Annotated in this window: 50 protein-coding genes, 1 tRNA gene and 1 pseudogene (1 of these 52 running past the window's edge); 26 read left to right on the top strand and 26 right to left on the bottom strand. The window is 62.0% G+C overall.

Annotated elements, in window-relative coordinates:
- Positions 1–404, bottom strand: the start of a protein-coding gene (locus Q0T48_RS15860; protein WP_295958189.1) for a putative 2-aminoethylphosphonate ABC transporter ATP-binding protein. Its footprint begins 748 nt before the window's first position; the window shows 404 of its 1,152 coding nt (coding positions 1–404); it begins with the start codon at positions 402–404; its stop codon lies off the left edge, out of view.
- Positions 405–406: 2 nt separating this feature from the next.
- Positions 407–1,441, bottom strand: coding sequence for a putative 2-aminoethylphosphonate ABC transporter substrate-binding protein (locus Q0T48_RS15855; protein WP_295957943.1), 1,035 nt, complete (start codon positions 1,439–1,441; stop codon positions 407–409).
- A gap of 156 nt (positions 1,442–1,597) precedes the next feature.
- On the opposite strand from Q0T48_RS15855, the gene Q0T48_RS15850 reads away from it, so the two are divergent.
- Together Q0T48_RS15850 and Q0T48_RS15845 are read left to right on the top strand one after the other, a co-directional pair.
- Complete coding sequence (locus tag Q0T48_RS15850; RefSeq protein ID WP_295957940.1) at positions 1,598–2,341, top strand: phosphonate utilization associated transcriptional regulator; 744 nt, start codon at positions 1,598–1,600, stop codon at positions 2,339–2,341.
- Between the two features lie 39 nt (positions 2,342–2,380).
- Positions 2,381–2,929 carry a phosphonate degradation HD-domain oxygenase gene (locus tag Q0T48_RS15845; RefSeq protein WP_295957937.1) on the top strand — a complete coding sequence of 183 codons (549 nt, stop codon included), beginning with the start codon at positions 2,381–2,383 and terminating at the stop codon, positions 2,927–2,929.
- A 148-nt stretch (positions 2,930–3,077) separates the two neighbouring features.
- Here Q0T48_RS15845 and ggt read toward each other — a convergent pair whose 3' ends face one another.
- On the bottom strand, positions 3,078–4,799 hold the full coding sequence (ggt, locus tag Q0T48_RS15840) for a gamma-glutamyltransferase (protein ID WP_295957935.1): 1,722 nt from the start codon (positions 4,797–4,799) through the stop codon (positions 3,078–3,080).
- Positions 4,800–4,944: 145 nt separating this feature from the next.
- Here ggt and Q0T48_RS15835 point away from each other — a divergent pair, with 145 nt between their 5' ends.
- On the top strand, positions 4,945–5,805 hold the full coding sequence (locus tag Q0T48_RS15835) for a DNA ligase (RefSeq protein ID WP_295957931.1): 861 nt from the start codon (positions 4,945–4,947) through the stop codon (positions 5,803–5,805).
- A gap of 16 nt (positions 5,806–5,821) precedes the next feature.
- Here Q0T48_RS15835 and Q0T48_RS15830 read toward each other — a convergent pair whose 3' ends face one another.
- Together Q0T48_RS15830 and Q0T48_RS15825 are read right to left on the bottom strand one after the other, a co-directional pair.
- Positions 5,822–6,388: a fasciclin domain-containing protein gene (locus tag Q0T48_RS15830; RefSeq protein ID WP_295957928.1), complete on the bottom strand. Its 567-nt coding sequence runs from the start codon at positions 6,386–6,388 to the stop codon at positions 5,822–5,824.
- Between the two features lie 182 nt (positions 6,389–6,570).
- Complete coding sequence (locus Q0T48_RS15825) at positions 6,571–8,844, bottom strand: arginine/lysine/ornithine decarboxylase (protein WP_295957925.1); 2,274 nt, start codon at positions 8,842–8,844, stop codon at positions 6,571–6,573.
- A gap of 160 nt (positions 8,845–9,004) precedes the next feature.
- Between Q0T48_RS15825 and Q0T48_RS15820 the strand changes: the two genes are divergently transcribed.
- The 5 genes from Q0T48_RS15820 to Q0T48_RS15800 all read left to right on the top strand — a co-directional run bounded on the left by Q0T48_RS15820 (position 9,005) and on the right by Q0T48_RS15800 (position 12,205).
- Positions 9,005–9,430: an NfeD family protein gene (locus Q0T48_RS15820; RefSeq protein ID WP_295957922.1), complete on the top strand. Its 426-nt coding sequence runs from the start codon at positions 9,005–9,007 to the stop codon at positions 9,428–9,430.
- 28 nt (positions 9,431–9,458) lie between these two features.
- Complete coding sequence (locus Q0T48_RS15815) at positions 9,459–10,373, top strand: stomatin-like protein (protein WP_295957919.1); 915 nt, start codon at positions 9,459–9,461, stop codon at positions 10,371–10,373.
- Between the two features lie 7 nt (positions 10,374–10,380).
- A complete protein-coding gene (locus tag Q0T48_RS15810) occupies positions 10,381–10,773 on the top strand; it encodes a DUF2237 domain-containing protein (protein WP_295957917.1) in 393 nt (130 codons plus the stop codon).
- Positions 10,774–10,811: 38 nt separating this feature from the next.
- A tRNA-Ser gene (locus Q0T48_RS15805) sits at positions 10,812–10,902 on the top strand.
- 211 nt (positions 10,903–11,113) lie between these two features.
- Positions 11,114–12,205 carry an NDP-sugar synthase gene (locus Q0T48_RS15800; protein ID WP_295958186.1) on the top strand — a complete coding sequence of 364 codons (1,092 nt, stop codon included), beginning with the start codon at positions 11,114–11,116 and terminating at the stop codon, positions 12,203–12,205.
- Positions 12,206–12,446: 241 nt separating this feature from the next.
- Here the strand turns inward: Q0T48_RS15800 and Q0T48_RS15795 are convergent, their stop codons facing one another.
- The 4 genes from Q0T48_RS15795 to Q0T48_RS15780 form a co-directional block, all read right to left on the bottom strand.
- Positions 12,447–13,580, bottom strand: a complete 1,134-nt coding sequence (locus Q0T48_RS15795; RefSeq protein ID WP_295957914.1) for a branched-chain amino acid ABC transporter substrate-binding protein — start codon at positions 13,578–13,580, stop codon at positions 12,447–12,449.
- 161 nt (positions 13,581–13,741) lie between these two features.
- Complete coding sequence (locus Q0T48_RS15790) at positions 13,742–14,056, bottom strand: hypothetical protein (protein ID WP_295957912.1); 315 nt, start codon at positions 14,054–14,056, stop codon at positions 13,742–13,744.
- Positions 14,056–14,490 carry a DNA polymerase III subunit chi gene (locus Q0T48_RS15785; RefSeq protein ID WP_295957909.1) on the bottom strand — a complete coding sequence of 145 codons (435 nt, stop codon included), beginning with the start codon at positions 14,488–14,490 and terminating at the stop codon, positions 14,056–14,058. The genes Q0T48_RS15790 and Q0T48_RS15785 overlap by 1 nt, the downstream gene beginning before the upstream one ends.
- A 16-nt stretch (positions 14,491–14,506) precedes the next feature.
- Positions 14,507–16,081 carry a leucyl aminopeptidase gene (locus tag Q0T48_RS15780; protein ID WP_295957906.1) on the bottom strand — a complete coding sequence of 525 codons (1,575 nt, stop codon included), beginning with the start codon at positions 16,079–16,081 and terminating at the stop codon, positions 14,507–14,509.
- 72 nt (positions 16,082–16,153) lie between these two features.
- Here Q0T48_RS15780 and lptF point away from each other — a divergent pair, with 72 nt between their 5' ends.
- Genes lptF through Q0T48_RS15755 form a run of 5 tightly spaced genes read left to right on the top strand, consistent with a single transcriptional unit; the run spans position 16,154 to position 20,912 of the window.
- Positions 16,154–17,269, top strand: coding sequence for an LPS export ABC transporter permease LptF (lptF, locus tag Q0T48_RS15775; RefSeq protein ID WP_295957904.1), 1,116 nt, complete (start codon positions 16,154–16,156; stop codon positions 17,267–17,269).
- Entirely contained in the window at positions 17,266–18,381 is a 1,116-nt protein-coding gene (gene lptG, locus Q0T48_RS15770; RefSeq protein WP_295957901.1) for an LPS export ABC transporter permease LptG, read from the top strand. The genes lptF and lptG overlap by 4 nt, the downstream gene beginning before the upstream one ends.
- A gap of 1 nt (position 18,382) precedes the next feature.
- A complete protein-coding gene (locus Q0T48_RS15765) occupies positions 18,383–18,751 on the top strand; it encodes a CbiX/SirB N-terminal domain-containing protein (RefSeq protein WP_295957897.1) in 369 nt (122 codons plus the stop codon).
- A 43-nt stretch (positions 18,752–18,794) separates the two neighbouring features.
- On the top strand, positions 18,795–19,736 hold the full coding sequence (locus tag Q0T48_RS15760) for a CysB family HTH-type transcriptional regulator (protein WP_295957894.1): 942 nt from the start codon (positions 18,795–18,797) through the stop codon (positions 19,734–19,736).
- Positions 19,737–19,754: 18 nt separating this feature from the next.
- The gene (locus Q0T48_RS15755; RefSeq protein WP_295957891.1) at positions 19,755–20,912 is read left to right on the top strand and encodes a pyridoxal phosphate-dependent aminotransferase; all 1,158 of its coding nucleotides are present in this window, start codon (positions 19,755–19,757) and stop codon (positions 20,910–20,912) included.
- Between the two features lie 106 nt (positions 20,913–21,018).
- On the opposite strand, the gene Q0T48_RS15750 is transcribed toward Q0T48_RS15755, so the two are convergent.
- The 8 genes from Q0T48_RS15750 to Q0T48_RS15715 all read right to left on the bottom strand — a co-directional run bounded on the left by Q0T48_RS15750 (position 21,019) and on the right by Q0T48_RS15715 (position 32,517).
- Entirely contained in the window at positions 21,019–21,756 is a 738-nt protein-coding gene (locus Q0T48_RS15750; RefSeq protein WP_295957888.1) for an acetoacetate decarboxylase, read from the bottom strand.
- Positions 21,757–21,770: 14 nt separating this feature from the next.
- The gene (locus Q0T48_RS15745) at positions 21,771–22,541 is read right to left on the bottom strand and encodes a 3-hydroxybutyrate dehydrogenase (protein WP_295957885.1); all 771 of its coding nucleotides are present in this window, start codon (positions 22,539–22,541) and stop codon (positions 21,771–21,773) included.
- Positions 22,542–22,795: 254 nt separating this feature from the next.
- Complete coding sequence (locus tag Q0T48_RS15740) at positions 22,796–23,584, bottom strand: ABC transporter substrate-binding protein (protein WP_295957881.1); 789 nt, start codon at positions 23,582–23,584, stop codon at positions 22,796–22,798.
- Between the two features lie 91 nt (positions 23,585–23,675).
- The gene (locus Q0T48_RS15735; protein ID WP_295957878.1) at positions 23,676–25,049 is read right to left on the bottom strand and encodes an MATE family efflux transporter; all 1,374 of its coding nucleotides are present in this window, start codon (positions 25,047–25,049) and stop codon (positions 23,676–23,678) included.
- Positions 25,046–25,681: a DUF2239 family protein gene (locus Q0T48_RS15730; RefSeq protein WP_295957875.1), complete on the bottom strand. Its 636-nt coding sequence runs from the start codon at positions 25,679–25,681 to the stop codon at positions 25,046–25,048. Before Q0T48_RS15730 ends, Q0T48_RS15735 begins: the two co-directional genes overlap by 4 nt.
- A 171-nt stretch (positions 25,682–25,852) precedes the next feature.
- On the bottom strand, positions 25,853–29,734 hold the full coding sequence (gene hrpA / locus Q0T48_RS15725) for an ATP-dependent RNA helicase HrpA (protein WP_295957872.1): 3,882 nt from the start codon (positions 29,732–29,734) through the stop codon (positions 25,853–25,855).
- A gap of 165 nt (positions 29,735–29,899) precedes the next feature.
- Positions 29,900–31,216 carry a sigma-54 dependent transcriptional regulator gene (locus Q0T48_RS15720; RefSeq protein WP_295957869.1) on the bottom strand — a complete coding sequence of 439 codons (1,317 nt, stop codon included), beginning with the start codon at positions 31,214–31,216 and terminating at the stop codon, positions 29,900–29,902.
- Between the two features lie 35 nt (positions 31,217–31,251).
- Complete coding sequence (locus Q0T48_RS15715) at positions 31,252–32,517, bottom strand: acetate kinase (protein ID WP_295957868.1); 1,266 nt, start codon at positions 32,515–32,517, stop codon at positions 31,252–31,254.
- Positions 32,518–33,112: 595 nt separating this feature from the next.
- Here Q0T48_RS15715 and Q0T48_RS15710 point away from each other — a divergent pair.
- From Q0T48_RS15710 to Q0T48_RS15690, 5 genes are all read left to right on the top strand, one after another.
- Positions 33,113–34,402 carry a hypothetical protein gene (locus Q0T48_RS15710; protein WP_295957867.1) on the top strand — a complete coding sequence of 430 codons (1,290 nt, stop codon included), beginning with the start codon at positions 33,113–33,115 and terminating at the stop codon, positions 34,400–34,402.
- Between the two features lie 18 nt (positions 34,403–34,420).
- A complete protein-coding gene (locus Q0T48_RS15705) occupies positions 34,421–34,873 on the top strand; it encodes a hypothetical protein (RefSeq protein ID WP_295957864.1) in 453 nt (150 codons plus the stop codon).
- Positions 34,874–34,883: 10 nt separating this feature from the next.
- Positions 34,884–35,564 (top strand): C39 family peptidase, encoded by a 681-nt coding sequence (locus tag Q0T48_RS15700; protein ID WP_295957861.1) that lies wholly within the window; start codon positions 34,884–34,886, stop codon positions 35,562–35,564.
- The gene (locus Q0T48_RS15695; RefSeq protein WP_295957858.1) at positions 35,564–36,109 is read left to right on the top strand and encodes a hypothetical protein; all 546 of its coding nucleotides are present in this window, start codon (positions 35,564–35,566) and stop codon (positions 36,107–36,109) included. Before Q0T48_RS15700 ends, Q0T48_RS15695 begins: the two co-directional genes overlap by 1 nt.
- Before the next feature lie 104 nt (positions 36,110–36,213).
- Positions 36,214–36,426 (top strand): hypothetical protein, encoded by a 213-nt coding sequence (locus Q0T48_RS15690; protein ID WP_295957855.1) that lies wholly within the window; start codon positions 36,214–36,216, stop codon positions 36,424–36,426.
- 38 nt (positions 36,427–36,464) lie between these two features.
- Here the strand turns inward: Q0T48_RS15690 and Q0T48_RS15685 are convergent, their stop codons facing one another.
- On the bottom strand, positions 36,465–37,706 hold the full coding sequence (locus tag Q0T48_RS15685; protein ID WP_295957851.1) for a crosslink repair DNA glycosylase YcaQ family protein: 1,242 nt from the start codon (positions 37,704–37,706) through the stop codon (positions 36,465–36,467).
- 198 nt (positions 37,707–37,904) lie between these two features.
- Between Q0T48_RS15685 and Q0T48_RS15680 the strand changes: the two genes are divergently transcribed.
- From Q0T48_RS15680 to argA, 6 genes are all read left to right on the top strand, one after another.
- The gene (locus Q0T48_RS15680; protein WP_295957847.1) at positions 37,905–39,368 is read left to right on the top strand and encodes an ATP-binding protein; all 1,464 of its coding nucleotides are present in this window, start codon (positions 37,905–37,907) and stop codon (positions 39,366–39,368) included.
- Positions 39,361–39,954, top strand: coding sequence for a hypothetical protein (locus Q0T48_RS15675; protein ID WP_295957844.1), 594 nt, complete (start codon positions 39,361–39,363; stop codon positions 39,952–39,954). Before Q0T48_RS15680 ends, Q0T48_RS15675 begins: the two co-directional genes overlap by 8 nt.
- Entirely contained in the window at positions 39,951–41,357 is a 1,407-nt protein-coding gene (locus Q0T48_RS15670; protein ID WP_295957841.1) for a sigma 54-interacting transcriptional regulator, read from the top strand. The genes Q0T48_RS15675 and Q0T48_RS15670 overlap by 4 nt, the downstream gene beginning before the upstream one ends.
- Positions 41,358–41,543: 186 nt before the next feature.
- The gene (locus Q0T48_RS15665) at positions 41,544–43,061 is read left to right on the top strand and encodes a glucan biosynthesis protein G (protein ID WP_295957840.1); all 1,518 of its coding nucleotides are present in this window, start codon (positions 41,544–41,546) and stop codon (positions 43,059–43,061) included.
- Complete coding sequence (mdoH, locus tag Q0T48_RS15660; protein ID WP_295957837.1) at positions 43,058–45,184, top strand: glucans biosynthesis glucosyltransferase MdoH; 2,127 nt, start codon at positions 43,058–43,060, stop codon at positions 45,182–45,184. The genes Q0T48_RS15665 and mdoH overlap by 4 nt, the downstream gene beginning before the upstream one ends.
- Positions 45,185–45,336: 152 nt before the next feature.
- On the top strand, positions 45,337–46,683 hold the full coding sequence (argA, locus tag Q0T48_RS15655; protein ID WP_295958183.1) for an amino-acid N-acetyltransferase: 1,347 nt from the start codon (positions 45,337–45,339) through the stop codon (positions 46,681–46,683).
- Positions 46,684–46,739: 56 nt separating this feature from the next.
- Here argA and Q0T48_RS15650 read toward each other — a convergent pair whose 3' ends face one another.
- Entirely contained in the window at positions 46,740–48,380 is a 1,641-nt protein-coding gene (locus Q0T48_RS15650; protein ID WP_366888024.1) for an HD domain-containing phosphohydrolase, read from the bottom strand.
- Between the two features lie 240 nt (positions 48,381–48,620).
- Between Q0T48_RS15650 and Q0T48_RS22055 the strand changes: the two are divergent.
- Both Q0T48_RS22055 and Q0T48_RS15640 read left to right on the top strand, forming a co-directional pair.
- A pseudogene (locus Q0T48_RS22055) lies at positions 48,621–50,546 on the top strand (diguanylate cyclase).
- Positions 50,543–51,439: an aldose 1-epimerase gene (locus Q0T48_RS15640; protein ID WP_295957830.1), complete on the top strand. Its 897-nt coding sequence runs from the start codon at positions 50,543–50,545 to the stop codon at positions 51,437–51,439. Before Q0T48_RS22055 ends, Q0T48_RS15640 begins: the two are co-directional and overlap by 4 nt.
- A gap of 76 nt (positions 51,440–51,515) precedes the next feature.
- On the opposite strand, the gene Q0T48_RS15635 is transcribed toward Q0T48_RS15640, so the two are convergent.
- From Q0T48_RS15635 to cysT, 7 genes are all read right to left on the bottom strand, one after another.
- Positions 51,516–52,178, bottom strand: a complete 663-nt coding sequence (locus tag Q0T48_RS15635; protein WP_295957828.1) for an epimerase — start codon at positions 52,176–52,178, stop codon at positions 51,516–51,518.
- Positions 52,166–53,110, bottom strand: coding sequence for an SDR family oxidoreductase (locus tag Q0T48_RS15630; protein WP_295957825.1), 945 nt, complete (start codon positions 53,108–53,110; stop codon positions 52,166–52,168). Before Q0T48_RS15630 ends, Q0T48_RS15635 begins: the two co-directional genes overlap by 13 nt.
- A gap of 57 nt (positions 53,111–53,167) precedes the next feature.
- The gene (locus Q0T48_RS15625; protein WP_295957823.1) at positions 53,168–53,746 is read right to left on the bottom strand and encodes a TetR/AcrR family transcriptional regulator; all 579 of its coding nucleotides are present in this window, start codon (positions 53,744–53,746) and stop codon (positions 53,168–53,170) included.
- A gap of 44 nt (positions 53,747–53,790) precedes the next feature.
- A complete protein-coding gene (locus tag Q0T48_RS15620) occupies positions 53,791–54,297 on the bottom strand; it encodes a disulfide bond formation protein B (protein ID WP_295957822.1) in 507 nt (168 codons plus the stop codon).
- A 42-nt stretch (positions 54,298–54,339) separates the two neighbouring features.
- Complete coding sequence (locus Q0T48_RS15615; protein ID WP_295957819.1) at positions 54,340–55,461, bottom strand: sulfate ABC transporter ATP-binding protein; 1,122 nt, start codon at positions 55,459–55,461, stop codon at positions 54,340–54,342.
- 9 nt (positions 55,462–55,470) lie between these two features.
- On the bottom strand, positions 55,471–56,418 hold the full coding sequence (cysW, locus tag Q0T48_RS15610) for a sulfate ABC transporter permease subunit CysW (protein WP_295957815.1): 948 nt from the start codon (positions 56,416–56,418) through the stop codon (positions 55,471–55,473).
- Positions 56,415–57,050: sulfate ABC transporter permease subunit CysT (cysT, locus tag Q0T48_RS15605; RefSeq protein ID WP_295957811.1), on the bottom strand; the 636-nt coding region annotated here is incomplete at its 5' end. The genes cysT and cysW, both read right to left, overlap by 4 nt.

Here is a 57,050-nt window from a genome sequence, read left to right as displayed (position 1 = left end):
GCGTCGATCTGCAGCCGTGGCACGCGGCGACTCACCAGGCCGTAGGCGACGTTGTCGCGTATCGTCAGGTTCGGAAACAGCGCGTACGACTGGAACACGATGCCGTAGTCGCGCTGGGCCGGCGGCAACAGCGAGATGTCGCGCCCGGCCTGGACGATGCGGCCGGAGCTCTGGGTCTCCAGCCCTGCAATCGTCCGCAGCAGCGTGGTTTTGCCGCAGCCCGAGGGACCGAGAAAGCAGACGAATTCGCCACGGCGTATCGACAGATCGATCTTCTGCAGCGCCTGGAAGCTGCCGAAGCTCTTGTGGATGTTCTCCAGCCGCAAATAGCTGGCGTCTTGCAGCCTGCTCTCCTCGTGCACCGCGAGGGAGTCGCCGCCGAGAGGATCACGGGGCGCCAGCATGTTTACTTCTTTTCGCTCTTGGCGTCGTAGCGCTTGGACCATTCCGCCAGGATGCGGTCACGGTTGACGGCGGAGTTGTTGAAGTCCATCTTGATCAAACGCGACTCGTAGTCGGCCGGAATATCAGCCAGCTTCGGTGCCACGCCGGGCTGGGCGGTAATGGCGAAATTCTTTCCGTACAGCACCATCGCGTCCTTACCGGAAGCCCAGTCCGCCAGTTGCTTCGCGGCTTCCAGCTTCTTTGTGCCCTTGTAGATGGCAAATCCTTCCAGATCCCAGCCCAGGCCTTCCTTGGGGAACACCAGCTCGATCGGCGCACCCTTGGCCTTGTTGGCGTGGGCACGGTACTCGAACGAAATGCCAGCGACGTATTCACCAGCAGCCGCCATATTGCAAGGCTTGGAGCCGGAGTGGGTGTACTGGCCGATGTTCTCGTGCAGCGCATCCATGTACTTCCAGCCGCCGCCCTTGCCATTGTCGTCGCCCCACAGCTGCAGCCAGGCCGCCACGTCGAAGAAGCCGGTGCCGGACGAAGCCGGGTTTGGCATCACCACCTGGCCCTTGAACTCCGGCTTGGTCAGATCCTTCCAGGTGGTTGGCATGGCAATGCCCTTCTTCTTCGCTTCGACCGTGTTGAAACAGACGGTAGCGCCGAACACGTCCATGCCCCACCAGGCCGGAACCTTTCTCGCGTCACGGTACTTGGACATGATGGCGTCGAGGTTGATCGGCGCATACGGCTCCAACATGTCGTTCTTGTCGAACAAGGCCAGGCTGGATGCGGCCACGCCCCAGATCACGTCGGCCTGGGGATTCGCTTTCTCGGCCAGCAGCTTGGCGGTGATGACGCCGGTGGAGTCCCGCACCCATTTGATTTCAACGTCGGGATTGACCTTGTTGAAGGCCACCTGGTAGGCCTTGATCTGATCGACTTCCAGCGCGGTGTAGACCGTCAGCTGGATCTTTTCCGCATACGCGGCGCCAGCGGCGAAGACCAAGCCGAGTACGGCAGCCAGGGTAGATTTCCAGAAATGCATGGGGGAGACTCCTCGTGAAAAGAACGGATTTTGACCAAGCCTTATGTCATCCTGATGACACACGGTCGATGCAAAATCAATGCCATCATTTCATTTATCGTAGTTTACAGATTGAGAATCGTAGACAATCTTCAATAAGAACACTACGATAAAGCCATGCCAACACAAGCTTCACCCCACCCTCACATTGCACTGGTACAGCGCAATTCGCTCGCGAGTTTGGTGCAGACCGAGATCGAGCGCATGATTCTGGATGGCCAATTCAGTTCCGGCGCTAAGCTCACCGAATCCACTCTGGCCACGCAGCTGGGCGTGTCGCGCGGCCCGGTGCGCGAAGCCCTGCGCATGCTGGAAGAGTCTGGCCTGGTGCGGACCGAAAAGAACCGCGGCGTGTTCGTGCGCGATGTGCCGATTGAAGAGGTGCTGGATATCTTCGAGCTGCGCGCAGTGATGGACCAGTACGTCGGCCGCAAGCTGGCGCAAACGGTGAACGCAGCAAAAATCAAGGAGCTGCGCCAGTTTGTCGACGAAATGGAGCAAGCCACCAAGGCTGGCAACGCGCAGGACTACCACCGCCTCAACCTCGGCTTCCACGACCGGCTGCTGGAGCTCACCGGCAACTCAAAATTCAGCGCCACCTACCGCAAGCTGGTGAACGAGTTGTCGCTGTTCCGCCGGCAGAACCTAACCGGCGAATCGATGGCCATCTACTCACGTGAGCACCACCAGATCGTCAAGGCGATTGCTGCGCGCGATGCCGACGCCGCCGGCCTGGCAATGTTCCAGCACGTGATGAACAGCCGCGACCGCACCCTGCAGAACTACAAGAACCGCCCTGCTGCAGCCACGCAAAGCGACCTGGTTTTTACAGGTATGGCGGCGGAAAAAAGCTACGCCTGAATCCCCTGCCCGGCTTTTACCTGCCTGTGACCGACCACCATGCCACTGAACCTGACCGACATCGAAACCCTGTTCAACCGCCACGGCCACAGCCAGTACAGCGGCGAGCCGGTGACCCAGCTGGAACACGCGTTGCAGACTGCGCTGCTAGCCGAGCAGGCTGGCGCCGACGACGAACTGGTCACCGCCGCATTGCTGCACGATCTGGGACATCTGCTGACCGGACTGGGCGACTCGCCGACGCTGCGTGGTGTCGACGACTTGCACCAGTTTCGCGCGCAGCCGTTTCTGCGCGGCGTGTTTGGCCAAAGGGTGTTGGACGCGGTGCAATTCCACGTCGATGCCAAGCGCTACCTATGTGCGGTCCGCACCGGCTATCTGCAGGCGCTATCGCCGGATTCGCAGCGCAGCCTGGCGCTGCAGGGCGGCGTGTTCTCCAGCACCGAGGCCAGCCATTTCATCGCCCGGCCGCATGCCGAGGAAGCCGTGGCGCTGCGCTTGTGGGACGACCAGGCGAAGCAGGCCGGCCTGCAGACGCCGCCATTGCAGCACTACCTCAACCGGGCCCAGCGCTGCCAATTGAGCTGACGACAAGCATCGCCGCCGTGCCTTGCGGCAGCGCCGATCGGCGCCATCCTGCGCTTTAGCAAGCGTTTTTGAAAATTTATAAAAATAAAGGCGCTGGCGCATATTGCACTCGCGCCTCCAGCTATATTAAATATAGCAATCTACTACATCAATAGCCTTCGGCCAGGCCGGTATTCCGGCGCGGATCGTTAGCACCGTAGAAGCGGAAGTTACCGCGCGGCTTGCCGCCCAGGGTGGGCGCGCCAACCAGAATGGCGGCCAGGTGGTTGGCGGGCTGCGGTTCAGCCAGGTTATGGCCCATGCCTTCCAGAATCTTCCGGGTGTCCGGGCTGATGCCGAAGGTGTCGACGTTGGTCAAATCAGGCAGCCATTGCTGGTGAAAGCGTGGCGCGTCCACGGCTTCCTGCACGTTCATGCCGTAGTCGATCACGTTCATGATGGTATGCGTGACAGCGGTGATGATGCGGCTGCCACCGGGGGTGCCGACCACCATCACGGGTTTGCCGTCTTTGCTGACGATGGTGGGGCTCATGGAGCTCAGGGGACGTTTGCCGGGTTCGATCCTGTTGGCTTCGCCCTGAACCAGACCGTACATATTCGGCACGCCGACCTTGGAGGTAAAGTCGTCCATCTCGTTGTTCAGCAGCACACCGGTTTTGGCGGCAGTGACCTTGGCACCGAACCAGTCGTTCAGCGTGTAAGTGACCGACACGGCGTTGCCCATGCTGTCAACGATGGAGTAGTGGGTGGTGTTGCTGCCTTCGTGCGGGGCCACGCCGGGCTTCATGTCCTTGGAGACACCGGCCTTGTTGGGGTCGATGGCGGCGCGGATCTTGGCGGCGTAGGCTTTGTCGAGCAGGCGGTCCAGCGGGTTTTTCACGAAGTCGGGATCGCCCAGGTAGCTGTTGCGGTCCAGGTAGGCGTGGCGCATGGCCTCGATCTGGTAGTGCACGGCCTGGGCCGAGCGAAAGCCCAACTCTTTGAGCGGATAGCCTTCGACGATGTTCAAAATCTCGCAGATCACCACACCGCCCGAGCTGGGAGGCGGCGCCGACACGATGTGGTAACCACGGTAGTCGCACTCCACCGGGGCCAGTTCGCGCACCTTGTACTGGTCCAGGTCTTCCTGGGTGATGATGCCTTTGCCAGACTGGCTGGCGGCCACGATGTGGGCACCCACCGTGCCTTTGTAGAAGCCGTCAGTGCCCTTCTGGCTGACCAGCTTCAGGGTTTTGGCCAGGTCTTTTTGGACCAACTTCTGCCCGATCTGGAAGGGCTCGCCCTTGTTGAGGAAAATAGCGGCAGACGGCGCGTCCTTCTTGAAGTCGGCAGTCGAGGTTTTCAGCATCTCGACATCGCCCTCTTGCAGTACAAAGCCGCGCTCGGCCAACTGGATGGCCGGGGCTAGCAGCTTGGCGCGCGGCATGGTGCCGTACTTGGTGCGGGCTTCTTCAAAACCGGCTACCGAACCGGGAATGCCCACGGCTAGGTAGCCATTGGTGCTGGCACCGGGGACCACATTGCCCGCAGCGTCCAGGTACATATTGGCGGTGGCGGCCAACGGGGCTTTTTCGCGGAAATCCAGGAAGGTCTTGCGGCCATCGGCCAGCTGCACGGTCATGAAGCCGCCGCCGCCCAGGTTGCCCGCGGCGGGGTAGACCACGGCCAGCGCATAGCCCACGGCCACAGCGGCATCGATGGCGTTGCCGCCGCGTTTCAACACATCCACACCGACCTGGGTGGCCAGATGCTGGGCCGTGACGACCATGCCGTGCTCGGCAGCGACAGGTGCAACAGAGGCGGCTTGGGCGACGCAACACAGAGCGGCAGCGGCGGCGACCGAGGCAAGGCGGAAGGAAAAAATAGGCATGCGGTGGAGTCTCCAATGGGGCGGGGAAAGAGGTGCGAGTAAACAATGCGCGGACAACTGTAACTAGGTGCAGCGCTGCCTGAGCAGGTATTTTGTTTGCAAATGTAGCTGCCCTAAAACGCCTTGTTTGGCGTAAATTGTTGGTATGACTACACCCTTTATCCACCGCCGAACCCTGTTGCAAAGCCTGCTGCTCTCCGCCATGGCGGGTATGCCCCAATGGAGCCACGCCAACAGCCCACCCGCATTGCAGCGGCCCACGGCCTACCACAGCGGCATCGCGCTGGAGGGCTACTGGGTCAGCGAAAAGCTGGACGGCGTGCGCGGCTACTGGGACGGCACACAGCTATGGACCCGCGGAGGCCAACGCATTAGTGCGCCCGCATGGTTTACCGCAGGCTGGCCTCGCGAAGCACTGGACGGCGAGCTGTGGGCGGGGCACGCGGCCTTTGCCACTGCGGTATCGACCGTGCGGCAAGGCGATGCGGGCGATGCCGCCTGGCGGCAGATGCGCTACCAGGTGTTTGACCTGCCCGCGCACGCGGGACCTTTTGACGCGCGCTTGGTCGCCCTGCAGCAACTGGGGCTGCCTGCCTGGGTGCAGCCAGTGGCGCAATCCCGCGTGGTCAGCCACCCTGCCCTGCAGGCCCTGCTGCGCCAAACGGTGCAGGCTGGTGGCGAAGGGCTGGTGTTGCACCGCGGCGATGCCCTGCTGGCCAGCCCTGGCAAGGGCGATTTACTAAAACTGAAGCCCTTTGACGATGCCGAAGCCCGGGTGGTGGGGCATGTGGCGGGTAAGGGTAAATATGAGGGCATGTTGGGCGCGCTACAGGTGGAAACACCCGAGGGCCTGAAATTCAAGCTGGGCACCGGTTTCAGCGATGCCCAGCGGCGCGATCCGCCTGCGCTGGGGACCTGGGTGAGCTACCGGTTTCGGGATGTCAACCCCAGCGGCATTCCGCGCTTTGCGAGCTTTTTACGGCTGCGCGCCGATGCGGATTTGTAGTGGCGTGGATGTGTGATTACTTAGGCAACAGAACCTTGTCAACGACGTGGATCACGCCGTTCGACTGGTAAACGTCGGCAATCGTCACATTGGCGGTGCCGCCTTTTTCATCGGTGACCATCACCTTGCCGCCGCCGGCCTTGGCCGTCAGCGTGCCGCCGCTTACCGTCTTCAGCGTGGCCATGCCATGGCCGTCCATGATCATCTTGCTGATGGCCGCTGCGTCAAACTTGCCCGCCACCACGTGGTAGGTCAGGATGGTGGTCAGCGTGCCCTTGTTTTCTGGCTTGAGCAGGGTGTCTACCGTGCCAGCAGGCAGGGCGGCAAAGGCGGCGTTGGTGGGGGCGAACACGGTGAACGGGCCAGGGCCTTTCAGCGTGTCCACCAGGCCTGCGGCCTTGACGGCGGCGACCAGGGTGGTGTGGTCTTTGGAGTTGACGGCGTTGTCGATGATGTCCTTGGAGGCCATCATCGGCGCGCCGCCAACCATCACGTCAGCGGCCATGGAGGCACAAGACACAGCGGCCATCACGGCGGCCAGGCTGAAAGAGGCAATTTTGCGGGTGGTTTGGATCGAGACCATGGAAAGCTCCTAGTAGGTGGATAACAAGCCGAATGTTGCGGCTGAGATCAATACGGAGCGCGGCGGGGCTTTGGATTCAAAAGCTACTTAAATCCTTTGAAAATTTATAAAAAAAGAGCTGCTAGTGCAGGTAGTACCTACGCTAGCAGCTCTTTATTTAATAGCAAACCGAATGTGAGGGATTAGGCCTTCACGCAATCGGCAAAGTAGTGGTGCTTGCCGTCGACATCTACCTCTTCGACCAGTCCGTGGATGTCGGTCTCAAAGCCGGGGCATTGGGTGTTGAACTCGCGCGAGAACTTCAGGTAGTCCACGATCTTCTTGTTAAACACTTCGCCCGGAATCAGCAGCGGGATGCCCGGTGGATACGGCGTCACCAGGCCCACGGTGATGCGGCCCTCTAGGTTGTCGATGGCCACCCGCTCGGTCTTGCGCAGGGCGATGTGGGCGTAGGCGTCGCTGGGCTTCATCGCCGGGGTCAAGTCGCTCAGGTACATGTCGGTGGTCAGACGCGCAATATCGTACTTGGCATACAGGTTGTGCAGGTGTTGGCACAGGTCGGCCAAGCCCATCTTTTCGTAGCGCCGGTGCTTCTGGCAGAACTCGGGCAGGATCTTCCACATCGGCTGGTTCTTGTCGTAGTCGTCCTTGAACTGCTGCAGCGCAGTCAACATGCTGTTCCAGCGGCCCTTGGTGATGCCGATGGTGAACATGATGAAGAAGCTGTACAGGCCCGTCTTCTCGACCACCACGCCGTGCTCGGCCAGGAACTTGGTGACGATGCTGGCCGGGATGCCGGTCTTGGCGAACTTGCCGTTCAGGTCCATGCCGGGTGTGACGATAGTGGACTTGATAGGGTCCAGCATGTTGAAGCCGGTGGCCATCTTGCCAAAGCCGTGCCAGTTGGCCTTGGCGTTGGACTTGGATTCGCCCTTGATGATCCAGTCGGTGGCGCGGCCAATGCCCTCCTCCACCAGTTTGTCCGGTCCCCAGACCTTGAACCACCAGTCGGTGCCGTACTCCTCATCCACCTTGCGCATGGCGCGGCGGAAGTCCAGCGCTTCGGCAATGCTTTCTTCGACCAGCGCCGTGCCGCCGGGCGGCTCCATCATGGCCGCGGCCACGTCGCAGCTGGCGATGATGCTGTACTGCGGGCTGGTGCTGGTGTGCATCAGGTAGGCCTCGTTGAAGAGGTGGCGGTCCAGCTTGACGTTTTGCGAGTCCTGGATCAGCACATGGCTGGCCTGGCTGATACCGGCCAGCAGCTTGTGGATGCTTTGCGTGGCATACACCACGGCGTGCTTGGGGCGAATGCGCTTTTTGCCCATCGAATGGTAGCTGCCGTAGAACGGATGAAAGGCAGCGTGCGGCAGCCAGGCTTCGTCGAAATGCAGGTTTTCCACATAGCCATCGAGCATGTTCTTGATGGTTTCGGTGTTGTAGAGCACGCCGTCGTAGGTGCTTTGCGTGAGCGTGAGGATGCGGGGCTTGATGGTGTCGGCATCAATGTGCTGCAGCAGTGGATTGGCGCGGATCTTGGCCTTGATGGCGGCGGGCTCGAACTCGCTCTTGGGGATGGGGCCGATGATGCCGAAGTGGTTGCGCGTGGGCTTCAAAAACACCGGGATCGCGCCGGTCATGATGATAGCGTGCAGATTCGACTTGTGGCAGTTGCGGTCTACCACCACCACGTCGCCCGGGGCCACGGTGTGGTGCCAGACCATCTTGTTGCTGGTGCTGGTGCCGTTGGTCACAAAGAAGCAGTGGTCGGCGTTGAAGATGCGCGCAGCGTTGCGCTCGCTCTCGCCAATCGCGCCATTGTGGTCAAGCAACTGACCCAACTCTTCCACCGCATTGCACACGTCAGCACGCAGCATGTTCTCACCATAAAACTGATGGTACATCTGGCCCACCGGGCTCTTCAGGAAAGCCACGCCACCGGAATGGCCGGGGCAATGCCAGCTGTACGAGCCGTCTTCGGCGTAGTCCAGCAAGGCCTTGAAGAACGGCGGCTGCACGCCTTCCAAATAGCTTTTGGCCTCGCGGATGATGTGGCGGGCCACAAACTCAGGGGTGTCCTCGAACATGTGGATGAAGCCGTGCAGCTCCCGCAGAATGTCGTTGGGAATATGCTGCGAAGTCTTGGTTTCGCCGTAAATGTAGATCGGTACATCCAGGTTTTTGCGCCGCACTTCTGCGATGAAGTGGCGCAGGTTGAGCACCACCGGGTCGTGGTCCGGGCCGGGCGAGAACTCTTCGTCGTCGATCGACAAGATAAAAGCACTGGCGCGGCTTTGCTGTTGGGCAAACTTCGACAGATCGCCGTAACTGGTCACGCCCAGCACCTCAAACCCCTCCGTCTCAATCGCCTGGGCCAGGGCGCGGATGCCCAGGCCAGAGGTGTTTTCAGAGCGGAAATCTTCATCGATGATGACGATAGGGAAACGAAACTTCATGCCGGCCTCCAGCCAAATTAACGCAGGGAAATATGGACTCGCGTAAGTCCTGTAAATATCAAAACAGGCGCGAAGTGTAAGGACTTCGTATGAAGCTTCTGGGGCGATGCCCTGATTTGGTCCCAAAATGTGGCGATACCCATACAACAAAAGGCATGCAATGGCGGAATCGACTTTATGGTGGCTGCTAGCCGGGGGTGCCATCGTGGCAGAACTGGTCACCGGCACCTTCTATTTGCTGATGTTGGCGCTGGGCTTTGCTGCTGCCGCTCTGGCCTCCTATGCCGGCGGCAGCACCGTGCTGCAGACCCTGGTGGCCAGTGTGGTGGGCGGTGGTGCCGTCGCCGTGTGGCACCGTGTGCGCAGCAAGCACCCCAAGAACCTGCCCGCTAGCGCCAACCCCGATGTAAACCTGGACATTGGCGAAACCGTGCAGGTCGATGCCTGGAATGCCGACGGTACGGCCCAGGTGCACTACCGGGGGGCCAACTGGACGGTGCTGCACCGCCCCGGCAACGTACCCACCGCAGGCCCGCACCGGGTGGCCGAAGTCATCGGTAACCGCCTGCTGGTCGACAAACTGTGAAACACTCAGATAACTAACCGGAGCCTCCATGGAAATTGCCATCGTCGTACTTGTCATCGCCATCATCTTCATCAGCCGTACCCTGAAGGTGGTGCCCCAGCAGCACGCCTGGGTCATTGAGCGCCTGGGCAAATACCACGGCACGCTGACCCCAGGACTGAACTTTCTGGTGCCGTTTGTGGACCGTGTGGCTTACAAGCACGTGTTGAAAGAAATTCCGCTCGACATTCCCAGCCAGGTTTGCATTACCCGCGACAACACGCAGTTGCAAGTCGATGGCATCCTGTACTTCCAGGTGACCGACGCAATGCGCGCCAGCTACGGCTCCAGCAACTACATCATGGCCATCAGCCAACTGGCGCAAACCTCGTTGCGCAGCGTGATCGGCAAGCTGGAACTGGACAAAACCTTTGAAGAGCGCGACATCATCAACGCCCAGGTGGTAGCAGCCATCGATGAAGCGGCCCTGAACTGGGGCGTGAAGGTGCTGCGCTACGAGATCAAGGACCTGACCCCGCCCAAAGAAATCTTGCACGCCATGCAGGCGCAAATCACCGCTGAGCGGGAAAAACGCGCGCTGATTGCCGCATCCGAAGGCCGTCGCCAGGAACAGATCAACATTGCCACCGGCGAGCGCGAGGCCTTCATCGCCCGCTCCGAAGGCGCCAAGCAGGCCGCCATCAACAATGCGCAGGGCGAAGCAGCCGCCATCACAGCAGTAGCGCAGGCCAATGCCCATGCGATTGAACTGGTCGCCGCCGCCATACGCCAGCCGGGCGGTGAGCAAGCGGTACAGCTCAAAGTCGCAGAAAAGGCCGTAGAGGCCTACGCCAGAGTGGCGGCCAATGCCCACACCACCCTGATCGTGCCCAGCAATATGACCGAGGTGTCGGCCCTGATCGGGTCCGCAATGAAAATGGTCAACACGGTGAAAACACAGTAGGACGGCCATGGACACACCCGCCATCGAACACAACGTGCTGGGCAACGAACTGGTGCCCTGCTCTTACGACCCATTGACGGGCTACTTCCGCGACGGCTGCTGCAGCACCGACGAGAGCGATAGCGGATCGCACGTCATCTGCACCAAGGTGACGGCAGAGTTCCTGGCCTTCTCGCTGGCCCGTGGCAACGACCTGACCACACCGCGGCCGCAATGGCGTTTTGCGGGTTTGCGCCCCGGCGACCGCTGGTGCCTGTGCGCCAACCGCTGGAAAGAAGCCTTCGAGGCTGGCGTTGCCCCGCCCGTGGTGCTGGAATCCACCCACATCCGCGCGCTGGAGTTTGTTTTACTGGAAGACCTGGAAAAACACGCCGTCCCTGGCAGAAACGCGGCACATTGAAAATACCGCGCCAATTGCGTGCTAGAATTTGAGGCTTAGGAACGGTGGATGAGCGGTTTAAGTCGCACGCCTGGAAAGCGTGTGAGGGTTAATAGCCCTCCGCGGGTTCGAATCCCGCCTGTTCCGCCAATATCAGGCCTGTCGTTATTGCAACGACAGGCCTTTTTTTGCGTCCATATGTTACCTACCGCACAGTCAGCTCTGTGGAAATCCCCCAGTATCCGCTGACAAGGCTGCCCACTACGGCTTGGCGGCCTTAGAACCTTCAAATTAAACATTCATAATCGGCACGTCACAACCCGCTCACACTAAATAGGGAAATACCAGCATGGCAAAGGGAATGATTTTGGCGGCAGGGCAAGGAACACGGGTGCGCCCGTTGACCAAAGACTTGCCCAAGCCGATGGTGCCAATTTTGGGCAAGCCGGTCATGGAATACCTGATCGAGCACCTGGCCAACTACGGCATCAAAGAGATCATGGTGAATGTGGCCTACCACCACCACAAAATCGAGCAGTATTTTGGTGACGGCCACCGCTGGGGCGTGCAGATCGGCTACGCCTACGAAGGCGTACGCGAGCACGGTGACATCATTCCCAAGCCCTTTGGCTCGGCGGGTGGGATGCGGCGCATCCAAGATTTCAGCGGCTTTTTTGACGAGCCTACCTTGGTACTGTGCGGCGATGCGCTGATCGACCTAGATATCGGTGCGGCCCTGCACGAGCACAAGACCAAGGGCGCGATTGCCAGCGTGGTGACGCTGGATGTGCCGCTGAACGAAGTGTCCAACTACGGCATTGTGGTGGCCAACGAACAGGGGCAGATCCAGTCCTTCCAGGAAAAGCCCAAGCCCGAAGAAGCCCAGTCCACCTTGGCCAGTACCGGCATTTACATCTTTGAGCCCGAGGTCATTGACATGATCCCGCCCAACAAGGTGTACGACATCGGTGCCGAGCTGTTTCCACAACTGGTGGCCGAAAAGCTGCCGTTCTATGCCCAAAAGCGCTTTTTCAACTGGATCGACATTGGCCGTGTGAGCGATTACTGGTCGGTGCTGCAGCGCGTGCTGCGCGGCGAAGTAGCGCAGATGAACATACCCGGGCGCGAGGTCAAGCCTGGCATCTGGGTGGGCCTGAACACTTCTGTTGCCTGGGACCAGTGCAACATCCAGGGTCCGGTGTATCTGGGCTCCAGCGTGAAGGTAGAGCCGGGTGCCACCATCATCGGCCCCTGCTGGATCGGCCACGGCAGCGTGATCCGCTCCGGTGCCAAGGTGACCCGTAGCATTCTGTTCGAGTACACCCGCATTGCCGCCGACATGCATTTCAACGAAATGATTGTCTCGCCCAACTACTGCGTGGACCGCGCCGGCGAAACCCTGTACCGCGGCGACGACATGGCTCAACTCCGCTGGGGCGACGCACGCGCGTAACTAGGCTCACCCCCAGGCTACAGCGCAAGCGCTTTTCGCCAACCCCCTTGCAGAGGGCGATACCAGTGGCCTGGCGGAGCCAGTTCCACGGTATCCCTGGAAGGACTGTCATCGCGGTATGTATATGCATTTTAGGCTACCAGCGCTTATTGGATGGGCGGCAGCAGCTATTTAATATATAGCAAACACCCAGACGTAAAAAAGCCACCTCGCGGTGGCTTTTTTGTGGGTGCTTAAACGATTAGTTCAGCGCGGTCTTCTTGCCGTCTTTGTAGACGGACAGGGTGATCGATGGATTCTTCAGTTCGCCATTAGGTTCGAAGCTGATGGTGGTAGTCACGCCCTTGTAGTTGGTCTTCAACAGTTCGGGGGTGTAGACCTTGGGGTCGGTGGAGTTGGCACGCTTCATAGCATCGACCAGCACCATCGTGGCATCATAGGTGTACGGGCTGTAGATCTGGAACTGACCAGGGAACTTGGCGTCGTAACGCTTCTTCCATTCCACCCCACCTGGCATCTTCACCAGGGAAGCGCCGCCTTCAGCACACACCACGTTTTCCAGCGTCTTGGCACCGGCAGCCAGCTTGGCCACTTCGTTGGTGCACAGGCCGTCGCCGCCAAAGTACTTGACGTTGGTCATGCCAAGTTGTTCCATTTGGCGCAGCATTGGGCCAGCTTGGGGGTCCATACCGCCGAAGAAAATGGCATCGGGTGCTTTGGACTTGATGGAGGTCAGGATCGCCATGAAGTCGGTGGCTTTGTCGGTGGTGAACTGTTCGTCCACTACCGTCATGCCCTTGGCCATAGCGGTCTTCTTGAACACTTCGGCAACACCTTGGCCGTAAGCGGTACGGTCGTCAATGATGGCGACTTTCTTCAGCTTCAGCGCATCGGTTGCGTAGAAAGCCAGTCCTGCACCCAGCGAGTTGTCATTGGCGATGATACGGAAGGTGGTTTTGTAACCAGGCTTGGTCAGGTTGGGGTTGGTTGCCGCACCGGTGATGTGGGGAATACCGCAATCGTTGTAGACCTTAGACGCAGGAATGGTGGTACCCGAATTCAAATGGCCGACCACGCCGTTGACCTTGGCATCGCACAGTTTTTGTGCAGCCGCGGTACCTTGCTTTGGATCGGCAGCGTCATCTTCGGCTACCAGCTCAAACTTGATTTTCTTGCCACCAATCACTACGTTTTGGGTGTTCAAGTCATCCACGGCCATGCGGGCACCGTTTTCGTTGTCTTTGCCGTAATGGGCCTGCGCACCAGACATCGGGGCTACATGGCCGATTTTCACGACCTGTACGTCCTGGGCGGAAGCCATACCTGCCACAGCAGTAATGGCAGCAGCTACAGTCAATTTCAACTTCATTTGCATAAAAACTCCAATGTACAAAATGGCTGGATAGCGATAAACACAGTGAATGGGTAAATCCACGGGCCAAACCATACCGCAATTTTTAGGCCCGAAACATAGGGAACACACGGACAACCATTTTTGCGCTCATTTGGGGCATACAAAAATGGTTTTTTAGACCTCTAAGGAACCCGCGTAGCCAGTTCATCGGCCACCGCATCGGACACCGATTGGCGCACTACAAACTCGATTTCTTCGCGCAAACGTGGAACCAATGACTGGGTTTGCTGCAGCACCATGGCAGCTACCGCCTCGCGCAAACGGCGCTCCAGCGACAGGTCGATACGCTGCATGACCCGGTGGATGATCTGGTCTTCCAAGGCCTCGGAGGTGATAAATCCAGGGGGTGTCGCGGGAGCGACAGGCACCGAAATGGGCTGCACCACTTCGGTGAGTGTGGGCACAAAACGCGGGGGTTGGCGAGGGGTCTCATGCATCATGCGGGCTCTTTCAGCTCTAAATCCTTGCGTTGGACCGCATAACCGCGGCCCGCGTAATGCTTCCAGCGCTGGCGGGCCAGGACGCGGTCGTCCTCGTCCAGCGTGACCACCTCGATCAGCCGCTCAAAGCGCTCGAACCCGGCGGGTACCGTATCTCCCAGCTGCAGCAAGACCTGCTGGTGCGGGGCCTCCAGCGCCGACTCGAGCAGCAGCACGGGCGATGCTGCCAGCACGCTGGCATCGTGGGTGGCCAGGGTGTGGGCCACAAAGTCGGTGGCGCTGAAACTCCACAGGGCCGCGTCCAGAGCCTGCAGCAGCTCGGCGTTTGCGACCACCACCACCCGACCGCCCTGGCGACTGGCCTTGCGCAGCAGACGGCAGGCGTAGGCGATTTTGTCGGGCGCGTTGAAGTGGAACTCTACGTGGGTCATGTGCGAACAGCCCGGCTTACTTGGTAGCCATCTTGCGAGGAGTTTTACGCGGTGTTTTGGCGGTGGCCGCCACTTTGAGCGCGACAACCGCAGGCGCTGTCGTTTTACGCTTTGCTACTGATTTAGTAGCTTCTTGCGCAGGTGCAATATGCGCTGGAGACTGATTTAATACATAGTCCAGCAACAGTCCTACGGGCCTACCCGTAGCGCCTTTGGAAGCCCCACTCTTCCAGGCCGTGCCGGCAATGTCCAGATGTGCCCAGGGCATTTTGGCGGTGAAGCGCTGCAGGAACTTGGCCGCCGTAATGGCCCCGCCCGCACGCCCGGCCACGTTGGCCATGTCGGCAAAGTTGGACTTCAGGCCTTCGCCGTACTCGTCGTCCAGCGGCAGGCGCCAGCACGGGTCCAGCGACGATTCACCCGCAGCCTGCAGGGCAGCAGCCAGCGAGTCATCTGCAGAAAACATGCCGCTGCGCACGCCGCCCAGGGCCACCACACAGGCACCGGTGAGGGTGGCGATGTCGATCACGGCGCGCGGCTTGAAACGTGCGGCGTAGGTCAGCGCATCGCACAGCACCAAGCGGCCTTCGGCATCGGTGTTGAGGTTTTCGATGGTCTGGCCGCTCATGCTGGTGACCACGTCGCCGGGCTTGACCGCGCCTCCGTCGGGCATGTTTTCGCAGGCCGGAATCAGGCCGACCACGTTGATGGCAGGCTTCAGGTCGGCCAACGCGCGGAACACGCCCAGCACGCTGGCGGCGCCGCACATGTCGAACTTCATCTCGTCCATTTCGGCCGCAGGCTTGATGGAGATGCCGCCGGTGTCAAAGGTGATGCCCTTGCCGACCAGCACCGTGGGGGCCACGGTTTTGGCCGCGCCGTTGTAGTGCAGCACGATAAACCGCAGAGGCTCTCTGGAGCCCTGGGCCACCGACATAAATGAACCCATGCCGAGTGCGGCCACTTCCTTGGGGCCCAGCACTTCGCACTGGATTTTGGGGAAGCGCGCCAGCGCCTTGGCGGCCGTGCCCAGCAGCGTGGGCGTGGCGTGGTTGCCGGGGCGGTTGGCCCATTCTTTGGCCAGCTCGACACCGGCTACCGTGGCCGTGCCCAGGGCCAACTCGGCTTGGGCCACAGCGGCATCGGGGGCGCACAGCCAGACATTGGCCAGCACGCGGCCTTCGGGCTTGGATTTAGTGGTGGTGTAAACATAGGTGGCTTCGGCCACCGCCTGCACCACGGCGCGCACGGACTTCTGGGCGGCAGCACCGGCAAAGCTGATGAGTATCTTGTGAACGGCCGTGCCTTTGGCGGCGGCTACAGCCGTACCGACCGCCTGGCGCACATGGCGCACGGAGCCGTCGCCCACGCCCACCAGCAGCACCCGCGTGGCGGTGGCTGCGGCCGGGCGGTACATTTGCAGCAACTTGCCGGGCTTGGTGTCCAAATCCCCGGAGCTGCGGGCCTGTGCAATCAACTGAGACAATGCATCCTTGCCCGGCGCAAAGGCTTCGGACACCAGCACAATCAGGGCATCGCATTTCTCGGCGGCGCAGGCAGCCAGGTCCAAAGATTTCAGTTCAAAGTTCATAAATTTAGTCGTGTTGTCGTGTCGGTTGGGCCAGATGTGGCCAGTCACTCGATAGCTTGCAATCCGTTAACGATGTTATTCCATTCTTCTATTCGCAAAGAGCTGGCGCGCGGTTTCGGCGCTACGCTGGTCGCCCTGATCACCATCGTGATGACCATGATGCTGATCCGCACCCTGGGCCAGGCCGCCAAAGGTGCCGTCAACCCTTCCGAGGTGATGATGGTGCTGGGCTATACCGTCCTGGGGTATTTGCCCACCATCCTCACACTGAGCCTGTTTGTGGCCATCGTCAGCACCCTCTCGCGCATGTACAGTGACAGCGAAATGGTGATCTGGTTCGCCAGCGGCCAGGGCCTGGTCGGGCTGTTGCGGCCATTGTTTCGCTTTGCCTGGCCTATCTTGCTGGCGGTGGCCGCGTTTGCGCTGGTGGTATGGCCCTGGTCCAACCAGCAGATCCAGGATATGAAAGACCGCTTTGAGCAACGCAGCGATCTGGAGCGCATCGCGCCGGGGCAATTTCAGGAATCGGCCAATGGCAACCGGGTGTTTTTTATCGACAAGCAAACGGGTGAGGATGGGCCCGACAAACGCAGCGGCAATAACATCTTTATCTCGTCCATCGACCATGGCAAAGAAACCGTCACCTCGGCCCGCAGCGCCAAGATCGACCGCATCAACGACCAGCAGTTTCTGATCCTCAACAACGGTCAGCGGCTGGAGTCCAACCTGGGCGAGCCCGACCTCAAGGTCAGTGAATTCAAAGAATACGGCACCCGCATCGGTGGCAACGCCATAAGCGCACTGGATGCCCCGCCTTCCCGCGCCCGCTCCAGCATGGACCTAGTCCGCGATCCCAACGCACTGAACCTGGGCGAACTGGCTTGGCGACTCAGCCTGTCGTTGGCCGCGCTGAACTTTGTAGTGATTGCGCTGGCCCTATCGGGCGGCAACCCGCGCTCTGGCCGGGGAGGCAGCGTTCTGTTTGCGCTGTTTGCCTTTGTGGCGTACTACAACCTGCTGAACCTGGGCCAGAACTGGATTGCCAACGGTGCCGTGCCTTTTGCCAGCTTCATGCTGGGCCTGCATGGAGGCGTGTTTGTACTGGCGCTGGTATGGCTGCTGGCGCGGCACAACCATCTATCCTGGCGCAACCTGCTGCCGCGCAGCCGCACCGGAGCCGCAGCATGAGAACCATCCGCCAACTTCTGTACAAGGAAATCCTGGTCGCCGTGGGTTTCGTCACCCTGGGGTTTTTGGCGCTGTTTTTCTTTTTTGACTTTGTGGACGAGCTGCGCTGGGTCGGCCGAAGCGGTGAAAACGGCTACCAGCTCACCCACGCACTGCTGGTGGTGGCGCTGATGGTGCCCAGCCATTTGTACGAACTGCTGCCCATCACCGTGCTGATCGGCACCATCTTTGTGATGGCCCGGCTGGCGCAAAGCTCTGAATACACGATTCTGCGCACCAGCGGCTTGGGCCCCTGGCGGGCCTTGCACACCCTGCTGCTGCTGGGCCTGGCGTTTGTGGTGCTGACCTTTGCCATTGGCGACTACCTGGCCCCCGTGTCCGACCGTGCCGCCCAGCTCATCAAAGCCCGCTACCAGGGCGGTATCACCGTAGGGCAGACGGGCGCCTGGCTCAAAGAAAAGCAAGACGACCATTCGTTTGCCGCCAACGTCAGCGCACTGGGAGCCCAGGGCCGCATGCAGGGCGTGCGGATTTTTGAGTTTGACCACAACGGCCTATTGGTGTCGCTGATGCACGCCGAGTCTGCCGATGTGGCCAGCGGCGGAGCCTGGACGCTCACCAACGTGGAGCGCAGCAGCTTCCATACCCAAGACACGCAGGCCACCGACACAGCCAGCGTCGAGCGTACCCAGCTACCCACCTACCGCTGGCCCACCGAGATCAGCACCGAGATGGTGTCCACCGCCCTGCTCAAGCCCGACCGCATGGCCACGCTGGACCTGTTCCAGTACATCCGCCATTTGAATGACAACGGCCAGTCGGCCCAGCGCTACGAGATCGAATTCTGGCGCAAGGTCTTCTACCCCCTGAGCTGCCTGGTGATGGTGGTGCTGGCCCTGCCGTTTGCTTATCTGCACTTTCGCGCCGGGGGCATCACCACCTACGTGTTTGGTGGTGTGATGGCCGGTATCAGCTTCTTTTTGCTGAACAACGTGTTTGGCTATATCGGCAACCTGCAAAATTGGCAGCCCTGGCTGACCGCCGCCGCGCCCGGCTTGATCTATTCCATCCTGTCGCTGGCCGCGTTTGGCTGGCTAGTTTTAAGGCGTTGATATGCAACGAGCGGTTATTTTGTTTGCCCACGGCTCCCGTGACCCCCTTTGGCACCTCCCCATGCAGGCAGTAGCCGCCCAGGTGGCTGCTGCCGACCCGCAGGTGCAGGTGGCCTGCGCCTTTTTAGAGCTGACAACGCCCGACCTGCCCACCGCAGCAGCCCAACTGGTGGCCCAGGGCGCGCAGCAATTGACCGTAGTGCCCATGTTCCTGGGTGTCGGTCGGCATGTACGCGAAGACCTGCCGGTGCTGATGGACGGCCTGCGCCAGCAGCACCCGGGCGTAAACATCGTCTTGCAAGCGGCAGTGGGCGAGAATACCCAACTCGTCGCGCTACTCGCCAAGATCGCGCTAGAGCCACCCTTATAGACACATAAGGCATAATGAATTTCATAATTTGCTGAAATTCGATATGAACCTACACCAATTCCGCTTTGTCCAGGAAGCCGCCCGGCGCGGCCTCAACCTGACCGAGGCCGCCAAAGCCCTGCACACCTCCCAGCCCGGCGTCTCCAAAGCCATCATCGAGCTAGAGGAAGAGCTGGGTGTGGAAATTTTTGCCCGCCACGGCAAGCGCCTCAAACGCATCACCGAACCCGGCCAGCACGTGCTCAGCAGCATCGAGGTCATCATGCGCGAAGTCGGCAATCTGAAGCGCATCGGCGAACAATTCAGCGCGCAAGACAGCGGCACCCTGTCGATCGCCACCACCCACACCCAAGCGCGCTATGTGCTGCCGGTGCCGGTGGCCAAGCTGCGTGAGGCCTACCCCAAGGTGAATGTGAGCCTGCACCAAGGCGCACCCGACCAGGTGGCCCGCATGCTGATCGACGAAGTGGCCGAAATCGGCATTGCCACCGAATCGCTGGCCAACTACACCGAACTGGTCACCCTGCCCTGCTACGAATGGCAGCACGTGATCGTCTTTCCGGCCAACCATCCGCTCGCAAAAAAAGAGCGCCTCACGCTGGAGGATATTGCCCAGGAACCCATAATTACCTACCACCCGTCGTTCACGGGCCGCACCAAGATCGACCAGGCTTTTGCCTCCCGCAAGCTGGTACCCCGCATCGCGCTGGAAGCCATCGACTCGGACGTGATCAAGACCTATGTGCGCCTGGGCCTGGGCATCGGCATCGTGGCCGAAATGGCGGTGCGCGACGATGTCAATTCCGACCTGATCTCCCGCCCCGCCGGGATCTTGTTCGGCACCAATATCGCCCGCGTGGCCTTCAAACGCAGCGCCTATTTGCGTAATTTTGTCTTCAAGTTTGCCGAGTTGCTGAGCGACCGGCTGGACCGCAACCTGGTGGCGCAGGCGATGAGCGGCCACGTAAACGACTACGAGCTATAACGGACTGTGAGCTTTGACATGAACCCACGTACCCCCCACATCGAGACCAAACTCCCCGCCGTCGGCACCACCATCTTCACCGTGATGTCGGCCCTGGCCACCGAGCACAACGCGGTGAACCTGGGCCAAGGCTTCCCGGATTTCAACTGCGCCCCCGCTTTGGTCCAGGCAGTGACCGAGGCCATGCAGCAGGGTCTGAACCAGTACCCGCCCATGCCCGGCATCCCGGCACTGCGCGAGGCCGTTGCTGCAAAAATTGAAGCACTCCACGCCCGCAAATATAGAGCAACGACCGAAATCACCATCACCGCGGGTGCCACCCAGGGCATCATCACCGCCATCCTGGCCGTCGTACGCCCGGGTGACGAAGTCATCGTGCTGGAGCCCTGCTACGACAGCTACGTGCCTAACATCGAACTGGCCGGTGGCACGGCGGTGCGGGTGCCGCTGACACCCCGCACGTTCCGCCCCGACTTCGACAAGATCGCCGCGGCCATCACGCCCAAGACCCGCGCCATCCTTATCAACTCGCCGCACAACCCCAGCGCCACTATCTGGTCGCGGGCGGACATGCTGGCGCTGCAAGACCTGCTGGAGCCCACCGAGGTGCTGCTGATCAGCGACGAGGTCTACGAGCACATGGTCTTCGACGGCCGCCAGCACGAAAGCGCCGCCCGTTACCCCGGCCTGGCCGCGCGCACCTTCATCGTCAGCAGCTTTGGCAAGACATTCCACGTAACCGGCTGGAAAATCGGCACCGTGGTGGCCCCCGCCCCGCTGATGGCCGAATTCCGCAAGGTACACCAGTTCAACGTGTTCACCGTCAACACCCCTGTACAGCACGGCTTGGCCCGCTACTTGGCCGACCCCACACCGTATCTGGAGCTGCCCGCCTTCTACCAGCGCAAACGCGACCTGTTCCGCGCCGGCCTGGCCACCACCAAATTCAAGTTGCTGCCCAGCGAAGGCAGCTACTTCCAGTGCGTAGACATTTCCGAGGTGAGCGACCTGGGCGAGGCCGACTTCTGCCAGTGGCTGACGAAGGAAATCGGCGTGGCCGCCATTCCGCTATCGGCCTTTTACGGCAACGGCTTCGACCAGCGCGTGGTGCGGTTTTGCTTTGCCAAAAAGGATGAAACCCTGCAGGCGGCGCTGGGGCGGCTGGCCAGGCTGTAAATAAAAATGCTCCTGTTTTTTCATCAAAAACAAGAGCACACAGCGCAGGTAATATCTACGCTAGAGGTCGATTAGAGGGTCTAAAAATGACCCTCAAAACCCCAAATCAGGCCAAATAGTCGTGCACGACTTCGCCCATGCCAAGCGTCAGGTCTGCCACGTAATGGATGGCCGAAATCACCTCCAGGACCGGTAGCTTGGCCACGTCCACCGTCACGTGCTGGAACAGCTCCAGCGCGGCGGGGCCGGTCCAGGCACCTTTGACCTGGATGTCTTCCAGGTAGTAGCGCACCAGCTCCAGAATGCGCGGGCCGCCGTCGACGTGCGGAATGATCTTCAGCATGTAGTTGGGGGCCAGCATGGACTTGAGCACCGCGTCCTTGTCGGCAATTTGGTGCTTGTAGCCCATGGTGGCGGTGGCGCAGCGGATGCTGCGGCAGTCCAGCGTGCCCACCAGCACCTCACCCTCGTGGGTTATCTTGGGGCTAGCCAGCTTTTTGGGGAAACCCCAGAGCTCGCGGCCCCCAGCGATGGGCGCATCGTCGTCCAAGTACATGGAGTGCACATAGCCGCCGTGGTCACCGTTGAAGCTGACCGGTATCACCTGTCCCGACTCGGTGTAGTCGCCAAAGCCGGTGGAGTCCGGCATGCGGATGAACTCGTATTTGACGATGTTGTCGGTCACCACCAGCGGCTCGGGCACCACCGCCGCCAGCGCAGCGGGGTCGGTGCGGTAGGTGATGACGATGTATTCGCGGTTGTAAAACCGGTACGGTGGCCGGGGGAACGAGGGGTTGGTCAGCGGCATGGCGAATGCCTTGGCGCGCACGTCTTCGATTTTCATGGTGCTGTTGCGCCTTACTGGGCGGTCCAGCCGCCATCTGCCGCCCAGGCCACGCCCCGGATGTTGTCGGCCGCGGGGGAACACATGAACACGGCCAGGCCACCCAGTTGTTCGACGGTAGTGAATTGCAACGAAGGTTCTTTTTCTTGCAGCAGTTCTTTGGTGGCTTGCTCAACTGTCATTTTTTCAGCCGCCGCGCGGTCCTCGATCTGCTTTTGCACCAGCGGGGTGTGTACCCAGCCGGGGCAAATAGCGTTGACGGTGATGCCGGTCTGGGCGGTTTCCAGGGCCACCACCTTGGTCATGCCCACGATGCCGTGCTTGGCGGCCACATAAGCCACTTTTTGGGCCGAACCGACCAGGCCATGGGCGGACGCAATGCTGATCACGCGGCCCCAGTTTTTGGCACGCATGCCCGGAATCACCAGGCGTGTCGCGTGGAAAGCCGCGCTCAGGTTGATGGCGATGATGGAATCCCACTTTTCAATCGGAAACTCTTCAATCGGTGCCACGTACTGGATGCCGGCGTTATTGACCAGAATATCCACGCCGCCGAACTCGGCATCGGCGTAGGCAATCATGGCAGCAATCTCGGCAGGCTTGCTCATGTCGGCACCGCTGTAACCTACCTTGACACCCAGTGCCTCGACCTCAGCCTTGGGGCCGGTGTGGTCGCCAAAGCCATTCAAGATAATGTTCGCGCCTTGCTTGGCGAGTTCGAGTGCGATGCCCAGACCGATACCGCTTGTGGAGCCGGTGACGAGTGCAGTTTTTCCGTTCAGCATGAGAATAATCCTGTGGTTGAGAAAAATGAATCTAGGGAAACTATAGTGCCATGCGCCTTACCAGGCTGCATACAAAAATATTCTTTGCATTACTTCGCGCACGGCAGAAGGTTTGTAACATTTTGGGCGACCGGTGTCTTTGGCACATAAGAAGACGCAATTTTCATACCGAACCACCCTAACCCTTCCTGCTCATCAATACCTATTTTGATAGCTACTCGTGTAGGTAATACATGCGCTACATGCCAATTTGACTAGTATTTCAGCATCGTGTGCGCCGCCGCGGAGCCTAGGTGCTTTTGGAAAATAGCCTGCAAGCTGCCGTCGGCGCGCATGGTGTTGAGCAATTCCTGCCAACGCTGCGCCTGCGACTGGGTAAACGCCTTGCGCGACAAGGCCAGGTAGTTGCGGGTGGTGGGCAGCGTCGTCAATTCCACCGCCCGGACCTTGTCGCCGATCTGGTTCTGGTCCAGGTACTGGACGTATACATAGGGGTAGCCAAAGATGGCGTCAAAGCGCCGCACCGCCAGCATGCGGTACAACGTCTCTTGATCCTCCACCTCCTCCAGTCGCCCCTGGCTGCGCAATTCCGCTACCAATACATCCAGCCCCGCGCCGTGCACAAAGCCGCGCACCACACCCAAGCGGACGCGATTGTCGGCCACCAGATCCGCCAACGACAACACGGTTGCGGGTAGCTCGGTACGCAGTAACAGGCTGTTGCGGTCTACAAAGTAGTCGGCAAACCAGGTGAACTTCTCGCGGGCGGGCGTGCTCAGGGCGGATGCGGTCATGTCCAGATTACCCCGCTCCAGCTCCAGCCAGGTGCGGGCCCGGGGCTGGACCGCCGCCGAAAACGTGCAGCCCGAGCGCTTTTGCAGCGCCTCGACCAGGTCTTTGTCGATACCCACGCCCCGGCTGTAGAGCGCCCCCATCTCAAAGAAGGCAAAGCGGATCGGGTGGTCGGGGCAGAGCGGTCCATCTGCTGCCGCAACAGCCATGCTGGATGCCAATGCCATGGCGGCGCAGAAGCGTTGCAACATTTATCGCCCCCTATAAGGTCAGAAGAGTCCAATGTAAAGCGGCTGCCCCCCGATCTACGGCAATTTCATGCCCCGTGCGGGTACGCCGACTTCACAGCGCGTGGATGGGCTTTTTGCGCCACACCAACCGGTAGTACGCGGTTTGCATGGCCAGCATGGCCAAAAATGCCACCGGGTAGGCCGCCCAAATGCCGTTCAGGCCGTAGATGCCGCTCAGCACCCAAGCCACAGGAATCTCCACCCCGGCAATCGCCAGCATGGTCAGCAGCGTAGGCACCAGCACGGTGCCGCTGGCGCGCATCAGGCCCGACAGCACCATTGACATCCCCATCACCACACTGCTCCACAGCATGATGTGCAGCAGCGTTTGCGCCATATCCACCACCTGCCCGTCGGTGATGAACAACCCCAGAATGCTGCGCGAAAACACATAGCCCAGCAGCACCAGCGCACCGGTCAGCAGCAGGTTGAGCCAGATGCCGGTGCGGGCAATCTGCCCCAAGGTATGGCCACGCCCGGCACCAATCGCCTGGGCTCCCAGGATGGACGCGGTGATGGCGATCGAGATGGCCGGAAACTGCACGTACGACACGATCTGGTTCACCGCGCCATACGCCGCCGTAGCCTGCGAACCAAAGCGGTTCACCAGAAACAGCACGGCGATTTCTGCGATGGAGATAGTGATCATCGACAACCCCGTCGGCAGACCAATGCGCAACACCTTGGCCAGAATGGCCCGGTCGATGCGCAAGTGCGGCCAGAAGCTAGCGTTGGGCGCCAACACATGCCCGGCGCGGCGCAGCGACCAGGCCGTCCAGGCCATAGCCACCACAAATCCAAGGCCCGCGGCGTAGGCACCGCTGGCCACACCCATTTGCGGCAAGCCGCCCCAGCCACGGATCAGCGCGGGCGTGACCAGCAGACCGATGGCCGTGGAGATCAACAGCGTTTTCAACGGTGTGGTGGTGTCGCCCACGCCGCGCAGCATGGAGGTGACCAGCAAGAAGGTAAACACTGCCGGTGCCGCCACCAACATCACCCGAGCGTAGGCCACCGCACCGGGCAGGATGTCTGCCGGGGTGGCTAAAGCGCGCAGCAGGCCGGGGGTGAAGCCGCCGCCAAACACCGCCACCACCAGCCCGGCGCAGACACCCACCATCAGCGTGGTGCCCGCCACCGCCTTGACGCGCTCCAGGTCCTTGGCACCCCAGGCCTGGCCGATCAGCACGGCGGCGCCGGCCCCAAGGCCGATCATGAAAGCGATCAGGAAAAACAGCACCGGAAAGAACGCCGACACCGAGGCCATCGCCCCCACGCCCAGCATCTGGCCCAGGTAGATGTTGTTGACGGTGCCCGACAGCGCCTGCAGAAAGTTGCTGGCAATCATGGGCACCAGAAACGCCAGGTACACCTTCCACAGCGGCTTGGGCACAGGGGCGGCAGCGGTAGACAGTACGCGGTTCATGCCTGCCACGCCTCGGCCAGGATGTTGTGCAGATGGGCCTGCACGTCGACCGGCCAGTCGGCGATCCGTGCGATGAACCCGGCCAGGTCATGGGCAAACAGCGCCCGGCTGGCCTCTTCAAAGCCCGGCAGGTGGCCCGCCATGGTGGACATGAATTTGTACGCCACCTCGGTAGTGCGCCGTACCTGGTCTTGGGCCTGCGACTGGCGCTGCGCCAGCTCCACCAGTTTGCGCAATGCCACCGATGCCCCGCCCGGCTGCGTGGCCAACCACTCCCAATGGCGCGGCAGCAGCGTGACCTCGCGGGCTACCACGCCCAGCTTGGGGCGGCCAGGGCCGCGCGGTGCGTCGGTATCGGGTGCAGGTACGTCCATGGGTTCGGGCGGGGCCAAGGCATCCAGCGCTTGCGCCTGCCGCTCCAGCCGCGCCGTAAACACGTCCAGCGTGCTGCGCCAGTCCAGCTCGATGGTCTCGCTGCTGGCATCCGCGAAGACCAGCAAGGGCAGCGGTGCCGAGCTGTCTGCCGCCAGGTCGGCCGCCGCCTTGGCGCGCGGGGCCACGTCGCGCAGGGGGCCTCTGGCGATGCAGTACTCGCCTTCAAAGGCGGTACAGAGTGTGTCCAACCAAGCCATAGTTTTATCCGGGTTAAAAATAATAAACTAATTCTACCCGGATATAACAAGGCACAAGTTAAACCCGGGTAAAAATATTTAGACTTTTTACACCGGGCTGGTGAAATTTATAAAAAATAAGCCGCTAGCGCTCATCCCACCAGCACAAGCAGCTCTTAAAACAGTAGCACCCTAGCCCAACTGCGCCCAGGCTTTGTCCAGCCGTTTGACGCTGATGGGTTGCGGGGTTTTCAACTCCTGCGCGAAGAAGCTCACACGCAGCTCTTCCAGCAGCCAGCGGAATTCCTGCATGCGGGCATCCGCCACGCCCTTGCGCTCGGCCACCAGCCGCCAGTAGCGCTGCTCTTGCGGGCGCAGCTCCAGCATGCGGGCGGCATCGCGCGCCGGGTCGGCGCGGTACTTGTCCAACCGAGCGGTGATGGCCTTGAGGTAGCGGGCGGTGTGCTGCAGCGCGGGCCACGGGGTGCTGGCCAAAAAGCGCTTGGGAATCAGGCGGGCCAGCTGCTGGGCGGCATCCGCCGTGGCCTCGGGGGCGTTCTTGGTGTCCTTGATCTTGCGGGCGGCGGTGCCGTACTCGGTCAATACCGTCAGTGCCAGGCGCGCCACCTCGTTGGCGATCAGGGTCAGGCGGCCCCGGCCTTCGTCGATGCGGCGCTTGAAGGCGAACTCGTCGGTGGGCAGCGGGTCGAGCAAAAAGGCGCGGTCCAGCGCCACGTCGATGATTTGCGCGCGCAGCTCCTCGATGGTGCCGCCGCCCGAGCCGTCGGCGTTTTTGCCCACCTGCATGTAGACCACGGCCATTTTTTGCAGGTCGGGGATGTTCTTTTCCAGGTACTTCAGCGCATCCTTGATTTGCAGCGAGAACAGGCGGCGCAGGCCTGCGCGGTGCTTGGCTGCCGCTACTTCGGGCTCGTCGAAGACCTCGATGGTGACGGCATCCCCCGCGTCGATCAGGCCGGGGTAGCCAATCAGCGTCTGGCCGCCCTTCTGGATTTCCAGCAGCTCGGGCAGCTCACCGAAGGTCCAGGCGGTGTAGCGCTGGTTGTCGGGGGCAGCAGGCTTAGCTACTATTTTAATAGCTACTTGTGTATATTCTGTATGGGCTAGAGGCTGATTTTTCTTAAGAATGGGCGCGGCGGCATTTTGGGCCATCTTCAAACCTGCCAGCGCCTGGAAGGCCCCGCGCGCCTGCGCGCCCAGCTCGGCCTTCAGCGCGCCCAGGTTGCGGCCCGTGCCCAGCTGGCGGCCATGCTCGTCCACCACGCGGAAGTGCATGAACATGTGCGGGCTGAGCATGTCGGCCTTGATGTCGGCGCGGGCGATGTCCAGCGAAGTGGCGGCACGCACCAGCTTCAGCACCGCATCGACCAGCGGGCCCTGGCCGAATATCTCGGGCGTGTTCAACGTCTCGGCCATGGTGCGGGCGGTTTCGGGCAACGGCACCAGACGCGAGCGCGGGCGCTGGTGCAGGGTTTTGATCAGCGCCTGCACCTTGTCTTTGAGCATGCCGGGCACCAGCCATTCGCAGCGTTCGTCGTTCACCTGGTTCAGCACGAACAGCGGCACGGTCACGGTCAGGCCGTCTTTGGCATCGCCCGGCTCGTGCAAATAGGTGGCCGCGCAGTCCACACCGCCCAGGCGGATGGTCTTGGGGAACGACTGGGTGGTGATGCCCGCCGCCTCGTGGCGCATCAGCTCCTCGCGGGTCAGCAGCAGGAGCTTGGGGTTGTGCTGCAGCGCTTCCTTGTACCAGCGCTCGAAGCTAGCGCCGCCATACACATCGGCGGGCAGTTGCTGGTCGTAGAAAGCGTAGATCAGCTCGTCGTCCACCAGCACGTCTTGCCTGCGGGCTTTGTGCTCCAGGTCTTCCACCAGTTTGATGAGCTTGAGGTTGGCCTCCAGAAACGGGAACTTGCAGTCCCACTGGCCCTGCACCAGGGCTTCGCGAATGAAGATCTCGCGTGCCCCCACCGGGTCCACGCGGCCAAAGTTGGCGCGGCGGCCGCTGTAGATCACGATGCCGTACAGCGTGGCCCGCTCCAGCGCGGTGACCTCGCTGGCCTTCTTTTCCCAGTGCGGGTCGAGCAACTGCTTTTTGAGCAAATGGCCGGCCACCTGCTCTACCCACTGCGGCTCGATGCCCGCAATGCCGCGGCCAAACAGGCGCGTGGTTTCCACCAGCTCGGCCACCACGATCCAGCGGCCCGGCTTCTTGCGCAGGTGCGCCCCGGGGTGGCGGTGGAACTTGATGCCACGCGCGCCCAGGTACTCGGTCTGCGCGACTTCGTCCCCTTCGGTCTTCCAGCCAATGTTGCCCAGCAGGCCGGACAGCATGGACAAATGGATTTGCTCGTAGCTGGCCGGGGCCGCGTTCAAGCGCCATTTGTGCTCGGCCACCACGGTGTGCAGCTGGCTGTAAATGTCGCGCCACTCGCGCACGCGGCGGATATTGACGAAGTTTTGCCGCAACAACTGCTCGTACTGGCGATTGCTGAGTTTGTGCGCACCCTCCCCGCCCCGTGCATCGTTGATCCACTTCCACAAATTTAAATAGCCACTGAATTCGCTACGGTCGTCGTCAAACTTGGCGTGCGCCTGGTCGGCCTGGGCCTGCATGTCCATGGGGCGGTCGCGCACGTCCTGCACGCTCAGGGCGCTGGCGATCACCAGCACCTCGTCCAGCGCCTGCCGGTCACGGGCTTCCAGAATCATGCGGCCCACGCGGGGGTCGAGCGGCAGCTTGGCCAGCTCTTTGCCCATGCCGGTGAGCTCGTTCACATCGTCCACCGCGCCCAGCTCGTTAAGGAGTTGGTAGCCGTCGGCAATCGCGCGGCTGGAGGGGCGCTCCAGAAAAGGAAAGTCGTCCACCACGCCCAGGTGCAACGACTTCATGCGCAAGATCACGCCCGCAAGGGAACTGCGCAGGATTTCGGGGTCGGTAAAGCGCGGGCGGCCATTGAAATCCACCTCGTCGTACAGCCGGATGCAGATGCCGTTGGCCACCCGCCCGCAGCGCCCGGCGCGCTGGTTGGCCGAAGACTGGCTGACCGGCTCCACCAGCAGTTGCTCCACCTTGCTGCGGAATGAATAGCGCTTGATGCGCGCCGTACCTGCGTCAATGACGTATCTAGTGCCTGGGACGGTGAGGGAGGTTTCGGCCACGTTGGTAGCCAGCACGATGCGGCGGTCGCCGTGGTTGTCAAAAATGCGGTCCTGCTCGGCGGGGCTCAGGCGGGCAAACAGCGGCAGCACCTCGGCGCTGCGGTACAGCGGCTGGTGGCTTACGTGCTTGCGCAGGTGGTCGGCGGCTTCGCGGATTTCGCGCTCGCCGGGCAAAAAGATCAGGATATCGCCCGCGTTGTGCGGGTCGCGCCACAGCTCGTCCACGCCATCGGCAATCGCGTCGTTCAGCCCGTATTCACGGCTTTCCTCGAAGGGCCGGTACCGCTGTTCCACCGGGAACATCCGGCCCGACACCATGATCACCGGCGCGGGGCCCTGGCGCGATTCAAAGTGTTTGGAAAACCTGTCCGCGTCGATGGTGGCCGAGGTGACGATGACCTTCAGATCCGGCCTGCGCGGCAGGATCTGGCGCAGGTAGCCCAGCAAAAAGTCGATGTTCAGGCTGCGCTCGTGCGCCTCGTCGATGATCAGCGTGTCGTAGGCCTGCAGCAAAGGGTCGGTCTGCGTCTCGGCCAGCAAAATGCCGTCGGTCATCAGCTTCACCGAGGCATCGCGCCCCAGCCGGTCCTGGAAGCGCACCTTGAAACCCACCACATCGCCCAGCGGGGTTTTTAGCTCTTCGGCAATCCGCTTGGCCACCGAACTGGCGGCAATCCGCCGTGGCTGGGTGTGGCCGATGAGGTGGCCGCGTGCGCCGGGATGGTTCAGCTTGCCGCGCCCCATGGCCAGGGCGATTTTGGGCAACTGCGTGGTTTTACCGGAGCCGGTTTCGCCGCAAACAATGACAACCTGGTGCTGCGCAATGGCCTCCATGATCTCGTCGCGCTTGGCGGATACGGGCAGGGATTCGGGGAACTCGATTTTCAACATATCGGGGGATTATCCGGGTGCGCTGGTGCCGATTCGCCACTTCACACATTTGTTATCCGTACATCAAGCAGACCCCGAAACTCCCGTTGCGGCCACGCTGCGCGTCCATTGGCTATTTAGCACGCAGGTCCTTGGGGGTTTTCTAGCGCTGACCGCTGTCGCAGGCTATTGCCCGCACTGCGCAATGCTGTGTTTGTCCATCAAGCGGTAAAGGGTCATCCGTGAAACACCCAATTCGCGCGCCGCCAGCGTGACGTTGTGTCCCACGCGCGCAAGGGCCAGGCTGATGGCATCGCGTTCGGCAACCGTTCGGACAGCATCCAAACCAAGACTTTCGGTTTTTTCTGCTGCCGTCAACCCCAGGTCGGCCGACCCGATCAAGCGCTGGTCGGCCATTACTACCGCACGCCTTACCCGGTTGTGCAGTTCCCGCACATTACCCGGCCAATGGTGTGCCTGCATGGCCGCGATGGCCGACCGGCGAAAACCATCAACACGGGTACTGCCTTCATTAATGCAGCAGCGCAAGAAATGCTCGGCCAGCTCCGGCACGTCCTCGATGCGGCCACGTAGCGGCGGGACCTCGATGGGCAATACGTTCAAGCGGTAGTACAGATCCTCCCGGAACCGCCCCTTCAACACAGCTTCGGCAAGGTCGATGTGGGATGCCGCGACCACACGGACATCTACCGTTAAGCTGCGTACGGCGCCCACGCGGTTAATCGTTTTTTCCTGCAGAAAGCGCAGCAGATTGGTTTGCAGCTCCAGCGGTAAATCACCGATTTCATCCAAAAAAATAGTGCCCCCATTGGCGGCCTCAATCAGTCCACTGTGCTGTGCCGACGCACCCGTAAACGCACCTCGCTCATGGCCGAACAACTCCGAATGGATGAGTGACGGTGAAATGGCTCCACAATTAACCGCAACAAACGGCCCGGCAGAGCGCCGCGAACACCTGTGTATGGCTTGCGCCGCCAACTCTTTGCCACTACCGCTTTCACCACCGATCAGCACGGGGGCCGCCGTCATGGCCACCTTTCGGATCTGCTGGCGCAAATGCGTGATGGCCGCCCCGTGCCCCACCATGCCAAGGGCTCCGACCGAGTGCATTGGAGCGTAATAGCGTTGCCGCAGCATGGCACGCTGCTCCGCGTGGTCCAGAAACCATCCCAAGGCAGAACAGTCCAGCGGCAAAGTCTGGTAAATAAAGAAGAAGCCCAAAACCAGATCCCGGAAACCTGAGGACTCCAGCGCCTGGGGGGCACACACGGCTACCCATTCGGTCCCACGGGAGGCCTTGACGCAGGCTTCCAATGCAGCATCGGACACCGTAGGCTCCGTACCCGTGATCAGCAGGCCGACTTGAAAACGCTTCTGGGCCTGGATCCGTTGGGCCGCTGGTAGATCTGCAACCTGCGTGGGCGACCAGCCGACGTTTGTCAGATGGTCGTTGATGGCATGCCCATCACCTCCCAAATTCACACATAGGATGCCCCGAACCAACATAGTGAACCTTGCTAGAAAGATATGGGAATCCTGACAGTCAAGGTCATATTCGGCGTGTCGGGCGTCAGCCCTGCCGCCACGGCCACATTCACGGTGGTCTTAGGGCTGATGCGGTAGGAGTAGCCCAGCAGCAAGGACGACAATTGCGTACGTACCGAACCCGCCACCGGTATGCCATTCTGGCGGGTGCGGCCTATGGAGCTCATGTCTACGCCGACGCTGAAAGTAGAGTGCTCATTGATCGCCAGTCCGACACCAAAGTTGATGCCCAGCACGTCGCCTGGCTTGATAGAACCAAGGAACTCGCGCTCCCCGCTCAACACCGTGCGGTAGACATCACTACGGCCGAAATTGTGGGTGTAATTGAAACTGCCAAAAAACACGGCAGGGTCGGATGGCATCAACCAGGTCAGGCCGGTTTGCAGGGAATAAAAGCCAGAACCTGTGGGCAACTCCATCGGAAGACCTGTGCCCGTGGTGTTGCCCACGCATCGGGTGACGCAATCTGTCACCACCTCAAATGGGTCTTTGCCGGTACGGGACTTGAACCGCAGCGAGCCGATCATGAAGGGAAAGTCGTTCTGGGGTTGGTTCAATTGATAACGGACTGCCACCTCTACATCGCCGACCGCCTTGCCGCTGTTATTGAAGACGCTGTCTGAAGCGGAGCCCGTGAATATCTCGCGGCTGACCGTCGAGTCGGAACGGTACACATAGGGAATTTTCACCTCCCCTTCCAGGCGATTTGTAATCCCCCAGCGGCCCGCTAACGCCATCGTCGCCACATGGCTTTTTACCTCCCGCACATCAATCAGACCAATCAGCAAGGCGGGAATAATGGTGTAGCCCACCAGGGCCACCCGGTTACTCGATGAATATCCGTACTGCAATGACGGTTCAAAAACGTAGTGGCCTCGCGGCGTCAGGATGCCCGGCTGGTCGAATAACTGGGCCAGCTTGGGAGTCTGCGTGTCCTCGCTGGGTGCCACACCAACACGCACCGCCTGTGTGGAACCCTCGGCGGTGGCATTGTTGGGGGGTTGCGGGCTATCGTTTGCCGCCCTTTCAGGGTTGGTAGCACCCGACTGGCTGGCCACCTGCTGGCGCAGGGCTTCAATCTGCCGCCCTTGCTCCGCCACCAACTGCTGCAATGCCTCGATCCTTTGGTCAACGCTGGGGGCCAGCGGCACCTCCTGCGCGTTGGCCCCCATGCAGGACAACACCATTGATGAACAAGCCAAAAACAACAACGGCCGATCTTGGCAGAGTGCTTTCATGGAATGACTCCTTGGTATCAAGGCTCAAGGCGGCAGAGCCTTACTTTTTCTTGAAAGTATTTTGCATTGTTGCGAAAAATCTTAGCACTCAAAACATAACTAAATTGAAACTGTACGTAAAAAATAATTTGTACTTTGATGTCACACAATTGATGCAGTTTTTTGAATTCATGTGGGTGTATTCACTGGCAGCACAGACGCAGATCTGCCTTGGACTCACCTAAATTGCATGCCTCAGTGGCGTTAAAAACCCACGGATCACTGTCACAAGAATGTGACAAGTAGAAACGGCAGTGCCAAGAATGAACATGCAAAAAACACCATAGGCATGCTTACTTTCGGTCGAAAACCAACGCCAAACGTATCAACGTGTAGTCACGGAATCGTTACAACCAGGCGCGGTGGATACCCGGCATCGGTAGGCACAAAGGCCCCATATCTAGGTAGATTCACCAATGAATTACGTTATTTCCCCACGCAAATCGCATACAAACCAAAGCAAAAAAAACAGGCACACAATTTGCTGTTGCAGCCCCGGAGTTGTGGTGTCGCGATTCAATTGAGGAACTTTCTACTCTTAACATTTGGAGGCTTTATGAAAAGAACACTTTTGGCTTCTGCTCTCGTAGCAGCGTTTGGTCTGGGCAGTGTGGCATTTGCCGATACGTTGGACGTGAATTCACGGCAGCGGGCCGATGACGGTGGCAGCAACACCAATACCGCTACCAGCAACCTTACGGATTCAAGCACCAAGACGAATACCGACACGAAGACCATCACCACTAACAAGACCAATACGGATACCAAAACTATTACCAAAACGAATACCGATACCAAAACCGTCACCAAGACAGACTCGAGTACACACTCCTACGCCAATAGCAGTACCAACTACCGCGATACGGGGGGGGCCGATGCCAGTGGCTCGCGCTCTGCGGCCCTCAACAATGGCTCAACGGGTACTTTCACCAATGCCTTCAACGTAGCAACCGCCACGGCCACCAGCAAGCTGGAAGGCTCTGTTTCGGGCGTTCGCATCTACGGCATTGGCAATAGCGCCTCCAATTCCGGCAATGCCAATGGCGGCAAGGGCTATGGCGGCGACGGCGGCAATGCCAAGGGCGGCTATGCATCTGGCAAAGGCAACGGCGGATCGGGCGGCAAAGGCGATGGTGAAGAAGGTGGCAATGGCGGCAAGGCCTACACCGGTGGCGCCAGTACCAAAACTATCAACGGCAGTGCCGATGGCGGCAAAGCCGGTAGCGGCTGGGGTGGCAGTGCCAGCGGTGGCGATAAATCCGGCAGAGCCTATGCCAACGGCGACGACGGCGGCAACAGCGGCCGTGCCATTGCCAATGCCAATGGCACCGGCACTGGAACCGCATCCAATGGCGACGGCAATAACGGAACCGCAAACGGTACCGGCACAGGAACCGGCTCTGGCGGTACGAGCACGACAGGCGCAGGTGGTGCAGGTGGCGCAGGCGGCACTGCATCCGCCAATGCTGGCGGCGGCACCCGTACCGCGGGTGCTGGCACGGGCGGTGCGGGCGGCGCAGCCACTAACGGTAGCGCCACTGGTGGTGCCGCTACGGGTGGTACCACCACAGCGGGTGCTGGCGGCGCTGGCGGCAGCGGCACAGGCGGTGCTGGCAACGGTGGTACCAACACGGCCATGGGCGGCACAGCCGGTGCCGGTGGTAGCGGCACAGGTGGAGCTGCCGGCACCAACACCGTTGATGCGGGTACGTTCAACATGTCCAATACCATGACCAGCGTCGGCCAGTCGGCTGCCGGCATCATGGTCGCCAGCCAGAACAGCGGCATCGCATCGCTGGTTCAGCAAAGCGTGAACGTGCAGGCCAATTTGTCTGTGGGCCATTAACACGTAGCCCGTAATTCCATGCATTCCGCATCCCCGGATGCGGAATGCATGGTCGATACCGGCACCCTAGTCACGCCATCCAGAGACCGAGGGGACAACTTTATGCAATCCAAAAAAATACTATCCTGGTCGGGCAGCTTGTTGCTGGCCTGCGTTGTGATGGCATCCGCCACGGCGCAGACAGTTGTGGACACAGGCAACAGCGCGACCACCACAAGGATGGCCGGCTTCAACAAACCGGTAGCCATGGCCGCGTTGGGCCATTACCGCGGCGGTTCCCAGATCGTTCGCAATGACATGACATTGACCGGAACCACCTCCGACAACACCGCGCAACAGGTCAGTACCGGCAACAACGCCATCAGCTCTGGCGCTTTCACCAATATGAGCGGCATACCGGTGGTGATCCAGAATTCCGGCGCGAACGTGCTGATCCAGAATGCAGTCATCCTGCATCTACAGCTGAACTGATGGCAAGACCATGCGCCGCCTGTTGTTCTCTTTCGTGCTGCTCAGCGGTGTCGGCACGGCACCCGCGCAGGTAGCGCATTTGCCATCGATGGGCGCGGGAGACTTCCGCGTCCCGGTCACCAGCATCCGCGAAGCCCGCTGGACCAGCACGCTGCTGCAGAAATACGACTTCAGTTGTGGCTCGGCCGCCGTAGCCACTTTGCTGACGCACCATTACAACTATCCGGTCAGCGAGCAACGGGTATTTGAAGAGATGTACGCGAACGGCGACCAAGACAAGATCCAGCGCGAAGGCTTTTCACTGCTCGACATGAAACGCGTGCTGGCCGTACATGGATTTGAGGCTGATGGGTTCGAGCAGCCGCTAGACAAACTCAACGAGGCCCGCATACCGGCCATCGTGCTCATCAACGAAAACGGCTACCACCATTTTGTGGTGGTCAAAGGCGTGCAACCCGACCGGGTACTGGTCGGCGACCCCGCACGGGGTACCCGTGCCGTGCCACGCGCAGCTTTTGAGGAGAGTTGGCAGAATCACCTGCTATTTGTCGTGCACAACCGCATGGACACCGCCCGCTTCAATCTGCAGGCCGACTGGAGCGTAGCGCAACGCGCCCCCGTAGGAGACGGCCTAAACCGCGACGGCCTGGCTGGCATCGCCCTGCCCCGACTCGGGCCCGGAGATTACTGATGCGCACTAACCGCTTTATCCACACCAAGTGGGGAAGAAACCTGTGCATATGCGCCATTCTGGTGGTCCTGAGTTACTTTTCGGACCGCTCAGAGGCCGCTGAACAGCTGCAGAACCCTGCCGACAGCGGCATCTGGCACACCGTCAGCGACCGCACCCTAGACCAGTTACGCGGCGGCTTCGACGTGGGGGGCGGACTGCTGGTCAGCTTTGGCATCACCCGCACGGTCTATATCAATGGCGCACTGATCACAGAAACCAGCTTGAACGTCGGAGATTTGGCCAAGCTGACGCCCGCGCAGGCTTTGCAATTGAATGGACAGCTCCATGGCCTGAACCTGGTGCAGAACGGCCCGGGCAACACTGTTCCCGCCAATCTCGCGAACATAGGGGCGGGCACCATCATCCAAAATACGCTGAACAACCAGCAGATCAACGTCCAGACCATGATCAACGCCAGCTCAAACGGCTTGGGTATGGTCCGCAGCATGAACGCGCAGGGCACTATCAATGACGCCCTTACCCGCGCCGCCATGCCGCACTAAGCCAGGATGGCAGCTGGAAACGCACCCTCGTCGCCCACGTTGAATGGCCCAGCTTGTTCCCCTTGTACGCACTGCCAGCATTTCAATACCCGGCGCTGAATCCCATGTTGAACATCGTTCTTACAGCCATTTCAGGGGTGCTCACCGCCGCAGGGATATTTGGTTTGGGGGTGACTTTGTTAGGCAGAAGTCTGAGCATCTGGGAAGACCTGCTTTGCAGCGGTCTGGCGTTGGCCGTTGCCGTCGGCATACTGCAATACCGCAAAAGCCAAGCGCGTAAGCGCCTCACAGACATGCGCGACTCGGCACTTTGGTAAATTATTGATGCCGACCGTCCACAGGCTGGCCTGCCATATCAACCACTCACCAGCAAAGCATTGCTTAGGCGCTCAAGCAAGCCCTCCGGCACCGTCCGCCCCAGCCGTACCTCCGGCGTGCCGTGCCAATCCGCGCAACGCTGGATCGCCTCGGCCACGGCCCGCACCGCCGCATCACTGAGCTTCATGCCGGGCTCCACAAACAGTGCCTTCACCTCAAACACGCCCTGTGCCCGGTGCGCCTTGGCATCCAACCGGCCGACCAGGGTCCCCTTGTGCAGGATGGGCAGCACGAAATAGCCGTAGGTGCGTTTTTCCTCGGGCGTGTAGCACTCAATGCGGTAATCAAAACCCCACAAAGTGGATGCGCGTTCGCGGTCCCACACCACGGGGTCGAAGGGCGACAGCAGCGTGGTGTGGGTGGCGCGCAGGTGGCCTGCGGCGGCTTTTTGCAGCAGCTCGGTGTGCTGGTGGTGCACGTAACCAGGGGCCGTCCAGCCTTGTACTTTCACGCGCTGGACCACGCCTTGCGCCACCAGCGCGTCCAGGTCGGCATCCTTGAGGCGCGGCTTTTGGCGGAAGTAGTCGTTCACCCAGCGGGCCTGGGTGATGCCCAGGGCGAGGATGGCTTTTTCTACAAAGCCGGTGTGCACCTCGGCGGCCTCGGGCAGTGGCGCATCGGTCAGGTGGGGGTGCACGCGGTGCGCCAGGTCGTAGACCCGCTGGAAGCTGTCACGCCGGGCCACCATCAGCTCGCCGCTGGCAAACAGGGCTTCAAGCCAGCGTTTTTCGTCCTTACGGTCCCACCAGCCGCCGCTGGTTTTGCCGTCTGTGCGGGCGAACTCAGACGACTTGACCGGGCCATTGCTACCGATGTGGGCCAGCAGCGCGTCGAGGTGGCTGCGCTGGCGGGCTTGAACCGCCTGTCCGTTCATCAAGCCCCAGTGGCGGCGCGTGTTTTGGTTGTAGCTGCGATGCAGCAGCAGGTCTTCCACCGGCGCAAAGCAGGCCTCGTGGGCCCAGGTTTCGAACAACTGGCCGCTGGCCAGGGCCGCGTCCAGCCAGGCCTGCGGGTAGGTGCTCAGCCGTGAAAACAGCACCAGGTAGGGGCTGCGCGCCACCACGCTAATGGTGTCGATCTGCAGCAGTTGCATGCGCTGGATGCACTGGCGCAGGTCGCTGGGGGTGGCTTTTCGGCGTGGCGTGGTAAGCAAACCCTGGGCGGCCAGGTGCAGGTTGCGGGCTTGGGGTAGCGTCAGAGTCTGCGTCGGGGTTTGCATGGCGATTACTATTAAATTAATAGCTACTAGCGTAGACAGGATATACGCCAGAAGCTTAAAAAGCTTGTAAATTAAAGAAATGCTTGCTGCTGCGTTGACCCCAGCATAGCCCCACGGCTGGCACCCCCATGTTGCAGTGCAGCACACTCTTTTATACTGGTTGCCGCATTACGCCACCTGTCCAGGAGCCTTACCGATTTGACCCTACGCGCCTCCTTCCGCCAACTGCTGCTGTTCGCTTTCGTGCTGATTGCGCTGCTGCTGGGCGCGGTGTCGCTCAGCGGTTTGCAGGCGCTGCAAGGGGTGCTGGCCCAAAGCCGCGTGGCCGGGCAGCAGAGCGTGCAGCTGAATCTTTCCACCCGCGGCCTGGCCGAGCGCAGTACCGACATGGAGCGGGCCGCCCGCCAGTACTTGGTGCTGGGCGACGACGCTTTGCGCCAGCGCTTTGACGATGCCGCCAACCAGGCCCAGGCACTGCTGCTGCCGCTGGGCCAGTACCCGCCCACGGCCGCCCTGGCCCAACAGTGGCTGGCCTCGGTGGTGCGGGTGCGCAGCCAGTTGGCCGACGGGCGGCTGGCCCTGGCGGCCCGGGGCGAGACGGTAGCGGCCGAGTTCCGCACGCTGGACGGCATCTCGCGCGGGCTGACGCTGCAGGTGCAGCAAAGCATTGCCGAGCACAACCAGGAAGTGCAAGACGCGCTGGAGACGCAACGCAACCGCCAGGTACAGCAGGTGCTGGTGGCCATCGTGGCCGCGGCCGCGGCGGCGCTGGCCTTTGGGCTGTGGCTGACCCAGCCGTTGCGCCGCCTGGGCCGGGCCATCGTGGCGCTGGGCGAGGGGCGGCTGAACGAGCCGGTGGTGATCCGCGGCCCGTCCGACCTGGCCAGCCTGGGCCGCCAGCTCGACTGGTTGCGCCTGCGCCTGACCGAGCTGGACGAAGACAAAGCCCGATTTCTGCGCCACACCTCGCACGAACTCAAAACCCCGCTGGCCGCCCTGCGCGAAGGCGTGGCCCTGCTGAGCGAGGGCGTGGGCGGTGCGCTGGGCGCAGAGCAGGCCGAGATCGTAGCCATCCTGCAGCACAACACCAGTGTGCTGCAGCAGCAAATTGAAGACCTGCTGCGCTACAACGCCGCCGCCTTCGATGCCCGGCAATTGCAACGCCGCCCCACCCTGCTGCACCACCTTGTGCAAGACGTGGTGCAGGCCCAGCGCCTGAGCTGGCAAGCCCGTGGATTGGCGGTGGTAGTCGAAGGCGATGCCACGCTAAGCCACCCGGTAGACCCGGAGCGGCTGGGCATGGCGCTCGGCAATTTGCTGTCGAACGCCATCCGGTTCAGCCCGGCGGGCGGGCGCATCCGCTGGTGGGTGGGCCTGCTGGGCAGTGCCGAAGAGCGGTACATCGCCCTGCAAATCAACGACGACGGCCCCGGTGTGGCCGCCGCCGACCGCGAACACATCTTCGACCCGTTTTACCGAGGCAGCACCCAGCCGCCCCCTAACAGCACCAGCAACGGCACCCACCCACCACGCGGAAGCGGTATTGGCCTGGCCATCGTGCGCGAGCAGGTCACCGCCCACGGCGGGCGGGTGCTGCTGATGGCCGATGCAGGCGGGGCCTGCTTCCGCATACTTTTACCCCTGGATGCCTCCCATGCCTAAATGTTTACGATGGCTCTGCGCCGCCAGCCTGCTGGTGCTGGCTGCCTGCGCCAGCCCACTGCCCCAGGTTGTACCGGACGCCCCTCGACAGGCAGCGCCCATCCACACCCCGCCCGCGCCGCCGCCGCTCGTATTGCCGCCACCGATACTGCCGGCGCCCGACCCAACCGCCGAGGCCGGGCGCGAGCTGCAGCACTGGCAAGACCAGTTGCGCCAGGCTGCGCCCGACGTGCTGCCCGCGCTAGCTGCCCGCATCGCCGCCGAACCCGCCACCCCAGCCAGCGCGGTGCACCTGGCCCTGGTCTGGTTGCACACGCGGGTGCCCGGCGATGCCGCCAAGGCCCTGGCCCAGTTAGAAGCCTTGCAAACCTCCGCCGACCCCGCCGCCCAGCCCTGGGCCGACTGGGTGCGGCTGCTGGCGTCCCGCGCCACCGAGCAAAAGCGCCTGGATGAACAAATCAACCGCCAAGCCCAGCAACTACGCGACAGCCAGCGCCGCATCGACCAGCTCACCGAGCAGCTCGAAGCCCTGAAGGCCATCGAGCGCTCGCTGGCCCCCCGCAACGGCGTGGGCAAAGCACCATGAGCCCGGCACGTGTACAAATTTTGGTGGTGGACGACGATGCCGACATGTTGCGCCTGCTGTCGCTGCGCCTGGGCGCGGCTGGCCACCAGGTCACCGCCGTGGCCAGCGCCGAAGCCGCCTTGGCTCGGCTGGAAGTGCTGCGGCCGCAACTGGTGCTGAGCGATGTGCGCCTGCCCGGCATGAACGGCCTGGCCCTGTTCGACGCGGTGCAGGCCCGCCTGCCCGGCCTACCGGTGATTTTGCTGACCGCCCACGGCAGCATCCCCGATGCGGTGGATGCCACGCTGCGCGGGGTCTTCAGCTACCTGACCAAGCCGTTTGACGGGCAGGAGCTGCTGGCCGCTGTAGGGCGGGCGCTGGCGGTATCGGCCACGGCGCGGCCCCTGCCGGGCTCGGCGGGCGAGGTGTGGCGCGAAGAGATCGTCAGCCGCTCCGCGGTGATGGACGAGGTGCTGGCCGAGGCCCGGCTGGTCGCGCCCAGCGATGCCTCGGTGCTGATCCGGGGCGAAAGCGGCAGTGGCAAGGAGCTGCTGGCCCGCGCCATCCACCGCGCCAGCCCACGCGCCCACGGCCCGTTTGTGGCGGTGAACTGTAGCGCCATCCCCGAGGCGCTGCTGGAGTCCGAGCTGTTTGGCCACGTCAAGGGCGCGTTCACCGGCGCGGTGGCGCACCACCGGGGCCTGTTCCAGAGCGCCCACGGCGGCAGCCTGTTTCTGGACGAAATTGGCGACATGCCGCCCGCCCTGCAGGTCAAGCTGCTGCGGGTGCTGCAAGAGCGCCAGGTGCGGCCCGTGGGGGCGCAGCAGTCGGTGGACGTGGATGTGCGCATCGTCTCGGCCACCCACCGCGACCTGGAGGCGGCCCTGGCCAGCGGCGACTTCCGCGAAGACCTGTACTACCGCCTCAACGTGGTCACCCTCACCCTGCCGCCGCTGGCCGAGCGCCGCGAAGACATCGCCCTGCTGGCCCAGCATTTTTTGCAGCGCCTGGCCAGCAAGTACCACAAGCCGCTCAAAGGCTTTGCGCCCGATGCCCTGGGCCAGCTCTCCACCGCCGCCTGGCCGGGCAATGTGCGGCAGTTGCACAACGTGGTGGAGCAGGTCTGCGCGCTGTGCACCACACCGCTGGTCCCCCTTGCCCTGGTGCAGCGGGCGCTGCGCGTACCCACGGTGGAAGTGCTGGGCTTTACCGAGGCGCGCAACCGCTTCGAGCGCGACTACCTGGTGGGCCTGCTCAAGCTCACCGATGGCCAGGTCGCCGATGCCGCCCGGCTGGCGGAGCGCAACCGCACCGAGTTCTACCGGTTGCTGCAAAAACACGGGCTGACACCGGGCCTGTTCCGGGGCGATGCGGGCCCCGAGTCGCAAAATGGCGACCTCCCCGAGCCGCCTGTCGCCCGCTAGCGACAACGGGTTTTCCCTTATTCATCAAGCACTTACGGCCTGCACGCCGGGCCGGCTGCCGGGGCCTGTCGCCAATCAGCGACGCTTTACAGACCTCTACATCCTGCTACACATGCGAAAACTCGGTTAAGTGCTTGATCTGAAAGTGTTTTTCACACTGGCCTAGGGTTTGCACTAGGTTTGGGCATGCAATGTCTGAACCGCTCCCTGGCCGCACTGGTGCTGGCCATCCCGTTGGTCGCAATGTCCACCGACTTCGACTCTGTGGGAGAACGCGCCCGCGCCCTGGCCACCCAACCCTACAGCCCCGTGCCCAGCCGCACGCCGGAGGTGCTGCGCAAGCTCACCTACGACCAGATGCGCGACATCCGCTTCAAGCCCGAGCAGGCCGCCTGGCGCGCCGAGCAACTGCCGTTTGAGCTGATGTTCTTCCACCTGGGCAAGTACCAGACCGAGCCGGTACGCCTGCATGAAATCAGCCCTGAAGGCGAGCGCCCCTTCACCTTCAACCCCAAAGACTTCAGCTACGGTGCCAACACCTTGCAGCCCACCACCTGGGGCGACATCGGCCACGCCGGATTCCGTATCCATTACCCGCTGAACAACCCGGCCTACAAAGACGAGCTGGTGGTGTTCCAGGGGGCCAGCTACTTCCGCGCCCTCAGCGCTGGGCTGCACTACGGCCTGTCGGCACGCGGCCTGGCGGTAGACACGGCGGGCGGCGGGCCAGAAGAATTCCCCCGCTTTACCGACTTCTGGATCGAGCGCCCGAAAGCCGGTGCCACGGCGATGACCGTGCTGGCCTTGCTCGACTCGCCTCGCGTCTCGGGTGTCTACCGCTTCGAGATCGAGCCAGGCACCACCACCCGTATGACCGTCAAGGCCCGCCTGTACCTGCGCGACACACCCAGCAACCCCATCCGCACCCTCGGCATCGCCCCGCTGACCAGTATGTTCAGCTTTGGCGAAAACCAGCCCAGCCGCACTGACTTTCGCCCCGAAGTGCACGACTCCGACGGCCTGATGCTGGCCAGCGGCGAGGGCGAATGGCTGTGGCGGCCCCTGCAAAACCCGCGCAGCCCGCTGGTCACCTCCTTCACCACCCGCGCGCCCAAAGGCTTTGGCCTGATGCAGCGCGACCGCAGCTTCGCCAGCTATGAAGACACCGAGGCCAGCTACGAACGCCGCCCCTCGGCCTGGGTCACGCCGCTGGGCGACTGGGGCCCTGGCCGGGTCGAGCTGGTGCAACTGCCCACGCCCGATGAAACCCACGACAACATCGTCGCCTACTGGGTGCCCGCCACCCTGCCCGCGCCCGGCCAGCCGCTGGACATCGCCTGGCGCGTGGACTGGCAGGGCGATGCCCAGCAGCGCCCGCCCCAGGCCTGGGTGGCGCAAACCCGCGTCGGCCACAGCTTTGCCCCGCTGGCCAAAAACGAGCAGCAGTACATCGTGGACTTCACCGGTCCGGTCCTGCCCATCTCGGGTGAGCTCAAGGCCGTGGCCAGCGCCAACAGCAATGGCCGCATCACCGAATCCAACGTGTACCGCGTCGACTCCACCGGGGCATGGCGCATGGCCCTGCGCGTGCAAACGCTGAACCCTGCGCAACCGGTGGAGCTGCGCGCTTTTCTTACCGCCCCGTCCAGCACTGGCCCCCAAACGGTCAGTGAGACATGGACCTACATCCAGGTTGCCCCATGAACCACACATCTTCCTCCTCCGGTATGCCCCCCATCCAGCGCGGCTCCATGCGGGCGCAACCCTGGCTCGGCCTGGCCGGTCGCCTGCGCGGCCAGCAAGCCCCTGCTGATGCCCCCTGGCGCGCCAGTGCCGCCCAGCACCAGGTACTGCCACCGGCCTGGGAGGCCGCCGCGCAGCAGCGCCGCCACTGGCTGCTGTTCTGGATCGCCAGCGCCACCGTGTTTGCCACCGCCCTGCTGTGGCGCGCACAACCAGGTGCGGGCAGCGATGTCTTGCTGGCTGCGCAACTCGGTTTGTTTGCGCTGCTGTTTGCCTGGGTGTCGGCAGGCACGGTGACCGCGGTGATGGGTTTCTGGGTCACCCTGCGCGGCGACCCGCATGCGCTGTCGGCGCGCAGCGCGGCCCATACCGTGCTGCCGTCCGATGCCCGCACCGCCGTCATCATGCCGATCTGCAACGAAGACGTGGCCACGGTGTTTGCCGGGCTGCGCGCCACCTGCGAATCCCTCAGCACGTCCGGCGCCGAGCGTTTGTTTGATGTGTTTGTGCTGTCCGACAGCAGCGACCCCGCCCTGCGCGCCGCCGAGCTCACCGCCTGGCAGGCCCTGCGCGAGCAGCTTCACACTGCGGGCCGCCATCTGCGCGTGCACTACCGCTGGCGCCAGCACCGCACCCGCCGCAAGGCCGGCAACGTGGCCGACTTTTACCGCCGCTGGGGCCGCAGCTACCGCTACATGGTGGTGATGGATGCCGACAGCGTGATGAGCGGCGACACCCTGGTCACCCTGGCCCGGCTGATGGAAGCCCACCCCTGCGCCGGTATCTTGCAAACCGCCCCCCGCGCCTGTGGCCACGCCACCCTGCACGCCCGTGGCCAGCAGTTTGGCAGCCGCGTCACCGGGCGCTTGTTCACCGCCGGTATGCAGTTCTGGCAGCTCGGCGAGGCCCACTACTGGGGCCACAACGCCATCATCCGCGTGGCCCCGTTCATGCAGCACTGCGCACTGGCCACCTTGCCGGGCAAGGGCGCGCTGGCGGGCGAAATCCTGTCGCACGACTTTGTGGAAGCCGCGCTGATGCGCCGTGCAGGCTATGAAGTCTGGCTGGTCAACGACCTGGAAGGCAGCTACGAGCAACAACCCCCGCACCTGCTGGCCGAGCTGCAACGCGACCGCCGCTGGTGCCAGGGCAATCTGCAAAACGCCCGCCTGCTGACCGAACCCGGCCTGCGCCCGGTGCACCGCGCCATGCTGGCCACTGGAGCCATGTCCTACGTGTCGGCCCCGCTGTGGCTGCTGTACGTGGTGCTGGGTGCCGCGCTGTGGCTGCACGACAGCGAGATCCCACTCTGGTCCAGCCGCAGCGTGGCCACGCTGTGGGTATCGACCGCGCTGATGCTGGCCCTGCCCCGCGTGTTGGGCCTGCTGGCCGTGCTGCTGCGCGGTGAGCAAGCGGCCTTTGGCGGCAGCCTGAAGCTGCTGGGCAGCACGGTGCTGGAGGCGCTGATGTCCATGCTGCAAGCCCCCCTGCGCATGGCCGCGCACAGCCTGTTCGTGCTGGGTGGCCTGACCGGCTGGAAGCTGGAATGGACCTCGCCCCCGCGCGAGGCCAGCGACCTGCCCTGGGGCTATGCCGCCCAGCGCTTCGGCCCCCTGGGCCTGGCCGTGGCCTGCCTGCTGGGCGCGGTCGCCTGGTTCGCCCCCGACTCTCTCCTGTGGCTATTGCCCATGGGCCTGCCCCTGCTGCTGGCCGTACCCTTCACCGTGCTCAGCAGCCGCGTCGGCCTGGGCCAGCGCCTGCAAGATGCCGGTTGGCTGCTGGTGCCCGAAGAAAGCCGTTCGCCATCCGTGCTGAAGCAAGCCTGGCGCTATGCCCACGCCCCCCGTGCAACGGCAACGCCTTGGTTGGCGGACCTGCCCCGCCTGGCCGCCCTGGCCCTGCAAGCCCTGGGCCCGCGCCACACCGGCCAAGGCCTGCGCGGCGAACACCGCCGCCAACGCGTGCTGCAACTCAGCCGCACCGGCGGCGCCGCCCCCAGCGCTGCCGAACACATGCGCTTCCTGAGCGAACCGCACAGCCTGCGCTTGCTGCACGCGGCGTTGGCCGGAGAGCGCACACACTAGGTATGCTGCGGTTTTAATAGCACATTACGTAGGTGAAATATGCGCTAGAGGCCTAAAAGGCATGTAGCCCCACGCCTGGCACCAGGGTGCCGGGTGGCTGCTACACTTTTCCCTCACACTCCTTGCCGTCCTGCACCGGCTGCGCGCCCATGATGACTTCTGTTTTCAACTTTACCTTTGTGCCCTGGTTCCGCTCGGTGGCACCGTATATCCACAAGTTCCGCAACCAGACCTTTGTCGTGGCGCTGGCGGGCGAGGCGATTGCGGCGGGCAAGCTGCCGCACCTGGCGCAAGACTTGGCGATGATCCAAAGCATGGGCGTAAAGCTGGTGCTGGTGCACGGCTTTCGGCCGCAGGTCAACGAACAGCTCCGCGCCAAAGGCCATGCGCCCAAATACGCCAACGGTATCCGCATCACCGACGAGGTGGCACTCGACTGTGCCCAGGAAGCCGCGGGCCAGTTGCGCTACGAGATCGAGGCGGCGTTCAGCCAGGGCCTGCCGAATACGCCAATGGCCGGGGCCACCATCCGGGTGATTTCGGGCAACTTCATCACCGCCCGGCCGGTCGGCATTGTGGACGGCATCGACTTTCAGCATTCGGGGCTGGTGCGCAAGGTGGATACCGGCGGCATCACCCGCGTGCTCGACATGGGGGCCATGCTGCTGCTGTCGCCGTTTGGTTTTTCGCCCACCGGTGAGGCGTTCAACTTGACGATGGAAGAAGTGGCGACCTCGGTAGCCAGCGCGCTGCAGGCCGACAAACTGATCTTTTTGACCGAGGTGCCCGGCATCCGCATGCGCCCCGGCGAGCCCGAGAGCGAAGACAATCCCATCGACACCGAACTGCCGCTGGCCGTGGCCGAAAAGCTGCTGGCCGACCTGCCCGCCGCCAACCGCCCGACCGACACCGCGTTTTACCTGCAACACTGCGTGAAGGCCTGCAAATCCGGCGTGGAACGCAGCCACATCATCCCGTTTGCGGTGGACGGCGCGATCTTGCTGGAGGTCTACGTGCACGACGGTATCGGCACCATGGTGGTAGATGAAAAACTGGAAAGCCTGCGCGAGGCGCTGGTGGACGACGTGGGCGGCATCCTGCAACTGATCGAACCGTTTGAGAAAGACGGCACCCTGGTCAAGCGCAGCCGCACCGAGATCGAGCGCGATGCCGACCTGTACACCGTGGTGGAGCACGACGGCGTGATCTTTGCCTGCGCGGCGCTCTACCCCTACCCCGAGGCCCACACCGGCGAGATGGCGGCGCTGACCGTGTCGCCCCAGGTGCAAGGCCAGGGCGATGGCGAAAAGGTGCTCAAGCGCATCGAGCAGCGCGCCCGTGCCGCCGGACTGCACAGCATTTTTGTACTCACCACGCGCACCATGCACTGGTTCATCAAACGCGGTTTCGAGCAGGTAGACCCCGAGTGGCTGCCCGAGGCCCGCAAGCGCAAGTACAACTGGGACCGCAAAAGCCAAGTCCTGGTGAAGAAACTGTGATTCACCCCCAGGCTACGCTGTGCTACACCAACTTCTTTACGGAGAAGTTCTAAAGCTCAATGGCTGTGCAAGTCAGCCGGAGCGGTGTCTTCAAACGACGGCAGGTCAATCTGCTCGGGACTCAGGTATTTTTCGGCAAAGTGGCGGTATACGCCCTTGTGCATGAACACGTCGAACAGGTCGGGATCGATGTGACCATTTTTGCTGAAACGCACCATGATCTCCAGCGCCTTGGACAGCTTCATGCGTGGCCGGTACGGGCGGTCGGCACTGGTCAGGGCTTCAAACACATCGGCCAAGGCCAGCATGCGGGCCTGCAGCGACATCTGGTGGCGGGTCAGCCCCTTGGGGAAACCGCTGCCGTCCATGCGCTCATGGCCGGTACTGGCGTATTCAGGAACGTTTTTCAGGTGCTTGGGCCAAGGGACTTGCTCCAGCATGGTCTGGGTGGCGACCACGTGGTGATTGACGATGTCGCGCTCTTGCTCGGTCAGCGTGCCGCGCAGGATGGACAAGTTCTCCAGCTCGTCACTGCTTAAAAACGGCACTTGCACACCGTCGGCATTGCGCCAATGGCGGCGCACGCCGATATCGCGGATTTTTCTGAGCTGGACATCGGATAACACCGACTGCGACTGGTTCACTTCACGCAGAAAAGCCCGGTCGGCATCGATACGGACCCGGATCTCGTCGCCGCGCTGCTCGGCGGCGGCTTCGGCGGCGGGGTCTGTGCAGGTCCGCATCGCGAGTTGCTGGCGCAAGGTGGCGATTTCGGCATCGCGTTTAAGGACCTCAAAACGGGTGCTGATGAGCTCAATGCGGTCAAATAAGGTTTGCAGCTTGGTGGCCTTGTCGGTCACGTGCACCGGCGTGGCGATCTTGCCGCAGTCGTGCAGCATGCCCGCGATTTTGAGCTCGTAGCGGTCGCGCTCGCTCATCTGGAAGCTGGCGTAGGGCCCTTCGGTGGTGGCATCCACGGCGGAAGCCAGCATCAGGGTCAGCGCGGGCACGCGGTTGAAGCGGTCGCGGGCGTAGGGCGATTTGTCGTCGATCGCGGTGTTGATGAGCTGCACAAACGACTCGAACAGTGTCTCCAACTGGTTCACCAGTTGCCGGTTGCTCAGGGCAATAGCAGCCTGCGAAGCCAATGACTCGACCAGGCGCTGGTCAGCCTCGGAGAATGTCACCACCCGGCCCAGGCCCGGCTCCAGCGCGTTGATGAGCTGCAGCACGCCGATGACTTCGCCGTCAAAGTTCTTCATCGGCACGGTCAGGAAAGACTGCGAGCGGTAGCCGGTGCGGGCATCAAACGCCTTGGTGCCCGAGAAGTCGAAACCGGCCTCTACATAGGCATCGGCAATATTGACGGTGCGGTCATGGATGGCGGCAAACGTGGCCACCATGGTGTCGTTGAAACCACCCTCAGCGTTGATCAATTGCAGCGGCGCAAAGTCGATGGCTTTACCGGTGGTACCGCCCAGAAACAGGTTCAGCGAGTTGGTCCGCATGATTTCGAACCGCAGCGCGCTGCCATCTTCGGTCATGCGGTAGAGGGTGCCGCCATCGGCCTGGGTGATGTTTTTGGCGGCAATCAAAATACCTTCCAACAGGCTGTTGGTGTTGCGCTCTTTGGACAGCGCCGCCCCAATGGTATTGAGCTGATCGAGTCGGCTAAGCAGGTCATCGACGAGGTCCATCGCCATATTTGCATCGTCCCGGGGTGGTAATGTTTGTAAGTACTTGTCAGCCGGGAAGATTAACATCAAATTCTGAATCGAAAGTTCACAGAAAGTGCGCACAAGCGTGGCCCCCGGTGCAGTTTTATCTGGCAAACCAGCCTCGTTACAATTACAAATGGCCCACCTGTATACCCCCAGCCTGACCGTGTAACGCGCGCAGTGAAGTCCACACCCCTTCCCCCCACCCCCCCTGCCCGAATGGACCGACGCCATGTCCGGGAGTGGCTGGTGTTGTTGTTGCTACTGGCCCTGCTGGGCAGCGCCGTGGCGTACTGGCTGGGCCGGGCGCACAGCGCCAACCGCGAACGTGAACGCAACCAACTGCAAAACCAGGCCCGGGTGGTCGAAGAAAACCTGGTCCGCCAGCTACAAGGTGCCAACAGCGCACTGACCGGTGTGCGCTACGACCTGTTCTACGCCGATGGCGATGCCACCGAAACCAATCTGCAGCGCCGCCTGCAGGTGCTGACCGATGCGATGCCGGGTGTACGCGCCATGATCGTGCTCAACAAAGACGGCCTGGTGGTCGGGGCCAACCGCAAAGATCTTTTAGGTAAAGATTTCCATACGCGAACCTACTTTGCCTTGCCCCAGGCACAGCCGGACTACGCTGCGCTGTACGTTTCACCGCCTTTTTTATCGGTCTTGAATGCCTACGTGGTGGCCTTGAGCAAGGCGTTCACAGACGACCAGGGCCGGTTCGCCGGGGTGGTGTTTGCATCTCTCGACCCCGATTATTTCGACATCGTGATGCGCTCGGTGATTTATGCGCCCGACATGGCCGTCAGCATCGCCCATGGCGACGGCAAAGAATTCCTGGTTGCCCCGCCAGACAACTCCCCGCGCGAGCGAGACCTCAACGTTGCAGGCTCCTTGTTTCGGCAACATGTGGACTCAGGCCAGGCCAGCAGTGATTTGATCGGCCCGTCGCAACGCTACAAGGACGAACGCATGGTGGCCATGCGCAACATCCTGCCCCCCGAACTGCGCATGAACAAACCACTGACCGTCTCGGTCAGCCGCAACCTGGCAGCGATCGATGCGCCCTGGCGTACCGATGCGCTGGCCTCGGCCGGTGTTTTTGGCCTGCTGTGTGCCGGGGCCTGCGTCGCCCTGGGCTATGTGCACAACCGCCGCCGGGCGCTCCAACAAGCCCACAAAACCGCACAGCAGGCACTGCAAGAAACCATGCGCCGTTTCGAGTTTGGCCTCAAAGGGGCCGACCTGGGCCTGTGGGACCTGGATATTGCGAGCGACACGCTGACCATCAACGAGCGCCAATGGCAAATGCTGGGCTACGCCCCCGAGGCCACACCGTTGAAGTCGGCCTTCTGGCAAAGCCTGATCCACCCCCAAGACGCGCCAGCCGTGCATGCGGCCTTTTTGGCGCATGCCAAAGGCCAGGCTGCGGGCTACAAGCTGGAACACCGCATGCTGCACAAAGAAGGCCACTGGATCTGGGTGCTGAGCCACGCCATGGTGATCGAGCGCGACGCGGCAGGCCGGGCCACCCGCATCCTGGGCACGCACCTGGACATCACCGAGCGCATGCAGTTCCAGGCCGAGCTGCAGAAAGCCAACACGCAGCTGGCGCAGCTCAGCATCACCGATGGCCTGACCGGTGTGGGCAACCGGCGTTACTTTGACCAATGCCTGCAGTCCGAATGGGCCCGCAGTGCACGCCAAAAGCAGCCCCTGGCTCTGCTGATGATCGACATCGACCACTTCAAGCTTTACAACGATCACTATGGCCATCCAGGCGGCGATGCCTGCCTGCAGGCGGTAGCGCGGATTTTGACCGCCTGCCTGTGCCGCCCCGGCGAGCTGCTGATGCGCTACGGCGGGTAGGAGTTTGCGATTCTTTTACTGGATACCGACACTCTGGGTGCCAGCTTTGTAGCCCAGCGCTGCCTGGACCGCATGCGCGATGCAGGCCTGCCGCATGTGGCATCGCTGGTGTCCGACTGCGTCAGCCTCAGCATCGGCGTGGCCAGCATCCTCCCAGGCCCAAACACCCGTTCCGAAGATCTGGTGTCTCAGGCCGATGCCGCCCTGTACCAGGCCAAAGACCAGGGTCGTGCCCGTTACGTCTGCGCCCCCCCAACATTGACCGAAACCCTATGACATCTACCCTTGAATTACGTGCCGGTGAGCTCATCGCCACCCTGGCCCCAGCCGTTGGTGGTGCCATTGCCAGCTTTTACAGCCAGCGTGGCGACCAGCAACAGCACTGGCTGCGCCCCAACACGGACCCCAACCCGGCCACGCCCTGGACCATGGCCAGCTACCCGCTGGTGCCCTATTCCAACCGCATCCGCGATGGCCACAGCAGCTTTGGCCCGCGCCCGCTGGACCTGCCCGCCAACTACCCGGATTCGAAACACGCCATCCACGGCACCGCTTGGCAACAGCCCTGGCAGGTGGTTAGCCAGGGCAGCGACCACGCCACCCTGGCGCTGGACAGCCCTGCCGGTGTGTGGCCCTATGCCTTTCGCGCAGAACAGCGGTTTACGTTGGACGCACAGACCGGTTTGACGGTGCTGCTGTCGGTCACCAATACCGATACGGTAGACATGCCGGTGGGCGTAGGCCACCACCCCTACGTGCCGCACCGCGCCGGTACGCGCCTGACCACTGACGTGCAGGCAATGTGGGGGGGCGATGCCGAAGTCATGCCGACCACGCTGCAAAAGCCTGATTTCTTGGCCGCTATGCGCAGCGGCATCGTGTTGGACACGCTGGACCTGGACAACAACTTCATCGGCTGGAACCAGCAAGCCCGCGTGGATTGGCCCGACACCGGCACCGCGCTGGTGATGACGGCACAGGCCCCGTTCAACTACTTCGTGTTGTACTGCCCCAAAGGGGGCGAGATATTCTGCATCGAGCCTGTGAGTAACTGCACCGACTGGATGAACCTGGCGCAGCAAGGCCAGGGCGACGTAGGCGGCCAATTGCTGGCCCCCGGTGCCACCCTGCATACCACCATGGGCTTGCAGCCCATCTGGCCTGCATAAGGTGTAGAAACCAACTAATGCTACATTTTTAGTAGCTAATAGCGCAAATAATATATGCGCTAGAGCCTGTTTCCATCTAAACCAGAGCGCGAATATCTGCAGCCTCCAGCACGGCCTTGGGTGCGCCGGTATGGGCGCAGCGCAGCATGGCCTGACCGATCTGGCGGGTGGTAAGCACATGATTGGGTAGCAGCGCCCGCAGCACGGGCAGCAGCGGCTTGAGCAGGCTGTACAGGATGCGGTAGGAGCCGGTTTTGGACTGGATGCCGTCCAGCGGCTGGATAACGCCAGGGCGGAACAGGTACACCGCTTTGAATGGCAGGCGCATCAAAGCATTTTCAGTGCGGCCTTTGACGCGCGCCCACATGCTGCGGCCCTGCTCGGTGCTGTCGGTGCCCGCGCCCGACACGTAGACAAACACCATCTGCGGATTGCAACGTGCCAGCACCTCGGCAGCGGCCAAGGTCAGGTCGTAGCTGATGTGGCTGTACTGCGCCTCGGAGAGGCCAGACGACGTGGCACCCAGGCAGAAAAAGCAGGCACCAAACCCCGTGAGCTGAGCGGTTACCGCACTGTAATCCTCCATATTGGGAACCACCAGCTCGCGCAGCTTGGCGTGTTGCTGGCCTAGCGGTGTGCGGCCCACGGTTTGTACCTGTGTGACGGCGGGGTCGGCCAGACATTCGCGCAACACGCCCTGCCCCACCATGCCCGAGGTGCCAAAAATCAAGATATACATCGTGCAACTCCTGAGGTCTGGGGCAGCCAGTGCGTCCCGGTCAGTTGCTCTGAAACCGTCCACAAACGGGCTGCCGCATCGGCATCCCGCGCGGGCGCAGCTACTTTAGCCAGGTGCGGCGGGCCTTTGAGCTCAAACCACCCGTCGGGGCCATAGTAGGCCCCCGCCTGGGCTTGTGGGTCTACCGCCGCGAACAAGGTCGGCAGAGCACCCTGCGCCGCCGAATGGCTCACAAACGGCTGTATCCACTGGTTGATCTGTGCCAGCAGCGGGCCCAGTTTGGGCCCGTTGGCAATCAGCTCGGTACGGGCAAAACCCGGATGGGCCGCGTAGCTGCTCAGGCCCCAGCCCTCTTGCTGGCTGCGGCGCTGCAACTCGCAGCTGAACATCAGCATCGCCAGCTTGGACTGGCCGTACGCGGCCCAGGGCTTGTAGCGACGCTCCCACTGCAGGTCGTCAAACTGGATGGCCGCGCCACGGTGCGCAATGCTGCTCAGGTTCACCACCCGCGCCTGGCCCTGGCACAGCAGCGGCAGCAAGCGGGCCGTCAGCGCAAAGTGGCCCAGGTAGTTGGTACCAAACTGCAGCTCAAAGCCGTCGACCGTGGCCTGGCGCTGCGGCGGCATCATCACCCCGGCGTTGTTGACCAAGATGGCGATGGGCTGCGCCTCGGCCACCAGCCGATCGGCGAAGCTGTAAACAGATGCCAGGCTGGCCAGGTCCAGCAGTTCAAACCGTACCCGCGCCTGGGGCAGCATTCGCACCAGGTGGCGCACGGCATCCGTACCCTTTTGCGGATTGCGCCCGGCCAAGATGACTTCGGCCCCGGCACCCGCCAAGGCCAGCGCGGCCTCGAACCCCAGCCCGCCCACCCCGGTCACTACCACCCGCTTGTCGTTTTGGGGTGGGATATTTTGAAGACTCCAATGCATCAACACTCCTTTATGCGTGAGTAATCACGCAACTAAAAATCCAAAAAAATTTCCGAATCATTTTGTCTGGGCAATGCCGTTCCACAGCATTTCAAAACCGATGTACCGGTAGCTGTCTGCGGCCTCGGGTTCGCGGGACATGAAGTCCATGGTGGCTTCGGCCAGGCTGGCCATACAGGCCCAAATAAAGGCCACTGGGTAGTCGCGTAGCACCCGGTTTGCCACACTGGCGCGGAACAGTTGCTCAATTTCTGCAAACGGTGCAGCCGCGATCTGCCGGGTTTCCGGGGTGATGGCGGCTGCCGTTTTCAATTGGTCCATCACCTGTTTTTTGGCCGGATGCGCCACGCCCCAGCGTACAAAGCAGTCCCACACGTACTGCAATTGCTGGCGGATGGCTGCGTGGTGCGGGAAGCTGTCCATCATGGCATCGGCCATTTCGCGCTTGATCTCCAGGTACAGCGCGTTGACCAGCGCGTCCTTGGTTTTGAAGTAGGTGAACAGCGTGCCCTCGGCTACCTCTGCCGCCTTGGAAATAGCCGAGGTGGGCGTGGCCGCCAGCCCGCGCTGCGCGATCACCTGGATGGCGGCATCCAGGATGGCGGCATGCTTGTCTATGCTGCGGGGTCGGGCCATGGGGTTTTGTTATTAATTGAGCAACCACTCAATTATAAACAGCTTTAACGTCGGTGGGATGTGCGGGCCAGAAACACCAGGGCCAGTGCCGTAATCAGCGCAAAGCAGACAAACGACCAGTTGGCGATGGAGCCGCCCAGAAAGGTCCAGTCCACCACGGTGCAGTCGCCGCCGCCCTTGAAGATCATGGGGATGGCACGCTTGAGCGGGAATGTTTCAATCATGCCGTACAGGTCGCGGCCACAGGTGGCCACTTCGGGGGGGTACCACTGCAAAAAGCTTTGGCGGGCGGCTACAAAGGCCCCGAAACCCGCCACCAGCAGCAGCAAGACCACGCCGCCATTTTGCAAGCCTTTTCGGCCACTAGCGCTTATAGCACCAGCGAGAGCCGCTACCAAAACGAGAGCATAGCGCTGCACGATGCACATCGGGCAGGGCTCCAGCCCCACCACGTGCTGCAGGTACAAACCGAAAGCCAGCAGGCCAATACAGCCCAGGCACACCAGCAACCACACTCGGCGCGGGGCCGTATCGATCAACTTCAATAACATCCATTGGCTTTCAAAATAATTGACCGCCAGGTGGATATCACATCACACGCCAGCGGCCTCTTCAATAAACACCTTGGCGCGGCGCGGTATTACCACCAGCGTGTCGCCCTCGTTCACACCCAGATCCCGGAACGCTTGCGCAGGCAGTTGCGCTTCGATCAGGTTGTCCTGGGTATTGTCCCCCGCTTGGTTCGCATCCACGGGCGTAAGTTCCAAACGGGCGATGGGGCCGATCACCAGGGCGCGGCTGAGCGTGACCACCATGCCACGCGGCTTGCCGGCATCGTCCAGGCCTTCCCCCTTGGTGTAACGCTGCACCTCGATGTCGTGCGGACGCACGTAGGCAAAAGCCTTGGCATCCTGGGCCGCGTCGTGCTCGGGGGCCTGGATCTTGATGCCTTCGAGCTGCACCTCGCCCTCGTGGGCGCGGCCATGGAACAGGTTCACATCGCCCAAAAAGCCGTAGACAAACGGGCTGGCCGGGTGGTCCCACACCTGCTGCGGCGAGCCGATTTGTTCGACCTTGCCCTTATTCATCACCACCACGCGGTCGGCCACTTCCAGGGCTTCTTCCTGGTCGTGGGTCACGAAGATGCTGGTGACATGCAGCTCATCGTGCAGACGGCGCAGCCAGCGGCGCAGCTCTTTGCGCACCTTGGCATCCAGCGCGCCAAAGGGCTCGTCCAGCAGCAGCACTTTGGGCTCCACCGCCAGGGCGCGGGCCAGGGCGATACGCTGGCGCTGGCCGCCGGAGAGTTGCGACGGGTAGCGGTTTGCCAGCCAATCCAGTTGCACCAGGCCCAGCAGCTCGTGCACCTTGGCCTTGATGACCGCCTCGCTAGGGCGCTGGTTGCGGGGTTTGACGCGCAGGCCAAAGGCCACGTTCTCGAACACCGTCATGTGGCGAAACAGCGCGTAATGCTGGAACACAAAGCCCACCTGGCGCTCGCGCACATGCACGTCGGTGGTGTCTGCGCCCGAGAAATGGATGCTGCCCGCGTCCGGCGTTTCCAGTCCGGCGATGATGCGTAAGAGTGTGGTTTTGCCGCAGCCCGAGGGGCCGAGCAAGGCGACCAGTTCACCGGATTCGATGTCCAGGCTCACGTCACCCAAGGCGGTGAAGCTGCCAAACTGTTTGTGGATATTGCGGATTTCAATGCTCATGCTGTTCTTTCAATGGGCCACAGCCAGTTGGCCGTTAAAGGGGGGCGGCGATGGGGGCGTAGGCACATCCACACGGGGCTGTTCAGGCGGGGCTTCGGCAATGGCTTTGAGCTCGCGCTCGATACGCCACTCGGCAATCGACTTGATCACCAGGGTGACAAGTGCCAGGATGGCCAGCAGCGAGGCCACGGCGAACGCGGCCACCGACTGGTATTCGTTGTACAAAATCTCCACATGCAGCGGCAAGGTGTTGGTCTGGCCGCGGATGTGGCCGGACACCACCGACACCGCGCCAAACTCGCCCATGGCGCGGGCGTTGGTCAGGATCACACCGTACAGCAGGCCCCATTTGATGTTGGGCAGGGTCACGTACCAGAAGGTTTGCCAGCCGGTGGCGCCCAGCACGATGGCCGCCTGCTCTTCGTCGTTGCCCTGGGCCTGCATCAGCGGAATCAGCTCGCGGGCGATGAACGGAAAGGTCACGAATACGGTGGCCAGCACGATGCCGGGTACCGCAAAAATAATCTTTATGTCATGCGCTTGTAGCCACGGGCCAAACCAGCCGTGCGCGCCAAACATCAGCACATAGACCAGCCCAGCCACCACCGGCGACACCGAAAACGGCAGGTCCACCAGGGTGGTCAGAAACGACTTGCCCCAGAACTCGTACTTGGCAATCGCCCAGGCCGCGGCCACGCCAAACACCAGGTTCAGCGGCACAGCGATACCGGTAGCCAGCAGAGTGAGCTTGATGGCATCCCAGGCATCGGGCTCTTGCAGCGCTTCAAAATACGCGCCCGCGCCCTTGCGGAAGGCCTCGGTAAACACCGCCGCCAGCGGCAGCACCAGAAACAGAAACAAAAACACCAGGGCGATGGTCAGCAGCGTGGTGCGCACCCAGGCGGCTTCGGTAGTGCCCGCTTTGGCGCGGCGCACGGGTTTGGAAAGCGCACTCATGCCGGGGCTCCTGCGTGGCGGCGCTGCCAGGCCTGCAAGGCGTTGATCAGCAGCAACAAAACGAATGAAATGACCAGCATCACCAAGGCCACTGCGGTGGCACCGGCGTAGTCGTACTGCTCCAGCTTGCCGACGATGATCAGCGGCGTGATTTCCGACACCATGGGCATATTGCCCGCGATGAAAATGACGGATCCGTACTCGCCAATCGCCCGGGCAAAGGCCATGGCAAAGCCGGTCAGCAGCGCAGGGGCGATGTGCGGCAGGATCACGCGGGTGAAAATTTGCAAGCGGGTCGCGCCCAGCGAGGTGGCGGCTTCTTCCAGCTCTTTCTCGGCATCTTCCAACACCGGCTGCACTGTGCGCACCACAAAGGGCAGGCCAATGAAGATCAGCGCTATGACGATGCCCGCCGGGGTAAACGCCAGCTTGATGCCCATGGGCTCCAAATATTGGCCGATCCAACCGTTACCGGCCAGCAACGCGGTCAGCGAGATACCGGCCACGGCGGTGGGCAGCGCAAACGGCAGGTCCACCAGCGCATCCACAATCTTTTTGCCGGGGAAGCTGTAGCGCACCAGCACCCACGCCACCAGCAGGCCAAACACCAGGTTCACCAGCGCGGCAAACAG

The organism is Rhodoferax sp. (assembly GCF_025354435.1).
Lineage (GTDB): Bacteria > Pseudomonadota > Gammaproteobacteria > Burkholderiales > Burkholderiaceae_C > Rhodoferax_B.
The sequence above is the reverse complement of the archived record's forward strand: the minus strand, read 5'-3'. Positions and strand labels throughout refer to the sequence as shown.

Coding starts and splice junctions, on each gene's coding strand:
- Q0T48_RS15855 (WP_295957943.1), bottom strand. CDS start 1,441: ATGCATTTCTGGAAATCTACCCTGGCTGCCGTACTCGGCTTGGTCTTC.
- Q0T48_RS15635 (WP_295957828.1), bottom strand. CDS start 52,178: ATGTATATCTTGATTTTTGGCACCTCGGGCATGGTGGGGCAGGGCGTG.
- Q0T48_RS15700 (WP_295957861.1), top strand. CDS start 34,884: ATGCGCCGCCTGTTGTTCTCTTTCGTGCTGCTCAGCGGTGTCGGCACG.
- Q0T48_RS15640 (WP_295957830.1), top strand. CDS start 50,543: ATGACATCTACCCTTGAATTACGTGCCGGTGAGCTCATCGCCACCCTG.
- Q0T48_RS15755 (WP_295957891.1), top strand. CDS start 19,755: ATGAACCCACGTACCCCCCACATCGAGACCAAACTCCCCGCCGTCGGC.
- Q0T48_RS15810 (WP_295957917.1), top strand. CDS start 10,381: ATGGACACACCCGCCATCGAACACAACGTGCTGGGCAACGAACTGGTG.
- Q0T48_RS15650 (WP_366888024.1), bottom strand. CDS start 48,380: ATGGACCTCGTCGATGACCTGCTTAGCCGACTCGATCAGCTCAATACC.
- Q0T48_RS15750 (WP_295957888.1), bottom strand. CDS start 21,756: ATGAAAATCGAAGACGTGCGCGCCAAGGCATTCGCCATGCCGCTGACC.
- Q0T48_RS15790 (WP_295957912.1), bottom strand. CDS start 14,056: ATGCATGAGACCCCTCGCCAACCCCCGCGTTTTGTGCCCACACTCACC.
- lptG (WP_295957901.1), top strand. CDS start 17,266: ATGAGAACCATCCGCCAACTTCTGTACAAGGAAATCCTGGTCGCCGTG.
- Q0T48_RS15785 (WP_295957909.1), bottom strand. CDS start 14,490: ATGACCCACGTAGAGTTCCACTTCAACGCGCCCGACAAAATCGCCTAC.
- Q0T48_RS15630 (WP_295957825.1), bottom strand. CDS start 53,110: ATGCATTGGAGTCTTCAAAATATCCCACCCCAAAACGACAAGCGGGTG.
- Q0T48_RS15800 (WP_295958186.1), top strand. CDS start 11,114: ATGATTTTGGCGGCAGGGCAAGGAACACGGGTGCGCCCGTTGACCAAA.
- Q0T48_RS15740 (WP_295957881.1), bottom strand. CDS start 23,584: ATGTTGCAACGCTTCTGCGCCGCCATGGCATTGGCATCCAGCATGGCT.
- Q0T48_RS15715 (WP_295957868.1), bottom strand. CDS start 32,517: ATGAAAGCACTCTGCCAAGATCGGCCGTTGTTGTTTTTGGCTTGTTCA.
- mdoH (WP_295957837.1), top strand. CDS start 43,058: ATGAACCACACATCTTCCTCCTCCGGTATGCCCCCCATCCAGCGCGGC.
- Q0T48_RS15675 (WP_295957844.1), top strand. CDS start 39,361: ATGCCTAAATGTTTACGATGGCTCTGCGCCGCCAGCCTGCTGGTGCTG.
- Q0T48_RS15735 (WP_295957878.1), bottom strand. CDS start 25,049: ATGAACCGCGTACTGTCTACCGCTGCCGCCCCTGTGCCCAAGCCGCTG.
- lptF (WP_295957904.1), top strand. CDS start 16,154: ATGTTATTCCATTCTTCTATTCGCAAAGAGCTGGCGCGCGGTTTCGGC.
- Q0T48_RS15705 (WP_295957864.1), top strand. CDS start 34,421: ATGCATTCCGCATCCCCGGATGCGGAATGCATGGTCGATACCGGCACC.
- Q0T48_RS15685 (WP_295957851.1), bottom strand. CDS start 37,706: ATGCAAACCCCGACGCAGACTCTGACGCTACCCCAAGCCCGCAACCTG.
- Q0T48_RS15850 (WP_295957940.1), top strand. CDS start 1,598: ATGCCAACACAAGCTTCACCCCACCCTCACATTGCACTGGTACAGCGC.
- ggt (WP_295957935.1), bottom strand. CDS start 4,799: ATGCCTATTTTTTCCTTCCGCCTTGCCTCGGTCGCCGCCGCTGCCGCT.
- Q0T48_RS15695 (WP_295957858.1), top strand. CDS start 35,564: ATGCGCACTAACCGCTTTATCCACACCAAGTGGGGAAGAAACCTGTGC.
- Q0T48_RS15835 (WP_295957931.1), top strand. CDS start 4,945: ATGACTACACCCTTTATCCACCGCCGAACCCTGTTGCAAAGCCTGCTG.
- hrpA (WP_295957872.1), bottom strand. CDS start 29,734: ATGTTGAAAATCGAGTTCCCCGAATCCCTGCCCGTATCCGCCAAGCGC.
- Q0T48_RS15710 (WP_295957867.1), top strand. CDS start 33,113: ATGAAAAGAACACTTTTGGCTTCTGCTCTCGTAGCAGCGTTTGGTCTG.
- Q0T48_RS15620 (WP_295957822.1), bottom strand. CDS start 54,297: ATGTTATTGAAGTTGATCGATACGGCCCCGCGCCGAGTGTGGTTGCTG.
- Q0T48_RS15825 (WP_295957925.1), bottom strand. CDS start 8,844: ATGAAGTTTCGTTTCCCTATCGTCATCATCGATGAAGATTTCCGCTCT.
- cysW (WP_295957815.1), bottom strand. CDS start 56,418: ATGAGTGCGCTTTCCAAACCCGTGCGCCGCGCCAAAGCGGGCACTACC.
- Q0T48_RS15745 (WP_295957885.1), bottom strand. CDS start 22,541: ATGCTGAACGGAAAAACTGCACTCGTCACCGGCTCCACAAGCGGTATC.
- argA (WP_295958183.1), top strand. CDS start 45,337: ATGACTTCTGTTTTCAACTTTACCTTTGTGCCCTGGTTCCGCTCGGTG.
- Q0T48_RS15830 (WP_295957928.1), bottom strand. CDS start 6,388: ATGGTCTCGATCCAAACCACCCGCAAAATTGCCTCTTTCAGCCTGGCC.
- Q0T48_RS15765 (WP_295957897.1), top strand. CDS start 18,383: ATGCAACGAGCGGTTATTTTGTTTGCCCACGGCTCCCGTGACCCCCTT.
- Q0T48_RS15760 (WP_295957894.1), top strand. CDS start 18,795: ATGAACCTACACCAATTCCGCTTTGTCCAGGAAGCCGCCCGGCGCGGC.
- Q0T48_RS15780 (WP_295957906.1), bottom strand. CDS start 16,081: ATGAACTTTGAACTGAAATCTTTGGACCTGGCTGCCTGCGCCGCCGAG.
- Q0T48_RS15670 (WP_295957841.1), top strand. CDS start 39,951: ATGAGCCCGGCACGTGTACAAATTTTGGTGGTGGACGACGATGCCGAC.
- Q0T48_RS15815 (WP_295957919.1), top strand. CDS start 9,459: ATGGAAATTGCCATCGTCGTACTTGTCATCGCCATCATCTTCATCAGC.
- Q0T48_RS15730 (WP_295957875.1), bottom strand. CDS start 25,681: ATGGCTTGGTTGGACACACTCTGTACCGCCTTTGAAGGCGAGTACTGC.
- Q0T48_RS15820 (WP_295957922.1), top strand. CDS start 9,005: ATGGCGGAATCGACTTTATGGTGGCTGCTAGCCGGGGGTGCCATCGTG.
- Q0T48_RS15615 (WP_295957819.1), bottom strand. CDS start 55,461: ATGAGCATTGAAATCCGCAATATCCACAAACAGTTTGGCAGCTTCACC.
- Q0T48_RS15690 (WP_295957855.1), top strand. CDS start 36,214: ATGTTGAACATCGTTCTTACAGCCATTTCAGGGGTGCTCACCGCCGCA.
- Q0T48_RS15795 (WP_295957914.1), bottom strand. CDS start 13,580: ATGCAAATGAAGTTGAAATTGACTGTAGCTGCTGCCATTACTGCTGTG.
- Q0T48_RS15625 (WP_295957823.1), bottom strand. CDS start 53,746: ATGGCCCGACCCCGCAGCATAGACAAGCATGCCGCCATCCTGGATGCC.
- Q0T48_RS15665 (WP_295957840.1), top strand. CDS start 41,544: ATGCAATGTCTGAACCGCTCCCTGGCCGCACTGGTGCTGGCCATCCCG.
- Q0T48_RS15845 (WP_295957937.1), top strand. CDS start 2,381: ATGCCACTGAACCTGACCGACATCGAAACCCTGTTCAACCGCCACGGC.